The sequence below is a fragment of the Streptomyces sp. NPDC058877 genome (assembly GCF_042742855.1).
Classification (GTDB): Bacteria; Actinomycetota; Actinomycetes; order Streptomycetales; family Streptomycetaceae; genus Streptomyces.
In genome coordinates, this window is the sequence record NZ_JBHYMF010000010.1 from 1 (window position 1) to 55,008 (window position 55,008).

Sequence of the window (55,008 nt, forward strand, 5' to 3'; positions counted from 1 at the left end):
AGTCAAGGGTGGGTCGAACGCCGGAAAAAAAGGGGGGCGCCCCCTCCAAGGAGGCGCCCCTCACACGCGGTCGTGCGTCACGCCAGCCGCACGACCGCCCGCGACATGCCGAGCACCTTCAGCCCGGCGCTGGTCACGGTCAGGTCCACACGCACTGTGCTGTCGTCGAGCTTGGCGGCGACCTTGGCGCTGACCTCGATCTCGGCGCCCTCGTCGTCGTTGGGCACCACGACGGGCTTGGTGAAGCGGACGCCGTACTCGACGACGGCGGCGGGGTCGCCGGTCCAGTCGGTGACGACCCGGATCGCCTCGGCCATGGTGAACATGCCGTGGGCGATGACGTCCGGGAGGCCGACCTCGACCGCGAACTTCTCGTTCCAGTGGATGGGGTTGAAGTCCCCGGAGGCGCCGGCGTACTGGACGAGCGTGGCGCGGGTCACGGGGAAGGTCTGCGCGGGCAGCTCGGTGCCGACCTCGACCTCGTCGTAAGCGATCTTGGCGGTCATGGTCAGGCCCCCTCGGGTGCACGGGAGACGAGCTTGGTCCAGGCGGTGACGACGTGCTCGCCGGAGGCGTCGTGGACCTCGCCGCGGATGTCGAGGATGTCGTTGCCGGCGAGGGACTTGATCGCCTCGATGGTGGAGGTGACCGCGAGCCGGTCCCCGGCGCGCACGGGCCGGGTGTAGGCGAACTTCTGGTCCCCGTGGACGACGCGGCTGTAGTCGAGGCCGAGCTGCGGGTCCTCGATGACGGCGCCAGCGGCCTTGAAGGTGATGGCGAACACGAAAGTCGGCGGGGCGATCACATCGGAGTGTCCGAGCGCCTTGGCGGTTTCGGTGTCGGTGTACGCGGGATTGGCGTCACCGATCGCCTCGGCGAATTCGCGGATCTTCTCGCGGCCGACTTCGTAGGGCGCGGTGGGCGGATAGGTCCGGCCCACGAAGGACTGGTCGAGCGCCATGGACTCGATACCTCCTGCTGGATTTGTTGCCGATGTCGTCGGTGTTGCCGATAGTGGCGACAAACGACACGAGGCCGCCCCCAGTGGGGACGGCCTCGTGTACGAGCCTGGTTAGCGCGTCTCGCGGTGCGCCGTGTGCGAGTTGCAGCGAGGGCAGTGCTTCTTCATCTCAAGACGGTCCGGGTTGTTGCGCCGGTTCTTCTTGGTGATGTAGTTCCGCTCCTTGCACTCCACGCAGGCCAGCGTGATCTTCGGGCGGACGTCGGTGGCAGCCACGTGAGTGCTCCTTGACGGACGGATGGACGGATGAACGCATAGAAGAGTAGCCGATCGCAGGACCGACCCCACAATCGGCTACTGTCTGTAGCGGTGACCGGACTTGAACCGGTGACACAGCGATTATGAGCCGCTTGCTCTACCGACTGAGCTACACCGCTTTGATGATCCGGACCCCGCCCGAAGACGGGATCCCTCTCACCAGAGCCCCAATACGGAATCGAACCGTAGACCTTCTCCTTACCATGGAGACGCTCTACCGACTGAGCTATTGGGGCGAGCGAGGAAGACATTACACGGTCTGCGCCCCATCACCCAAATCCGTTTCCGCCCGACCGAGCGACGGCCCTCACCAGGCGTCCCGTACGCCACTCGTGGCCTCATCGGTACGACTATTGCGCTCCTCCTCGAAGGTCGCTCCGGGCGCCCCTAGGCTCGGCCCCACGCTTCGCGATCTTGATCTTGAGGAGCCTTGAGGAGCCCGATGTCAGCCGACAGCAAGCAGCCCCAGCCGCCCGAGGACGGGGCCGCCACCACCGCCGACTCGACCTCGCTCCTGCTCTCCCGCGCACGGCTCGCCGACGGTCGGACCGTGGACGTCCGACTGGTCGGCGGGCGGATCGAGGCCGTCGGCACCGCGGGCAGCCTCGCCGCCACCGGCGCACGGATCGACCTCTCCGGCCACCTCCTGCTGCCCGCCGCGGCCGAGCCCCACGCCCACGCCGACACCGCGCTCTCCGCCGACGCCCCCGGCCCCGTCCCGTACTCCACCGAGGAAGTACAGCGGCGCGCCACCGAGGCCGCGCTGCTCCAGCTGGGCCACGGTGCGACGGCGATCCGCGCGCACGTGCGGATCGGTGACGTCCAGGGACTCGGCCCGCTCGAAGCCGTGCTCCAGGCCCGGCGCTCGCTGCGCGGCCTCGCCGATCTGACGGCCGTCGCCATGCCCCGCCTGCTCACCGGCGTCGCGGGCGCGGACGGGCTCGCGATGCTGCGGGACGCGGTGAAGATGGGGGCCGCCGTGGTCGGCGGCTGCCCGGACCTCGACCCGGACCCGGCCGGTTACGTGGAGGCGGTGCTCGACGTGGCGGCCGAGCACGGCGTTCCGGTCGACCTGCACACCACGGGTGACGACCCGGCCCGGCTCGCCCGGCTGGCCGCGATGGTCGGCGGACTGCGGCCCGGGGTGGCGATCGGGCCCTGCACCGGGCTCGACCGGCTCCCCGCCGACGTGGCGCACCGGACGGCGGACCGACTGGCGGCTGCCGGGGTGACGGTGGTGTGCCTGCCGCAGGGCGGGTGCGGGGCGACGGAGCGGCGCGGGGCGGCGCCGGTGGGACTGCTGCGCGCGGCCGGGGTGCGGGTCGCGGCGGGCAGCGGGGCGCTGCGGGACGCGTCCAACCCGGTGGGGCGCGGCGACCCGCTGGAAGCGGCCTATCTGCTCGCTTCGCTCGGCGGACTGCGGCCCCCGGAGGCGTACGGGGCGGTGAGCGCGGAGGCGCGGGCGGTGATGGGACTCCCCGAGGTGCGGGTGGAAGCGGGCTTCCCCGCGGAGCTCCTCGCGGTGCGCGGCGAGCGACTGCCCGGCGTGCTGTCGCTCGCGTACAGCCGGATCGTGGTGCACCGGGGGCGGGTGGTGGCGCGGACCAGCGCGGTGCGGGAGTACTGCGACTCGGCAGCGGCCCTGGACCTGCCGCGACAGGTGCGCCCGGCACGGCCGCCCGGGCCGGGGAGCCCCCCGGCCGGTCCCGACGTACGGTCGTGAGTATGCGCATCGTCATCGCTGGAGGACACGGACAGATCGCCCTGCGCCTGGAGCGTCTACTCTCGGCGGCCGGGCACGAGGTCGCGGGGATCATCCGCAGACCGGAACAGGGAGCCGACCTGCGGGAGGCGGGCGCCGAGCCCGTCGTCCTGGACCTGGAGTCGGCGTCGGTGGAGATGGTCGCCGCCGTGCTGCAGGGCGCCGACGCGGTCGTCTTCGCGGCGGGTGCCGGCCCCGGTAGCGGCACGGCCCGCAAGGACACGGTGGACCGGGCCGCCGCGGTGCTCCTCGCGGACGCGGCGGAGCGCGCGGGCGTGCGGCGGTACGTCATGGTCTCGTCGATGGGGGCGGACGCCTCGCACCCGGGCGACGAGGTCTTCGACGCCTATCTGCGCGCGAAGGGCGCGGCCGACGATGCGGTCCGCTCCCGCACGCGACTGGACTGGACGATCCTGCGCCCGGGCGGGCTGACCAACGACGCGGGCACGGGGACGGTCCGGCTGGAGGCCCGCACGGGGCGCGGCCCGGTGCCCCGGGACGACGTGGCCGCGGTTCTCGCGGAGCTCCTCGACACCCCCGGCACCGCCGGGCTCACCCTGGAGCTGATCGCCGGATCGGTTCCGCTGTCGGTCGCGGTGAAGGACGTCGCGGGGAACTGACCCACTGCCCCCGGGACCACGCACGGGCCTTCCCGTCCGCGCCCCGTCCACGCCCGGCCGGCGGGGCGCACGGTGGAACGGGACCGACCGCCCGGCGACACTTGCACACGCAGACGGCCCCTGATCGCGTTTCCGCAGATCAGGGGCCGTTCTTCAAGCGTGGCGACGCCAGGATTCGAACCTGGGTAGGCTAAGCCGACGGATTTACAGTCCGCTCCCATTGGCCACTCGGGCACATCGCCATGGGTTCGCTGCCTTGGTTTCCCGCTGTTCTGCGGTGTTCCCCGGCAACGACGTAAACAATACCTGATCCTCCGGGGTGCTTCGCCACCGGATTGATCAGCGGTTCGACGGGTGGCTCACCCCCTAGGCTTTGGGGCGTACCCCACAGCATCCGAGCAAGGAGCCACGAGTCATGGCCGACTCCAGTTTCGACATCGTCTCCAAGGTCGAGCGGCAGGAGGTCGACAACGCCCTCAACCAGGCGGCGAAGGAGATCTCGCAGCGCTACGACTTCAAGGGGACCGACGCCTCGATCTCCTGGTCCGGCGAGAAGATCCTGATGCAGGCGAACGGCGAGGAGCGCGTGAAGGCGATCCTCGACATCTTCGAGACCAAGCTGATCAAGCGCGGCATCTCCCTCAAGTCGCTGGACGCGGGCGAGCCGCAGCTGTCCGGCAAGGAGTACAAGATCTTCGCCACCATCCAGGAGGGCATCTCCCAGGAGAACGCCAAGAAGGTCGCGAAGGCCATCCGGGACGAGGGCCCCAAGGGCGTCAAGGCGCAGGTCCAGGGCGACGAGCTGCGGGTCAGCTCGAAGAGCCGGGACGACCTGCAGGCCGTGCAGGCGCTGCTCAAGGGCAAGGACTTCGACTTCGCGATCCAGTTCGTGAACTACCGCTGACCCCGGAAGGTCATGTCCGAATACCGCCGGCCCGGGGCTCGGCGGGCCCCGCACACTGGGTCGTGGAAGACCCGTGCGGGGAGAGGAACCAGCCATGACCGTGTACGCGTACCTCGACGGCCCCCTGGGCGAGATGCTGCTGGTCGGACAGCTCGCCGAAGGGGGCCGGACCGTGTTGCGCTCGCTGTCCCTGCCGGGGCAGAAGGGCGCCGTCGAGCCGGCGGAGGGGTGGACGCGCGCCCCGGAGGCCTTCGTCGAGGCGGCAGGGCAGCTGGACGAGTACTTCGCCGGGCGTCGGGACCGGTTCGACCTGCCGGTCGCCGCGGACACCGGCACCGCGTTCCAGCGGCGCGTCTGGCGGGCCCTGGAGGAGATCCCCTACGGGACGACCGTCTCCTACGGCGAGATCGCCCGGCGGGTCGGGTCGGAGGGGGCCGGAGTGCGGGCCGTGGGCACCGCGATCGGGCGCAATCCGCTGCTGGTGGTGCGGCCCTGCCACCGGGTGATCGGGGCCGACGGCAGCCTGCGCGGCTATGCCGCCGGACTGGAGCGGAAGGAACGGCTCCTGGGGCTCGAAGGGGTCCTCGTGTGACCGAGGGGCTGTTTCCCCGCGAGCGGGCCACGGTGGCCCCGGGGGCGGTGCACGTGCCCGCGTGGCTGTCGTTCGCACGCCAGCGGGAGTTGCTGGAGGCCTGTCGGGAATGGGGGCGCGGGCCGGTGCCGTACCGGCAGACCGTGCTCCCGGGCGGCGGTGTGATGTCGGTGCGCTCGCTGTGCCTGGGGCGGCGGTGGGTGCCGTACCGCTACCTCGACGCGGCCGGGGTCGAACTGCCGGACTGGCTGGTCGCCCTGGGACGGGAGGCGCTCGTCGAGGCGTACGGGGAGCACGGCGGCTTCACCCCTGACACCGCGCTGGTGAACTTCTACGCGCCGGGCGCACGGATGGGCATGCACCAGGACCGGGAGGAACGGTCCCCGGCCCCGGTGGTCTCGCTGAGCCTCGGGGACCGGTGCACCTTCCGCTTCGGGAACGGGGAGAACCGCGGTCGGCCGTACCGGGACGTCGATCTCGCCTCCGGCGACCTCTTCGTGTTCGGCGGTGCTTCGCGGTGGGTCCACCACGGGGTTCCCCAGGTTTTCCCGGGGACCGCCGAGCCGGCGCTCGGCCTGGTGGGGCGCTTGAACATCACGCTCAGGGAGACGGGTCTGGGTCCCCTGCGCGCGGGCTAATGTGCGGAGCATGACATCGGAACTGCGCCGCACCCTCGGCGTCTTCGACGCGGTCGTGATCGGGCTCGGTTCGATGATCGGGGCGGGAATCTTCGTCGCGCTCGGCCCCGCCGCGGGCGCGGCCGGCTCCGGGGCGGGGCTGCTCTGGGCCCTCGGACTGGCCGCCGTCGTCGCGTACTGCAATGCCATGGCCTCGGCCCGGCTCGCCGCCCGCTACCCCGCTTCGGGCGGCACCTATGTGTACGGTCGCGAACGCCTCGGTTCGTTCTGGGGATACCTGGCGGGATGGGCGTTCGTGGTCGGCAAGACCGCCTCGTGCGCGGCGATGGCCCTGACGGTCGGCGCCTATCTGTGGCCGGGCCGGGAGCAGCTGGTGGCGGTCGCCGCCGTGGTGGCCCTCACGGCCGTCAACTACGTGGGGGTCCAGAAGTCCGTGCTCCTCACCCGCATCCTCGTGGCGCTGGTCCTCGCAGTGCTCGCCGGTGTCGTCGCGGTCTCCTTCAAAGCCGGCGGAACCGGGCTCCCGGTCTTCGGCGGAGAGGTCGCTGCGGGCGGGGTGCTCCAGGCCGCAGGTTTGCTCTTCTTCGCTTTCGCAGGGTATGCGCGGATCGCCACGCTCGGCGAGGAGGTCCGCGATCCGGCCCGGACCATCCCCCGGGCGGTGCCGCTGGCGCTCGGCATCGCCCTTGCCGTCTACGGGCTCGTCGCGGTCGGCACCCTGGTCTCCCTCGGCCCCGCTGCCCTGGCCCACTCCCCCGCGCCGCTCACCGACACGGCCCGGGCGTCGGGCGCCGACTGGTTGGTGCCCTTGGTGACCGTGGGCGCGGCGGTCGCCGCACTCGGCTCGCTGCTCTCGCTGGTCCTCGGCGTGTCCCGCACGACGCTGGCGATGGCCCGTGACGGATACCTGCCGGCCGGGCTCACTCCGGTGCACCCCCGCTTCCAGGTGCCGCACCGGGCAGAGCTCGCGGTGGGCGCGGTGGTGGCCGTGGTGGCGGCGACGGTGGACGTGCGCGGCGCCATCGGCTTCTCGTCGTTCGGGGTGCTGGTCTACTACGGGATCGCGAACGCCTCCGCCTGGACCCTGGGGGGCCGAAACCGCCTCCTGGCCGCGCTCGGGCTCGCCGGGTGCGGCAGCCTGGCCTTCGCCCTGCCCCCCGGCGCGGTGCTGGCGGGCTCGGGCGTCCTGGCGGCCGGGGTGGTGGCCTGGGCGGTCACTCGGGACCGAGCCGCGCCCCCGACTCCATGACCGCGCCCCGGGCCCGGCGGGGAGGCCTCGGGTGCGGCACGGAGACCCGGGGCCGGGTACGGAGGCCTGGGGCCCGGCGTCCGGGCCCGTACGGGGACATCGGATCCCGGCCTAGTAACGGGGCGCGTAGCCGTAGGCCTGGTCCGTGGGGACGATCTCCTTGCCCAGGGGCAGCAGTGACACCGGGATCATCTTGAAGTTGGCGATGCCGAGCGGGATGCCGATGATCGTGAGACAGAGGGCGATGCCGGTGGTGATGTGGCCGAGCGCGAGCCACCAGCCGGCGAGGATCAGCCACAGCACGTTGCCCACGCAGGAGGGTGCGCCCGCATCGTGGCGGTCCACGACCGTGTGGCCGAAGGGCCAGAGGGCGTAGACGCCGATGCGGAAGGCCGCGAGTCCGAAGGGGATGCCGATGATCGTGATGCAGAGCAGGATGCCGGCGAGCATGTAGCCGAGGAACATCCAGAAGCCGCACAGGATCAGCCATATGACGTTCAGGATTGTCTTCACGGGCGACGACCTGCCATCTGTTCGAGCCGGGCGATCCGCTCGGCCATCGGCGGGTGGGTGGAGAACATCTTGGAGAGGCCCTGCCCCGGCCGGAAGGGGTTCGCGATCATCATGTGGCTCGCGGTCTCGATCTTGGGCTCGGGGGGCAGCGGCAACTGCTTGGTGCCGGCCTCCAGCTTCCGCAGGGCGCCGGCCAGGGCGAGCGGGTCTCCGGTGAGTTGAGCGCCGGAGGCATCGGCCTCGTACTCGCGGGACCGGGAGATGGCGAGCTGGATGATCGAGGCGGCGATCGGGCCCAGGATCAGGATCAGCAGATAGCCGAGGAGGCCCGGGCCGTCGTCGTCGCTGGAACGTCCGATCGGGATCAGCCAGGCGAAGTTGACCAGGAACATGATCACGGAAGCCAGCGCTCCGGCGACCGAGGAGATCAGGATGTCCCGGTTGTAGACGTGGCTGAGCTCGTGCCCGATGACCCCGCGCAGCTCGCGCTCGTCGAGGATGGCGAGGATGCCCTCGGTGCAGCAGACGGCGGCGTTGCGCGGGTTGCGGCCGGTCGCGAAGGCGTTCGGCGCCTGGGTCGGCGAGATGTAGAGCCGGGGCATGGGTTGGCGCGCCTGCGTGGAGAGCTCGCGCACCATCCGGTAGAGCGTGGGGGCCTCGAACTCGCTGACCGGGCGGGCCCGCATGGCCCTCAACGCCAGCTTGTCGCTGTTCCAGTAGGCGTACGCATTGGTGCCGAGTGCCACGACGAGCGCGACGATCAGGCCGGTGCGCCCGAAGAAGCTGCCGATGACGATGATGAGGGCCGAGAGCCCTCCGAGGAGTACGGCGGTCCTCAGCCCGTTGTGCCGGCGGTGCACGGTACGCCCTCCAAGTGGTGCGGCAGGGGAACCCTTTTCTTCGCGGTGGTCCACTCGTCCAGTGGACCCTCCCGTACAGGTCAACGCCAGGCGGGAGGCTCGGGTTCCCCGGCTCGCGGGGGTGCCGTGTGGGCCGTACGGGTGAGGGGCGGGCGGCCGGTCAGCGGGCGGCCGGGACCTTGTCCAGGTCCAGGTGGCGGGAGGTGGGCTCGACCTCGCTGGTGCAGTGGGCGCAGCGGGAGGCCATGGCCGGGATGGCGGTGAAGCAGCGGGGACAGTCGCGCTTCTCGGCCTTGGGGTCGGCGGCCTCCTCCTTGGCGAACTTCTTCTGGATCTTGGCCATGGGCACCACGAAGAGGAAGTACAGGACGGCGGCCGTGATGACGAACGCTATGACGGCGGAGATGGCCAGGCCGTAGGGGAACTTCGTGCCGCGGACCGTGAAGCTGGCTTGGCTGAAGTCACCGACGGAGCCGGTGGCGAGACCGATGAGCGGCATGATGAAGGCCTTGCTGAAGCCGGTGACGACGGCGGTGAAGGCGGAGCCGACCGCCAGACCGATGGCCATCGAGATGACGTTCCCGCGAAGGATGAAGTCCTTGAATCCGTTCAGCACGGGGTGTTGCTCCTCGGTTCTCTCAGTGGGGGTGCCCGGGGTCAGAACAGCGCGGTCGCCGCGAAGCCCAGGACGAACTGCGGGTAGCCCGACAGCACGACTCCGGCGGCGGCGGTCAGCGCGATCGCCAGGGTGACCGGTGCGGGGGCCCGCCGGGAGGTCTTCTCCGTTGCGCCCTCCGGCGTGCGGAAGAGCAGCGCCGTCCAGCGCAGGTAGTAGGAGAGCGCGATCACGACGTTGATGCCCATGACCACGGCCAGCCACCCGAGGCCCGCGTCGACGGCCGTCGAGAAGACGGTCACCTTGGCGAAGAGGCCGATGATACCCGGGGGCAAACCGGCCAGATTCAGGAGGAAGAAGGCGAGCGCGAGGGCCGCCGCGGGGCTCGCCGCGTACAGGCCCCGGTAGTCCGCGATCCGGTTCTCCGGGTGGGCCCGGGCGACGAGCGCGACGACCGCGAAGGCGCCGAGGTTCACGGCGGCGTACATCAGGGCGTACGCGACGGTGGCACCGATCTGGTCGCCGTCGGAGTACGCGGCTGCCGCGATCGGCACCAGGAGGTAGCCGGCCTGCGCCACGGAGGACCAGGCGAGCAGCCGCACCGCGCTCCGGGCGCGGGTCGGCGACTGGCGGAGCGCGGCGACGTTGCCGGCGGTCATGGTGAGCGCGGCGAGCACGGCGAGCACCGGGCCCCACACCTCCGCGTACGAGGGGAAGGCGACGACCGTCACCAGGATCAGACCGGTGAAGCCGACGGCCTTGCCGACCACCGAGAGGTAGGCGGCGACGGGCAGCGGGGCGCCGACGTAGGTGTCGGGCACCCAGAAGTGGAAGGGGACCGCCGCCGTCTTGAAGGCGAAGCCGACGAGGGTCAGGGCGACACCGGCCTGGGCGAGGGTCTGGAGCTGTCCGGGGACCCCGTCGAGGCGCTGGGCGATCTCCGTGAGGTGCAGGGTGCCGGTGGCCGCGTACACGAAGCTGACGCCGAGCAGGGTGACGGCGGTCGCGGTGACGGAGGACAGGAAGAACTTGAGCGCGGCCTCGCCGGACATGCGGTCGCCGCGCTTGAGGCCGACCAGCGCGAACGCGGGCAGCGAGGCCACTTCGAGGGCGACGACGAGGGTGGCGAGGTCCCGGGCGGCGGGCAGGAGGGCGGCGCCGGCGGCCGAGGAGAGCAACAGGAACCAGAACTCGCCGGCCGGCAGCCGCTCGCGGGTCGCGTCCAGGGAGAGCAGCGCGGTGAGCAGCGCGCCGGCGAGGACGAGCAACTGGATGGTGAGGGTGAAGCGGTCGGCGGTGTAGCTGCACGCGTCGATGTGGCCCGCGGCCCGGGCCCGGGCGGTCAGGCAGAAGGTGGAGCGGTCGCCGGCCCGCAGGGGCAGGAGGAGCAGGAGGGCGGCGGCGAGGCCGCCGATCGCGGTCCAGCCGAGGAGTTGCTTGCGCTCCGGCGGCAGGAAGAGGTCGGCGACGAGGACGACGAGGGCGACCACCGCGGTGAGGGCGGGGGGCGCGATGGTGAGCCAGTCGACGGACTGGACGAGGGACGACGTCATCGGGGGCCTCCCGCGAGGAGCTGCTGGACGGCCGGGTCGGTGAGGCCGAGGAGGACGGCGGGCCAGAGTCCGGCGAGGACGGTGAGGGCGACGAGGGGGGTCCAGGCGGCGAACTCGTAGGCCTGGACGTCGGGGACCGCCGCCTCCCCCGCGGGCCGCGGGCCGCCCATGCAGACGCGGCGGACGACGAGGAGGAGGTAGGCGGCGGTGAGGAGGGTGCCGAAGGCGCCGATCGCCGTGAAGGTGAGGAAGGCGGGACGGCTGAGGCCCTCGGCGGGGTCGAAGGCGCCGAAGAGGGCGAGCATCTCGCCCCAGAAACCGGCGAGGCCGGGGAGCCCGAGGGAGGCGACGGCGGCGAAGGCGAGCAGGGCGCCGAGGCGGGGGGCGCGGCCGTAGAGGGCGGCTCCGGTGGCCCCGGCGAGGGTGTCGAGGTCGGCGGTGCCGTAACGGTCCTTGACTGCCCCGACCAGGAAGAACAGCAGGCCGGTGATGAGGCCGTGGGCGATGTTGGCGAAGAGCGCCCCGTTGACGCCGGTCGGGGTCATCGTGGCGATGCCGAGGAGCACGAAGCCCATGTGGCCGACGGAGGAGTAGGCGATGAGGCGCTTGAGGTCGCCCTTGTTGCCGGGGCGGGCGAGGGCGAGGCAGGCGAGCGATCCGTAGATGATCCCGGCGACGGCGAAGGCCGCCAGGTACGGAGCGAAGGTCCGCATGCCGTCGGGGGTGATCGGGAGGACGATCCGGACGAATCCGTACGTGCCCATCTTGAGCAGGACGCCGGCGAGGAGGACGGAACCGACGGTCGGGGCGGCGGTGTGGGCGTCCGGGAGCCAACTGTGCAGCGGCCACATCGGGGTCTTCACGGCGAGCCCGAGGCCGATCGCCAGAACGGCGACGAGCTGCACCGATGTGGTCAGCCCGCGGCCGTTGTCGGTGGCGAGTGCCACCATGTCGAAGGTGCCCGCCTCGATGCCGATGAGGAGGAGGCCGAGCAGCATGACGACGGAGCCGAGCAGCGTGTAGAGGATGAACTTCCCGGCGGCGGGCCCCCTGCCCGCGCCGCCCCAGCGGGCGATGAGGAAGTACATGGGGATGAGGACCGTCTCGAAGGCCAGGAAGAACAGGACGAGGTCGAGGACGGCGAAGGTGGCGAGGGTGCCGGACTCCAGGACGAGGAGCAGGGCGACGAACGCCTTCGGGGACGGCCCCGTCGGCATCTTGAAGTAGCTGTACAGCGCGCAGAGGAAGGTCAGCAGCGCGGTCAGGACCAGGAGGGGGAGGGAAATGCCGTCGACGCCGAGGTGGATGCGCACGTCGAGCGCCCTGATCCAACTGATGTCCGTGGTGGCCTGCATCGTCGACGGGTGGTCGTGGTCGAAGCCGAGCGCGAGGACGATCACGGCGAGGAGGATCACACCGGTGACGGTGACGCCGTGCCGGAGCACGGCCTGGTCGGGTGACTTCCCCTTCAGCCCGGGCGGGGCCGGGAGGAGGGCGGCGGCGGCGCCGGCCAGCGGGCCGACGACGATCAACGCCAGGAGGAACTGCATCACGGATTCGCTGATATCGATCACGGCTCACGCTCCGGCGACGGCGTTGGCGAGGGCGACGGCGACGATCGCCAGGACGACGGAGCCGGCGAGCAGGGCGCCCAGATAGGTCTGCACGTTGCCGGTCTGGGCACGGCGGACGAGCCAGCCGAGTCCCTTGGCGGACCCGCCCGCGGCACGCACATAGGTGTCGACGACCTCGCGGTCCAGGAAGCGGACCAGGGAGGCCGCGGCGAGTACGGGGCGGACGAAGGCGGTCTGGTAGACCGCGTCCAGGTGGAAGCCGTCGGAGGCCGGGCCGTACAGCGGTCCGAGGAGCGCCCGCCCGGGGTCGGCCGGGTCCTCGGCGGGGTGCGGCAGGTGGAGGGCCTCCGCCTCGACCCGGCCCGCGTCGGCCTCCGGGTGGGCGACGTGGGGGGCGGGGACCGTGACGGGGGTGCGAGCGGCGAGGGTGCGCCAGACGGCGTAGGTGATCGCTGCTCCGGCGGCGGCGAGCCCCGTGCCGAGGACGGCCGTGGTGAGCGTCGGGGTGAGGGGGTTCCCGTCGAACCAGTCGTCGAGGTAGGCGGCGGTCAGGCCGAAGCCCAGGGAGGGGATCGCGAGGACCCACAGGACGCTGGTCATGGCGATCGGCTGGCGGCTCGGGGCCTCCCCCGCCCGGGAAGGACCGGGTGCCTCGGCGCCCCGGCCGCGGAAGGTCCGCAGCCAGAGGCGCAGCGCGTACGCCGCGGTGAGCAGGGCGGTCAGCAGTCCGGCGACGAGGACGGTCCAGCCGGCCCCGGCGGGAGCGACGGTCCGCTCGCCGAGGGCGGTGTGCTCGGCGGCCACGAGGACGGCTTCCTTGGAGAAGAAGCCGGCGAACGGCGGAATGGCGGCGAGCGCGAGCAGGGCGACGGTCATCGTCCAGTACGCGTCGGGGATGCGCTTCGCGAGGCCGCTCATCCGGGACATCGCGGTGAGCGAGTTGGTGCCGGCGGCATGGATGACCACGCCCGCGGCGAGGAACAGGAGCGCCTTGAAGGCGGCGTGCGAGAGGAGGTGGAAGACGGCGGCCCCGCGGTCGCCGACGGCGAGCGCCCCGGCCATGTAGCCGAGCTGGCCGATCGTCGAGTAGGCGAGGACCCGTTTGATGTCGTCCTGGGCGAGGGCGGCGAGCGCCGATCCGACCATGGTGATCGCGGCCATCACGGCGAGCACGGTCATCGCTGCGGCGGACGCGGCGAAGACGGGCAGCAGCCGGGCGGTGAAGTAGATGCCGGCGGCGACCATCGTCGCCGCGTGGATGAGCGCGGAGACGGGGGTGGGGCCGGCCATCGCGTCCGGGAGCCAGGTGTGCAGCGGGAACTGGGCGGACTTGCCCGCGACGCCGGCGAGCAGCAGCAGGGCGACCACGGTGGGGTGGTCGAGGCCGCCGTTCGCCACGGCACCGAGGACGCCCGTGATCTGGAAGGTTCCGGCGTCGACGGCGAGCGCGAAGAGACCGATGAGGAAGGGGACGTCGCCGAGCTTGGTGACGAGGAAGGCCTTGAGGGAGGCGGCCCTGGCCTCGGGGGTCTCCCAGTAGTGGCCGACGAGGAAGTACGAGCAGATGCCCATGACCTCCCAGCCGACCAGGAGCACCATCAGGTCCCCGGAGTAGACGACGAGCAGCATCGCCGAGGTGAAGAGGGAGACGAGCGCGGCGTACGAGGGGTAGCGCGGGTCCTCGCGGAGGTAGCCGGTCGAGTAGATCTGCACACAGGTCGCGACGACGCCGACCAGGACGGCGACGAGGGCGGCGAAGCCGTCGACGTGCAGGCTCAGGTCGACGGGGACGGAACCGGTCGGTGTGAGCCGGGTCGCCGCGTCGATCGCCTGGCCCCCGCCCTGCCGGGCGGCGACCAGGGCGGCGAGGACCGCCGAGGCGAACGTCGGGAGCACGGCGAGGGGGCGGACGAAGCCGGGCGCGGTGCGGCCGAGCAGGAGTCCGACGACGGAGCCGAGGAAGGGCAGGAGGGGGACGAGGACGGCGAGGGTGGTCGTGGTCACGCGGCGGCCTCGGTCTTCTCGTCGGCGGACGGTTGTTCTCTGGTGTCGCGCAGGCGGTCGACGTCCGAGGTGCCGCGGGCCCGGTGGACCATCAGGACGATGGCGAGGCCGATGCCGATCTCGGCGGCGGCCACGGCGATGGTGAAGAGGGTGAGGGCCTGGCCCGCGTGGAGGACGTCCCGGAGCCAGACGTCGAAGGCGACCAGGTTGAGGTTGACGGCGTTGAGCATCAGCTCGACGGACATCAGGACCAGGATCGCGTTGCGGCGGGCGAGGACGCCGTACAGGCCGGTGGCGAAGAGGAGGGCGGCGAGGACGGCCGGATAGGCGAGGTGCATCAGCGCTCGTCCTCCTTCTTCTTCCGGGAGAGGACGATCGCGCCGACCAGGGCGGCCAGCAGCAGCACCGACAGGGCCTCGAAGGGCAGCACCCAGTGCTGGAAGAGCATCTCGCCGGTCACCCCGGTGGAGCCCTGGGCGGGGCCGTCCAGGTCGATCCAGGTCGTGCGGAACGCGTCGACCACGACCCAGACGAGCGCTGCCGCGGCGGCCAGGGCGACGGCGAGGGCGACCGGCCGGTTGCCGGAGTCGGCGTCCGGTGAGCGGCCGATGGGCGCCTTGGTGAGCATGAGGCCGAAGAGGAGGAGCACGACGACGGAGCCGACGTAGATCAGGACCTGGACCCAGGCGATGAACTCGGCGGTCAGCAGGAGGTACTCGACGGCAAGCCCGCCGAGCGCCACGACCAGCCAGAGGGCGGCGTGCACCAGTTGGCGGGTGGTGACGGTGACGAGGGCCGCGCCGAGGGTGACGAGGCCGACGAGGAGGAAGGCGACCTCGACGCCGGTGGGCGAGAGGAAACCGGGGGCTTGGGCTGCTGCGAGGGTCACTGCTGGTCCTCCTGTGCCGAGCCCCGGGCAGCCGTCTCGGCCTCCGCGGCGGCCTGGGCGGCGGCCTTCTCCGCGGCCTTGCGGGCGGCGGCGATCTCCTTCGGCTCCTCCGCACGCGGGTCGAGCGCGGGCGGTTCGGGGACCGTCCACATCCACTCGCGGAGCTTGTCGCGCTCGTGGGTGAGCTCGTGGATGTCGGTCTCCGCGTACTCGAACTCGGGCGACCAGAACAGCGCGTCGAAGGGGCAGACCTCGATGCAGATCCCGCAGTACATGCAGAGCGAGAAGTCGATGGCGAAGCGGTCGAGGACGTTCCGACTGCGCTCGCGCCCGCCGGGGGCGGCCGGCGGCACCGTCTCCTTGTGGGAGTCGATGTAGATGCACCAGTCGGGGCACTCACGGGCGCAGAGCATGCAGACCGTGCAGTTCTCCTCGAACAGTCCGATCACCCCGCGGGTGCGGGGCGGCAGCTCGGGCTGGACCTCCGGGTACTGCGCGGTGACGGTCTTCCGCGTCATCGTGCGGAGGGTGACGGCGAGGCCCTTGGCGAGGCCGGAACCGGGGATGGGGGGCATGGTTACTGGATCGCCACCTTCACGATGCCGGTGAGCGCGATCTGCGCCAGGGCGAGCGGAACGAGGGTCGTCCAGGCGAGCTTCTGCAGCTGGTCCTCGCGCAGTCGCGGGTAGCTCACCCGCAGCCAGATGACGACGAAGGCCAGGACGGCCGTCTTGAGGAGGGTCCAGACCCAGCCCAGGCCGTCGGCGCCCAGCGGTCCGTGCCAGCCGCCGAGGAAGAGGACGGTGGTGAGGCCGCAGAGGACGACGATGCCCGCGTACTCGGCGAGCAGGAACAGGGCGAACCTGAGACCCGTGTACTCGGTGTACGCCCCGAAGATGATCTCCGAATCGGCGACCGGCATGTCGAACGGGGGCCGCTGGAGCTCGGCGAGGCCGGCGGTGAAGAACACCAGCGCGCCGACGATCTGCCAGGGCAGCCACCACCACTCGAAGGCGTCCAGGATGCCGGGGAGGGAGACGGTGCCGGCCGCCATCGCGACGGACGCGGCGGCGAGGAGCATCGGGAGCTCGTACGCGAGGAGCTGGGCGGCGGTACGGAGGCCGCCGAGCAGCGAGAACTTGTTCGCGGACGCCCAGCCGGCCATCAGGCTGCCCAGGACGCCGACGCCCATGACGGCCAGCACGAAGAAGACGCCCGCGTCGACGACCCGTCCGACGGCGCCCTCACCGGGGCCGATCGGGATCGCGACGAGCACGAGCAGGTACGGGAGCAGGGCGACGGCCGGCGCGAGCTGGAAGACGCGCCGGTCCGCGTCCTTGGGGACGACGTCCTCCTTCTGCGCGAACTTCACGCCGTCCGCGACGAGCTGCGCCCAGCCGTGGAAGCCGCCCGCGTACATGGGACCGAGCCGCCCCTGCATGTGGGCCATGACCTTGTGCTCGGTCTGCCCGATGACGAGCGGCAGGACGAGGAAGACGCCGAAGACGATGAGCAGCCGGACGGCGACGTCGAGTGCGTCGTTCACGCGGGATCGCCTCCGGCGGGGTGGGTGGGGTGGTCGTTCCGGCCGTCGTCCGCAGCGGGGGGCTCGCGGTCGGTGGTGCTGCTCGGCGGGGCGGACGGCCCGTCCTCGGCCGGGTCCTTCGGTTCGGCGGGGTCGGCCCCGCCGGTGGGGTCGGCCCCGCCGGTGGGGTCGGCGGTACCGGGCGTCGGGGCTTCCGGCCCGGGGGCCGGGGAGTCCGTCGGGGCGGTTCCTTCCGCCGGCGCCTCCGGTCCGGTCCGGGGTCCGGTCCCGGGTCCGGTCGCCGGACCGGGGGCCTCCGCCGGAGCGCCCGCTCCCGCCGGGGAGGTGGGCCCGGCCGGGGCGGATGCGCCCTCCCGGGCCGGTGCCCCCTCGTCGAAGGCCGGACGGGCGTGGTGCCAGGGGGCATCAGAGCTGCGGGGGCGTGCGGCAGCGGGACCCGTGCGGGGCGCGGGACGGTCCGCGGCCGGGGCCGCCTGGCTCGCCGAACCCTCCGAAGCCGAACGGGAACGCCGCGGCGGACGCGCCGCCGAAGCCTCCGCCCCGCCGGACGCACCGCCGGCCCCCGGGGCCGCCTGGCTCGCCGAACCCTCCGTGGCCGTGCGCGTGCGGCGCGCCGGGCGGTCGCCCGCTGCCGCACGGGCGGGACGGGCGGGGGCCGGTGGGAGCTGTCCCTTGAGCGGGCCCCATTCATTGGGGTCCGGGACGCCGGGGGGAAGCATCTGGCGACGCTTCGGGCCGCCGTCGTGGGACTCGCCCGGCTCCTTCGCGCCCGGCCAGGCCTTGGCGACGCGGGCCGCCAGGACGAAGTCCTTGCGCAGGGGGTGGCCCTCGAAGTTCTCGGGGAGCAGCAGCGGCACCAGGTGCGGGTGGCCCTCGAAGGCCACGCCGAACATCTCGTGGGTCTCGCGCTCGTGCCAGGCCGCGCCGGCGTACACCCCGATCGCCGTGGGGAGGGCGGGGGCGTCGTGCGGAACCGTGGTGCGGACCAGGAGGCGGCGCGGCCGGCCGGCGTCGAGCGCCACCACGTGTGCGCAGACCCGGAAGCCCGTGCCCGGTTCGTCCACCGCGCTGAGCCAGTCGAAGAAGGTGCAGCCCAGGCCGTCGCGGGCGGTGGTCAACGCCGCGAGCCAGGACGTCGGCGGGACGTCCACGGTCAGCAGGTCGTACGCCTGCTCCGCCGTCGCCTCCTCGCCGAAGAGCTCCGTCACGGAACCGGGGAGGGAGTCGTACGCGCTCACGCCTCGCCTCCCGGCCGCTCGACCAGGGGGCTCGTCAGCTGGGCCACGGACGGCGTCGTCGCGTACCGCTCGGCCAGGCTCTCCCTGGCGATCTTCTCCTGGAGCTTGAGGATGCCCTGGAGGAGGGCCTCGGGACGGGGCGGGCAGCCGGGGACGTACACGTCGACCGGGATGATCTGGTCGACGCCCTTGGTGACCGAGTACGAGTCCCAGTAGGGGCCGCCGCAGTTGGAGCAGGCGCCGAAGGAGATGACGTACTTGGGCTCCGGCATCTGCTCGTAGAGCCGCTTCACGGCCGGCGCCATCTTGTCCGTCACCGTGCCGGAGACGATCATCAGGTCGGCCTGGCGCGGGCCGGGCGCGAAGGGGATCACGCCGAGCCGGATGAAGTCGTGCCGGGCCATCGAGGCGGCGATGAACTCGATCGCGCAGCAGGCGAGGCCGAAGTTGAAGACCCACAGGCTGTAGCGACGGCCCCAGTTCAGGACCACCTTCATCGGCTCGGGCGCCAGACGGGCGAGCGGCCCCAGCTTGGGTGCGGGCAGGGGTGTTACGTCCATGCCAGGACGCCCTTCTTGTACGCGTAGAGCAGCCCCACGGCCAGGAAGCCGAGGAAGACGAACATCTCGACCAGGGTCGTGGCGCCGTAACCGGGTGCGGCGAAGATCGTCGCCCAGGGGAAGAGGAAGATCGAGTCGACGGCGAAGATGACGTAGAGGAAGGCGTACACGTAGTAGCGGACCTGGGTGTGGGCCCAGCCCTCCCCCACGGGGTCGACGCCGCACTCGTAGGTGAGGAGCTTCTCGGGCGTCGGCACGACGGGCCGCAGCAGTCGGCCCGCGCCGAACGCCACGGCGACGAAGAGCACGCCGACGACGGCGAGCAAGCCGACGACGGAGTACGTCTGGAAGTAGTCCGCCGCGTCGGCCGCGACAACGGTCGGTTCCCGCACGTCCGCCCCTCGGTCTCGGTGTCTCATGGGTCACTTCTGTACGGACGCGAGTCTAGGCCCTGCTAAAGGGACCGTAAGCAGTCGCGGGTGCCTTGACGGACGCCGGGGCGGGTGGGGATATCCCCACCCGCACTGACCCACCCACCCCATGGCGTGGCGCCGCCCGCGACCGGCAGGCTGGGGGCATGAGTGCCGATCTTGATCCCGTCGGGTCCCCCGACGTCGCCGACGCCCCGCGTCCACCGCTGCGGCCCGCCTACGGAAAGGAGACCTGGAAGGAAATCACCTTCCTCCTCTCCAACCTCCTCACCTCGGTGGTCGGCTTCGTCTACGCGGTCGTCAGCGTCGCACTCGGCGTGGGGCTCTCCGTCACCGTGGTCGGGCTGCCGCTGCTGGCCCTCGGGCTCGGCGGTGCCCGGCTGCTGGGCCGGGCCGAGCGGGCCCGCGCCCGCGCACTGCTCGGCACGGTGGTCGCGGAACCGTCTCCGCTGCCGCCGGCACGCGGCTTCTTCGGCTGGCTGTGGTCCAGGCTGAAGGACCCGGTGGCCTGGCGGACACAGCTGTACGGGCTGGTCCGGCTGCCCTGGGGGATCGTGACGTTCACCGTCGCGCTGGTCTCGCTCCTCGTCCTCTGGCCCGTCCTGCCGTTCCTGGCCCGCGGCCTGACCAACGGCGACCGGGGCATGGTCAGGGGCCTGCTCTCGCCCTCCGACGAGTTGGAGCGGCGGGTCGCCGAACTGGAATCCGACCGGGGCGTGGTGGTCGACACCGCCGCGGCCGACCTGCGGCGCATCGAGCGGGACCTGCACGACGGGGCCCAGGCCCGGCTCGTCGCCCTCGCCATGGGGCTCGGGCTGGCGAAGGAGAAGCTCCTGGAGGACCCGGAGGCGGCTGCCGCGATGGTCGACGAGGCGCACGGCGAGGTGAAGCTCGCCCTCCAGGAGCTGCGGGACCTGGCCCGGGGCATCCACCCGGCGGTCCTCACCGACCGGGGCCTGGACGCCGCGCTCTCCGCGGTCGCCTCGCGCTGCACGGTGCCGGTGAAGGTGACCGTGGACCTCTCGGAGCGACCGGCTGAGGCGATCGAGGGCATCGCGTACTTCACCGTGTCGGAGCTGCTCCAGAACGTGTCCAAGCACGCGCGCGCCCGGTCCGCATCGGTGGAGGCGTGGCGGTCGAAGGACCGGCTGCTGCTCCAGGTGCGGGACGACGGGGCCGGCGGGGCGCGCTTCGACGGCGGGACGGGGCTGGCGGGGCTCGCGGAGCGGCTCGGTGCCGTCGACGGGCTGCTCGTCCTGGACTCCCCCGCGGGGGGACCGACGACGGTCACCGCGGAGCTGCCGTGGCGTTCCCGACCGGGTCGACGGGCCGTTCCGTCCGTCTGACCCGCCCCCTGGGGTGGGGAAGGCCCGTGCAGCCGCCCGGGACACCACTCCGCCCGGCGGGCCGGTTCCCTCGTGATGCCGCCCCTCGTGATGCCGTCCGCGCCCGCCCGTCCACAGGGCTCCCCGACGCTTCGGCGCCACCACGGCAGGCGGTCGCCGACTTCACCCGCAGCTGCCGGACGGCCCCGGGACAGACTGCGCCGCCCCCGTCGGACCGGAGGTCGTCCCGGTGTTTCCCCCACGGTTGCGTGCCGGTGCCCTGTCGGCCCTGGGGGTCCTCGCCCTGTCCGGCTGCTCTTCCCACTCTTCCCACTGGGGCCGCACCGACACCCGTGCGGAACGCGGTGAGGCCGCTGTCAGGGTGCAGGTCGAAGACACGTCCGGGCAGCCCCTCGGCGTCACCGCCGAGGTCGTCGACTGGCGCCTCGAGCCCCACCCGCAGGTGCCCTCCGAAGGCGACCGGGTCCACTTCCGCTACCGCTTCGACGGCGCCGACGAGATGCACGGTCCCGCAGTGGATGCCTGCGCCGTCGACGAGCAGCGCGTGGCACTGGCGTGCCGGACGCTTCATTCGTCCGGGGCCTGGCCCGAGCGCGACGGTGTCCTCACGGGCGACGGCTGGCTCGCCGTCGAGCACCCCAAGCGGGTCGTCGACGTGCTCCTGATCCCCGATGACCGGTCCTACGATCGACGGACCTGCGAGCAGGACGTCAAGGACTGCGGCGGGACGCATCCTCCGAAACCGGCCGACAGGGGGGACCGGCTGTAGCGAGATCGAGGTGGCCGAGCCCGCGGCACGGGTCCGCCGGCGCCCCGTCCCCTCCCCGAGCGGGTCGACGGACCGGCCGAATCGAGAACGACGGCGCGGGGGAAGGCCCCGGTGGGGAAAACCCCCGCCCCGAGACGCCCACCCGCCTCATGGTCCGGCGAGCGGCGAAACGGAAGCCTGGAGGGCGTACCGATCACCCCTCCCCCGACGAGACAGGGACCTCCGCGATGGACGCCTCCCACCGACTCCCCGCCGCGATCCGCGCACCGTTCGAGGGCCGCACCTGGCGCGCCGTCGGATACGTGCTGATCGGGCTGCCGCTGAGCATCTGCTGGTTCGCGCTCTCGGTCGCCCTCGTGTCCGCGGGCACCGGCCTGCTCATCACCTTCCTCGGCGTGCCGATCCTGGCCGGGGCGCTCGCGATGTGCCGTGGCTTCGGCGTGGTGGAGCGGGCGCGGGCGCGGGCCCTGCTCGACCACGACGTGCCCGCGCCGGAACCGGTGCACGGGCGGACCGGTGGGGCGCTGTCCTGGATGGGGGCCGTGCTGAAGAGCGGGGCGTCCTGGCGGCACGTGCTGTACGCGTTCCTGCACATGCCGTGGGCCGTCTTCTCCTTCTCGGTCACGGTGGCCCTGTGGGTCTGGGGCTGGTCCCTCTTCACGTACCCGCTGTGGCAGTGGGTCTTCCCCCTGTGGGTGGGGCAGGACGGGATCCAGCTGTACGGCGACGCGAACCGTTCCCTGTACCTCGACACGCCCTTCGAGATCGCCGTGACCAGCGCGGTCGGGCTCCTGATCGTGCTGGCGGGACCGTGGGTGCTCCGGGGCCTGGTCGCCGTCGACCGGGTCCTCGTCTCCGGACTGCTCGGCCCGTCCCGGCTGGCCTCCCGCGTCACCGAGCTGGAGTCGGACCGGGGCGTGGTGGTCGACACGGCCGCGGCCGACCTGCGGCGCATCGAGCGCGAGCTGCACGACGGGGCCCAGGCCCGACTCGCCGCGCTCGCGATGGACCTCGGGCTGGCGAAGGAGAAGCTGGCGCGGGACCCGGAGGCGGCGGCGGTCCTCGTCGACGAGGCGCACGGCGAGGTGAAGCTCGCCCTCCAGGAGCTGCGGGACCTGGCCCGGGGCATCCACCCGGCGGTCCTCACCGACCGGGGCCTGGACGCCGCGCTCTCCGCGGTCGCCTCGCGCTGTGCGGTGCCGGTGTCGGTGGACGTGGACCTGCCGTCCCGGCCGGCGCCGGCGATCGAGGGCATCGCGTACTTCGTGGTCTCGGAGCTGCTCCGGAACGTCTCCCGCCATTCCGGTGCGCGGCGCGCGTGGGTGGAGGCGTGGCGGACGGGGGACCGGCTCATGCTCCAGGTGCGGGACGACGGAGCGGGGGGCACGGACCCGGAGGACGGTGCGTCCGGTGTGGCCGGGCTCTCCGGGCGGGTGGGGGCGGTGGACGGGGTCCTCGCGGTGGATTCTCCGTCCGGCGGCCCCACGACGGTGACCGTGGAGCTTCCCTGGCGCGCGTAGGCGTCACGGCCCGTTCGTCCGGCCCGTTCGTCCGCTCCGGCGGTCCGGCCCGGACGGACGGGCCGAGCGGGGCTTCGTGGTGGCCGGTTCGCTGGAGGGGCGCGTGGCGGGGTGCCATGCTGAAGGTCTCAGTGGAGACCGACGTGGGGGGCATGGGCGTGACGGGGCAAGGAGCGGTACGGGTGGTCATCGCCGAGGATTCCGTACTGCTGCGGGAGGGGTTGACCCGGCTGCTGACGGACCGGGGGCACGAGGTCGTCGCCGGTGTCGGGGACGGCGAGGCGCTGGTGGAGACGGTGGCGGGGCTCGCGGCCGAGGACGCCCTGCCGGACGTGGTGGTGGCGGACGTGCGGATGCCGCCGACGCACACCGACGAGGGCGTGCGGGCCGCCGTACGGCTGCGCAAGGAGCACCCGGGACTCGGGGTGCTGGTGCTGTCGCAGTACGTGGAGGAGCAGTACGCCACCGAACTCCTGGCCGGTTCCAGCCGGGGCGTGGGGTACCTCCTGAAGGACCGGGTCGCGGAGGTGCGCGAGTTCGTGGACGCGGTCATCCGGGTGGCCGGGGGCGGCACGGCGCTGGATCCGGAGGTCGTACAGCAGTTGCTCGGCCGCAGCCGTCAGCAGGACGTGCTGGCGAACCTGACCCCGCGGGAGCGCGAGGTCCTCGGGCTGATGGCGGAGGGTCGGACGAACTCGGCGATCGCGAAGGCGCTGGTCGTGAGTGCCGGCGCGGTGGAGAAGCACATCAGCAACATCTTCCTGAAGCTGGGGCTCTCCCCGAGCGACGGCGATCACCGCCGGGTGCTCGCGGTGCTGACGTATCTGAAGTCCTAGCCATCTGACACGCTGTCAGACAATCTGCCCCGTGCTCCGGGGGTGGGTCCGGGACCGACCCTCCGGAGCGCTCGGGGTGAGGACCGAACGCAGTGATTCAGGACAAAGGGGCGTACCAAAACGAGGTCCAGGATGCGAGAAGTCCCGGGAGGGTCCGCCCCGCCGTCGTAGGGTGGGCCTCGGGACGGCCGGTGATCGCCGACGGTGATCGCCGCCCCGTCCCGAGCCTTCTCCCGCCTCCGGCGGAGAGTCCCCTTGCCGCGAGGGAGGTCCAGTTCAGTGACCAGCCAGGTCAGTAGCGAGGCCGGTGAGGCCTTGGTCGGGGAACAGCGCAGCGTTCCGGGGATGCCCCGGAACGGGGTCGGGAAGGAAGTGCGCCGGCTCGACCGGGTGATCATCCGGTTTGCGGGCGATTCCGGCGACGGCATGCAGTTGACGGGTGACCGGTTCACCTCGGAGACGGCGTCGTTCGGGAACGACCTGTCCACGCTGCCGAACTTCCCGGCGGAGATCCGGGCGCCCGCCGGCACCCTGCCGGGCGTGTCGTCGTTCCAGCTGCACTTCGCCGACCACGACATCCTGACTCCGGGTGACGCACCGAACGTGCTGGTCGCGATGAACCCGGCCGCGTTGAAGGCGAACATCGCCGACGTGCCGCGGGGCGGCGAGATCATCGTGAACACGGACGAGTTCGCCAAGCGGGCGATGGCGAAGGTCGGATATGCGGTCTCGCCGCTGGAGGACGGTTCGCTCGACGGCTACCGGGTGCACCCGGTGCCGTTGACGACCTTGACGCTGGAGGCGCTGAAGGACTTCGGCCTGTCCCGCAAGGAGGCCGAGCGGAGCAAGAACATGTTCGCGCTCGGGCTGCTGTCGTGGATGTACCACCGGCCGACCGAGGGCACCGAGACCTTCCTGCGGCAGAAGTTCGCCAAGAAGCCCGCGATCGCGGAGGCCAACGTGGCCGCGTTCCGGGCCGGCTGGAACTTCGGCGAGACCACGGAGGACTTCGCGGTCTCCTACGAGATCGCCCCGGCCACGCAGGCGTTCCCGACCGGCACCTACCGCAACATCTCCGGGAACCTGGCCCTGTCCTACGGCCTGATCGCCGCTTCCCGCCAGGCCGATCTGCCGCTGTACCTCGGCTCCTACCCGATCACCCCGGCCTCCGACATCCTGCACGAGCTGTCCCGGCACAAGAACTTCGGCGTGCGCACCTTCCAGGCCGAGGACGAGATCGCCGGGATCGGCGCCGCGCTGGGCGCGGCCTTCGGCGGCTCGCTCGCCGTGACGACGACCTCCGGCCCCGGCGTGGCCCTGAAGTCGGAGACGATCGGCTTGGCGGTGTCGCTGGAACTGCCGCTGCTGATCGTCGACATCCAGCGGGGCGGGCCGTCGACCGGGTTGCCGACCAAGACCGAGCAGGCCGACCTGCTCCAGGCGATGTACGGCCGCAACGGCGAGGCCCCGGTGCCGGTGGTGGCCCCCAGCACCCCGGCCGACTGCTTCGACGCCGCCCTGGAGGCGGCCCGGATCGCACTGACGTACCGCACCCCGGTGATGCTGCTGTCCGACGGCTACCTGGCCAACGGCTCCGAGCCCTGGCGCATCCCCGAGGTCGCCGATCTCCCCGACCTGCGGACCGCCTTCGCCACCGGCCCCAACCACACCCTGGCCGACGGCACCGAAGCCTTCTGGCCCTACAAGCGCGATCCCGAGACCCTGGCCCGCCCCTGGGCGGTGCCCGGCACTCCCGGTCTGGAACACCGCATCGGCGGCATCGAGAAGCAGGACGGCACCGGCAACATCTCCTACGACCCGGCCAACCACGACTTCATGGTCCGCACCCGCCAGGCCAAGGTCGACGGCATCGCCGTGCCCGACCTGGAGGTCGACGACCCGGACGGCGCGGGCACCCTGGTGTTGGGCTGGGGCTCCACCTACGGACCGATCACCGCCGCCGTCCGCCGCATCCGCCGCGCCGGCGGCTCCATCGCCCAGGCCCACCTGCGCCACCTCAACCCCTTCCCGAAGAACCTGGGCGAGGTCCTGGGACGCTACGACAAGGTCGTCGTCCCCGAGATGAACCTCGGCCAGCTCACCACCCTCATCCGCGCGAAGTACCTCGTCGACGCCCGACCCCACACCCAGGTCAACGGCATGCCCTTCAAGGCCGAACAGCTCGCCGCCGCCCTCAAGGAGGTCATCGATGCCTGAGCCCGCCGAGACCCTGCTGAGCCTGGTGCCGAAGGCCGAGGCCGTGCAATCCATGAAGGACTTCAAGTCCGACCAGGAAGTCCGCTGGTGCCCCGGCTGCGGCGACTACGCCGTGCTCGCCGCCGTCCAGGGCTTCATGCCCGAGCTCGGACTGGCGAAGGAGAACATCGTCTTCGTCTCCGGCATCGGCTGTTCCTCCCGCTTCCCGTACTACATGAACACCTACGGGATGCACTCCATCCACGGCCGCGCCCCCGCCATCGCCACCGGACTGGCGACCTCGCGCCGCGACCTGTCCGTCTGGGTCGTCACCGGCGACGGCGACGCCCTGTCCATCGGCGGCAACCACCTCATCCACGCCCTGCGCCGCAACGTCAACCTCAAGATCCTGCTCTTCAACAACCGGATCTACGGCCTGACCAAGGGCCAGTACTCGCCCACCTCCGAGGTCGGCAAGATCACCAAGTCGACGCCGATGGGTTCGTTGGACGCACCGTTCAACCCCGTCTCCCTCGCCCTCGGCGCGGAAGCCTCCTTCGTCGCGCGGACCGTGGACTCCGACCGCAAGCACCTCACCGAGGTGCTGCGCCAGGCCGCCGCGCACGACGGCACCGCCCTGGTGGAGATCTACCAGAACTGCAACATCTTCAACGACGGCGCCTTCGAAGTCCTCAAGGACAAAGATCAAGCCAAAGAAGCCGTGATCCGCCTGGAACACGGACAGCCGATCCGCTTCGGCGCGGAGAACGACAAGGGCGTCATCCGCGACCCGGCCACCGGCGACCTCCACATCGTCCCGATCACCCCGGACAACGAGTCCGCGGTCCTCGTCCACGACTCCCACGCGACCACCCCCACCACCGCCTTCGCCCTCTCCCGGCTCGCCGACCCCGACACCCTCCACCACACCCCGATCGGCGTCTTCCGCTCGGTGGAGCGACCGGTCTACGACACCCTCATGGCCGAGCAGTTGGAAACGGCCGTGGAGCAACAGGGCCAGGGCGACCTGGAGAAGCTCCTCACCGGCAACGACACCTGGACCGTGGTCGGCTGAGCGCACGCGCACGCCTCGGGGGCCCTATCCGCAGTGCGGACCGGGCCCCCGAGGTCGTTTCCCGGGCCTCTCGGCGTCATCCGGACGGGGTGGCGGCCCCGCGGCGCGCACGGTCGTAGCGCAGGCGCGCCTCCTCGACCTCCGGGACCCGCCGATCGGTCCAGCGGGCGAGCTCCCGGACCTGGCGGGCGGCCTCCTCCCCCAGGGCGGTCAGGCTGTAGTCGACGCGGGGCGGGATGACGGGCTTGGCGTCGCGGTGGACGAAACCGTCGCGTTCCAGGGTCTGGAGCGTCTGGGTGAGCATCTTCTCGCTGACGCCGCCGACGTGCCGGCGGAGCTCGCTGAAGCGGTACGAGCGCTCCCCGAGGGCGATCAGGATCAGGACGCCCCAACGGCTGGTGACGTGCTCCAGGACCAACCTGGCCGGGCACGCGCCCCCGTCGACGTCGGCGAGCGGGTTCTTCCGATCCTCACTTACTCCCATACCAGTACCTTACTTCAAAGTGGGTACTTACGAAAAGTTAGCGCCCGTCTTACGGTGAGTGCATTCCCCCCACACCCCACCGGAAGAAGGAAGCACCGTGAGCATCGTCGTCACCGGAGCCACCGGACAGCTCGGCCGCCTCGTCATCGACGCCCTCCTGGCCACCGTCCCCGCCGCATCCGTCGCCGCCGTCGTCCGCAGCAAGGAGAAGGCCGCCGACCTCGCGGAGCGGGGGATCGAGCTGCGGATCGCCGACTACGACCGTCCGGAGAGCCTGGCGGGCGCCTTCGCGGCCGGCGACCGGATACTGCTGATCTCGGGCAGCGAAGTCGGCCGACGGGTCCCCCAGCACCGCGCCGTGATCGACGCGGCCGAAGCGGCGGGCGTGGCCCAGCTCGCGTACACCGGCATCCTCGGGGGCGACGGGGCCGATTTCGTCCTGGCGGCCGAACACAAGGAGACCGAGCGCCTGATCCTCGCCTCGGGACTGCCGCACACCTTCCTCCGCAACGGCTGGTACTCCGAGAACTACACCGCCCAACTCGCCGCGGTCCTGGCCCACGGCGCCGTCGTGGCCAGCGCCGGCGAGGGTCGGGTCGCCTCCGCACCCCGCGCCGACTACGCCGCCGCCGCAGCCGCCGTCCTGACCGGTCCGATCGAGGAGCACCTGAGCGCGGCGTACGAACTGAGCGGCGACGACGCCTGGTCCTTCGCCGAGTACGCGGCCGAGGTCGCCGCCCGGAGCGGCCGCGAGGTCACCCATCGCAACGTGCCCGCCGCGACCCACCTGGAGATCCTGATCGGCGCCGGGGTCCCACAGGGCTTCGCCGAGATCCTGGTGGACGTCGACCGGGCCGTCGAGCAGGGCGCGCTCGCCCTGCGGACCGGCGATCTGGCCCGCCTGATCGGCCGCCCGACCACTCCGATCGCCGCGTCGATCGAGGAGGCGCTGACCACCTCCTGAAGTTGTCATGACCGTATAGCGGTACGGGCATGACAATCTGCCCCGTGCGGCGCTACCTTCGACGGAACAGCGCGGCACAGGGCGGGAGGTCCGGTGAAGACGGAGAAGAGCGAGAGCCGAACGGGCTTGGCATACGGGATCGGCGCCTACGGAATGTGGGGCCTGGTCCCGCTCTTCTGGCCGCTCCTCAAGCCCGCCGGCGCGATCGAGATCCTCGCCCACCGCATGGTCTGGTCGCTGGCCTTCGTCGGCATCGCCCTCCTCGCACTGCGCCGCTGGGGGTGGATACGGGAGCTCGCGCGCAGCCCGCGCAAGCTCGGCCTGATCACCGTCGCCGCCACCGTCATCACCGTGAACTGGGGCCTCTACATCTGGTCCGTGAACACGGGCCGCGTCGTCGAGGCCTCGCTCGGCTACTTCATCAACCCGCTCGTCACCATCGCCCTCGGCGTCCTCGTCCTGAAGGAACGGCTCCGCCCCGCCCAGTGGGCAGCCGTCGGCATCGGCTTCTCCGCGGTGCTCGTCCTGGCCTTCGGGTACGGACGGCCGCCGTGGATCTCCCTCGCCCTCGCCCTCTCCTTCGCCGTCTACGGCCTGGTGAAGAAGAAGGTCAACATCGGCGGCCTGGAGTCGCTCGCCGCCGAGACCGCCGTCCAGTTCCTGCCCGCCCTCGGCTACCTCGTCTGGCTCGGGTCCCGGGGCACCCTCGCCTTCGGCGCCCACGGCGCCGGCCACACGGCGCTGCTCGCCGCCACCGGCATCGTCACGGCGGTGCCGCTGGTCTGCTTCGGAGCGGCGGCGATCCGCGTCCCGCTCTCCACGCTCGGACTGCTGCAGTACCTGGCGCCCACCTTCCAGTTCCTGCTCGGGATCCTCTACTTCCACGAGGCCATGCCGCCGGAACGCTGGGCGGGCTTCTCCCTGGTCTGGTTGGCCCTGACCGTCCTCACCTGGGACGCACTGCGGACGGCCCGTCGGAGCCGGGCCGCGGTCGAGGCGGCGGCCCCTGCCGTCGCGTCCGTGCGGACCGTTCCGGTCACCGGGTCCGCCGCGCGGGCTGCGGAGGGCGCCCCCGCCGCCCCGGCGCCCCCGACGGGAGGCTGACGGCGCACCGACGGCACGGGAACGCCCCGCGCGGGGCGGTCAGTGCCTCGACCGGGAACCCGCCCGCGCGGGTGCGGCGCTCATGCGCCCAGCAGGTCGTGCTCCCGGATCAGCCAGCAGACGGCCGTCAGGCGCAGGGTCGCGAAGTCATGGCCGACGGGTTCGGTCCAGTCGGCCTCGGTCAGCCAGTCGGTGAACCCGAGGACGTAGTCGGCGAGCTCCTCCCGACGAACGGTCCGCTCCCCCGCCCCCGACCTGACCGGGGCGAGCGCGTCGCACACGGCCGCCGCGTGTTGGTCGACGGCGGCCACCAGCCCGGGCTCGACGGAGAATTCCGCGAGCCGGGGCAGGTACGTGGTGGCGACGTCGATCAGCGGGCAGCCGGGCACATCGTTCATCCCTCCACATTAGGGTCATGAGGGCACTCCCCGACCGTGACCTCGGTCGCAGCGTCCGCTCCCGCTGGAAAATGGGGCGATGGACGAAGACGAGAGCCTGGACCGGTACGGCCTGCACCCCGTCGGCGCGGACCTCGACGAGGTGCGCGGTCTGCTCTCCGCGCACGGCCGGCGGGAGCGGGTCGCCCAGGGCGACGGCGACACGGAGCTGATGAAGCCGTGCTGCGTCCAGCTGTTCAACGCCGGCGTCCTCGACGACGTGCTGCACATCTGGCGGGCCAAGACCGCCAGCATGGATGCCGACCTCTCCATCGAGGTCCCCTTGCTCTGCGGAAGCGGACCGGCCGAGACGAAGGCGTACCTGAGGAGTCTGCGCTCGCCCGAGGCCGAGGCCGCACTCCAGCGTCTGACCAGCGGTGAAGCCGCCGGTGACTTCGAGGACTTCTCCGTGGCAGGGCTCTCCGCCCGGTACGCCGACTCCTACGCGCCCTGAGTCGGGGAGCCGCTCCGCGGGCTGACCGGCGGCATCGCCGGGCCCGGCGCACGACGCTGCTTCCAAACCTGCCGGACCGCGGGGAAGGGAGCGTTGCGGGCGGCGCCGTGCGGGAGCAGCGGGACGGAGACTCCCCGCCCCGGGGCTTCTGGACCGCCCGGGGGTCAGGCTCCGGCGATGCCGAAGTTGAAGTCGGCGGTCCCGAGCACTCCGTAGAGGCGCAGCCAGAGCGGCATCAGCTGCTCGGTGGCGCGGGCGCCCGACAGGTCGCCGAGGTCGAGGATGCGGTCGGCGGCCCAGCCGAACGAGGCCAGCAACTCCGCGACGACGGCCTTCGCGTCCGGGTCGTCGCCGCTGAGGAAGACGTGGTGCTGCCCGGGGACCCGGCCCGGGTCGACCATGACGGTGTTGGTCATGGTGTTGAGCGTCTTGACGACCCGCGTCTCCGGGAAGGCCTTCTGCAGTTGCTCGGCGACGCTGCCCTCCTCGGGCGTGACCACCCGGGGCGGGAAGCCCTGGGAGAAGTCGAGCGCATTGGACACGTCGATCAGGACCTTGCCGCGCAGGTTCGCCGCGCCCGCGGCCTCCAGGGCGGTCAGGGAGACGAGTCCGCCGGTGGCGTTGACCACCAGTTCGGCGGGGCCGGCCGCGTCGGCGAAGGTCCCGTGCGTCCCGCCGCACTCCCCCGCCCACGTGACGGCTTCGGCGTTGTCCGCGGTGCGCGACCCCATGGCCACCTCGTGCCCCAACGAAACCAGCTTCGTGGCGAGTCGGCGTCCGACCTCGCCCGTTCCCAGTACGGCGATCTTCATGGGGTGCGCTCCTCCGGATCGGCGGGTCGAAGGAGCCGACCCTAGTGCCTGGGCGGCACCGTCCGGTGTCGTCCCGTCGTGTCCGCGCGTCGCGCCGCCGGAGGAAAACCGCGTGCCGCCGCACCGCCGCCGCCGGCAGACTTCCCCGCATGGGCAGCGACGAGGAGACCGCGGGCGGGGAGGGCGGCGCGCCCCCGGAGCCGCCGCTCGTCCGCGAGGTGTACCCCGAGCTCGTCGCCGAACTCGTCCGGCTCCTGGAGGAGGAGGGGGAACGGGACCTGGCGATCGTCGTGCGGGACGTGCGGCTGTTCGGCGACTGCGGCTGCGGCGACGACCTCTGTCAGAGCATCCGCACCTCGGACCGGCCCGTGGGCACCCCGTACGGGGAGGGCCACCGCTGTCTGCCCCTGCTCGCCGAGACGGGGACGCTCGTCCTCGACCTCGTGCACGGCCGGATCGATTACATCGAGATCCTCGACCGTCCGCCCCTGGTCCGGCGTGGTGGCGGGAGCATCGTCCGGTGAGCGAACGGAGATGACCGGTTTCCGCTCTTGACGCGGAGTCAAAATCTCACTGACCATTCAGCACGCACGACTGAACCGCCGCACAACTGAACAAGCGCGCATCCGCACAGCTCCAGCGCCTCGTGGCACCCACGCCCGAGGCGTCTCGCACGTTCCGTCCCATCCCCGTTCGGAATCCGGAGCCCCCACATGAACATCTCCGTGCCCAGACGCGTCACCGCGGTCGCCGCCCTCGCGGCGCTCGCACTCGGCGGCCTCACCGGGACCGCAGCCGCCGGTCCGCAGGCGACCGCCGCCGCGCCCGACATCCCGCTCGCCAACGTCAAGCAGCACTTGGCGGACCTCCAGTCGATCGCCAACTCCAACGGCGGCAACCGCGCCCACGGCCGCACCGGCTACAAGGCGTCGATCGACTTCGTGAAGGCGAAGCTGGACGCCGTCGGCTACACCACCACCCTGCAGACCTTCACCTCCAGCGGTTACACCGGCTACAACCTCATAGCCGACTGGCCGGGCGGCGATCCCAACCAGGTCCTGATGGCCGGTTCGCACCTCGACTCGGTCACCTCCGGCCCCGGCATCAACGACAACGGCTCGGGGTCCGCCGCGGTCCTGGAGAACGCCCTCGCCGTGGCCCGTGCCGGCTACCAGCCCTCCAAGCACCTGCGCTTCGCCTGGTGGGGCGCGGAGGAGCTCGGGCTCGTCGGTTCGAAGTACTACGTCAACAACCTGTCCAGCACCGAGCGTGCGAAGGTCAAGGGCTACCTCAACTTCGACATGATCGGCTCGCCCAACCCGGGTTACTTCGTCTACGACGACGACCCGACCATCGAGCAGACCTTCAAGGACTACTTCGCCGGCCTCGGCATCCCCACGGAGATCGAGACGGAGGGCGACGGCCGCTCCGACCACGCCCCCTTCAAGAACGTCGGCATCCCGGTCGGCGGGCTCTTCGCGGGCGCCGACTACACCAAGACGTCGGCCCAGGCGCAGAAGTGGGGCGGCACCGCCGGGCAGGCCTTCGACCGCTGCTACCACTCGTCCTGCGACACCACGTCGAACATCAACGACACCGCCCTGGACCGCAACAGCGACGCGATCGCGCACGCGATCTGGACGCTGTCCGGGACGACCACCCCGCCGCCGAGCGGAACGGTCTTCGAGAACACGACCGACGTGTCCATCCCGGACAACGGCCCGGCGGTCACCTCGACGGTCAACGTCACCGGCATCGCCGGCAACGCCCCGAGCAACCTCAAGGTGGGCGTGGACATCATCCACACCTGGCGCGGTGACCTGGTCGTCGACCTGATCGCCCCCGACGGCTCGGTCTACAACCTGGCCAACCGGAGCGGCGGCAGCGCCGACAACATCCAGGAGACCTTCACCGTGAACGCCTCCTCCGAGGTCGCCAACGGCGCCTGGAAGCTCCGCGTCCAGGACAAGGCCAACTGGGACACCGGCTACATCAACAGCTTCAAGCTGACCTTCCCGTAAGGCGCAGAACTCCCGGGTGGGTCGGTGACCATCGCCCCGACCCGCCCGGGGTCCCAACTCTTCGACTACTTGGCGGCGTTCGCCGCGTCGATCAGCGCTTCCTTCGTCACCGCACCGACGTAGACCTTGCCGTCGTCGGTGAGGAGGGCGTTCACCAGCTTCGTCTTGAAGAGGGTGCCCGAGCCGAAGGGGCCGGTGACCTGGTCGCCGAGGGAGTCCAGGAGGCCCTGGATCTCCTTCGGCGCCCCGTCGGTCTTCGGGGCCGGTGCGCCGGTGTCGATCGTGGCGATCGTGGTCCAGCCCTCGCCGATCACGTTCAGGCCCTTGCCGAAGTCGGCGAAGCCGTCCCCGAACCCTTCGGGGAGCTTCTCCTCGAACCCCTCGGGGAGCTTCCCGTCCCGCGGGGCCTCCTCCGCACCGCCCTCGGTGACCTCGGCGCCCTTCGGCACCTCGAAGGCGAAGTCCGAGGCCGCCGGCTTCGCGAAGTCGACCTTCGTGAAGCCCGCGTCGACGACCGGCTTGCCACCTTCGACCGAGGAGAGGGTGAACTTGAGCGGGGTTCCGTTGGCCGCGTCCACGGCGATCTTCACCGACTCGACCGTCGAGCCGGACTGCTTCGGCTTGATCACCAGCTGGTACGCGTCCCGACCCGCCACCCGGGCCGTCCCGCCGACCGTGATCGACGTCGTGTCACCGGCGGCCTTCAGCACCTCGTCGGCGAACTGCTTGGGCGTGCCGGGGAGCTCCTCGTGCGACTCGGGGGTGCCCGGGGCGCCCTTGCCCTTCTCGTGGAAGACCTCGTTCGACTTGCTGTCGTAGGCCCAGACGTCGTCGCCGTTGTGGATCAGGCTGTACTCGTCGGAACCGTCGAGCAGGGTGAGCCGCTGGCGCTCGGGGCCGTCCGCCGCGACGCGCAGCGTGTGGGTGCCGGAGGCGAGCTCGGTGAGCTTCTGCGAGGGGTCCGCCGACGGGGCGTCGCCGCCACCCAGGCCCCCGAGGCCGGACGCCAGGCCGCCGAGGGCCGGCAGCCCCAGGTCGGTGGAGATCTTGAAGGTGCCGGACAGGGTCTGGGTGTCCGAGGCGGCGATCTTCTCGATGAGCTGCTGGGCCGTGATCTCGGGCAGGTCGGGGTCTCCGGACGCCGCCAGCGCCGGGACGAGCCCGATGGTCGCCGCAGCCGCTCCTGCCACCGCGACCGGGACGATGAACCGGCTCGCCTTACGGGTCTCTGCCATGGTCTCCGCTACCTCCGTGCCGTGCTGCCCCTGTGGTTGGTGTCTCCATCACACCAAGAGGACGGCACGGAATCGTCAGACCGCGGGATCAACCTCACGTACTGCTTCGGGATGACCCGACCCTGAGGAAGGACTATCCCGCGCGGTGCACCACCGCGTCGCACATCTCCGCCAGGGCCGCCTTCGCGTAGCCGTCGGGCAGCGGCGCCAGCATGGCGCGCGCCTCCTCCGCGTACCGCACGGTGTCCCGTCGGGCCTGCTCCAGGGCGGGGTGGGCGCGCAGCCTGCGCAGGGCCTCGGCGTGCCGCTCGTCGTCGCCGAGGTCGCCGTCGATGAGGGCGACGAGCTCCAGGTCCTCCGGACGGCCGTGCGCGGCCGCAGCGGCCCTCAGGTGGAGCACGGGGAGGGTGGGGATGCCCTCCCGGAGGTCGGTGCCGGGGGTCTTTCCGGACTCGTGGGAGTCGGAGGCGATGTCGAGGACGTCGTCGGCGAGCTGGAAGGCGACGCCGAGGCGCTCGCCGTACTGGGTGAGGATGTCGACGACGCTCTCGTCGGCGCCGGACATCAGGGCGCCGAAGCGGCAGGACACGGCGACGAGGGAACCCGTCTTGCCGCCGAGGACGTCGAGGTAGTGCTCGACGGGGTCGCGGCCGTCGGCCGGCCCGGCGGTCTCCAGGATCTGGCCGGTGACGAGCCGTTCGAACGCCTCGGACTGGATGCGTACGGCCTCGGGACCGAGGTCCGCGAGCGTGTGCGAGGCGCGGGCGAAGAGGAAGTCACCCGTGAGGACGGCGATCGAGTTGCCCCAGCGCGCATTGGCGCTGGGGACGCCGCGCCGGACGTCGGCCTCGTCCATGACGTCGTCGTGGTAGAGCGTGGCCAGGTGGGTGAGCTCGACGACCACGGCGGAGGGCACGACGCCCGGCGCGTAGGGGTCGCCGAACTGTGCGGCGAGCATCACGAGCAGGGGGCGGAACCGCTTGCCGCCGGCCAGGACGAGGTGCTGCGCGGCCTCCGTGATGAAGGGGACATCGCTCTTGGTGGCGTCCAGGAGGCCCGCTTCCACAGCCGCCAAACCGGTCTGGACATCGGCCTCAAGAGCCTGGTCCCGCACGCTAAGACCGAACGGCCCGACGACGGTCACGAGGGGGTCTCCTGTCTGCTGACGCCTGCTGGGGATCACACGGCTTGTTCTCACGGACGGCTGGGCTGCTGACGATCACGAGGATTGTCGATGTGTCGCCCGATTCGCTCATGCCAGCGTATCCGGTCACCTTTCGATCACCGTGGGCGCCTTCCCGTCACCCCCGGTATGTTCGTGATCAGCTCATACGACCATGAGTAGGCGTTTTGTCCCGAACGGCGATCGATATCGATGCGAACGGCGAGCAGCCGCCCGCCGAGGGCGACGGCGCTTCCCCCGGCCGCCGCACCCGCCCCCGAGGTGACCTGATGACGAAGATCCGTACCGACTTCCCGTACGAGACCCGCCACGAGGACATCCGCATCCCGCTGCCGGACGGCACCCTGCTGTACGCACGCGTGTGGCGCCCGCTCGCCGACGACCCCGTACCGGCCCTCCTGGAGTACCTGCCGTACCGCCTGACCGACTGGACCGCGCCCCGGGACTGGCAGCGCCACCCCTGGTACGCGGGCCACGGCTACGCCTCGGTGCGGGTCGACGTCCGGGGCCACGGCAACAGCGAGGGCCTGCCCGGCGACGAGTACGACGCCGTCGAACTCGCCGACGGCGTCGCCGTGGTGAACTGGCTCGCCGCCCAGCCCTGGTGCAACGGGAAGGTCGGGATGTTCGGCATCGCCTGGGGCGGCTGCAACGCGCTCCAGATCGCCGCCCTCGCCCCCGAGCCGCTGAAGGCGGTCGTCACCGTCTGCTCCACCGACGACCGCTACGACAACGACGTCCACTACATGGGCGGCTCGGTCCTCGGCGTCGACATGCACGCCTGGGCGGCCACCATGCTCGCCTTCGTCGCGCGGCCCCCGGACCCCCGGTACGCCGGCGAGGAGTGGCGCGGGCTGTGGCTGAAGCGCCTGGAGGCGGTGGAGCCCCTCGTGCACACCTGGCTGGCCCACCAGACCCGGGACGCGTACTGGCGGCACGGCAGCGTCTGTGAGGACTACGGGGCCGTCCGGGCCGCCGTCCTCGCCGTCGGCGGCTGGCACGACCCCTACCGGGACACCGTGCTGCGACTCGCCCGGCACCTCCCCCAGGACCGGGTCCGCGGCATCATCGGCCCCTGGTCCCACCACTACCCCGACCGCGGTCTGCCGCCCGGTCCGGCGATCGGCTTCCTCCAGGAGACCCTGCGCTGGTGGGACCACCACCTCAAGGGCGTCGACAACGACGTGATGGCCGAGCCGCTGCTCCGCTCCTGGATCAGCGCCTCCCACCCGCCGGCCACCGTGTACGAGGAGCTGCCCGGTCGCTGGGTCGCCGACCCCTCCTGGCCCTCCCCGCACGTCACCCCCGTCGCCTACGGCTTCCAGGGCGACCCGGTCGTCGTCGACTCGCCCCAGCAGACCGGGCTCGACGCCGGCCGCTTCTTCCCCTTCGGCAACGCCGCCGACCTCCCCCCGGACCAGCGCGACGAGGACGCCCACTCGGCCTGCTTCGACTTCCCCGTGCCCGAGGACGGCGGCCCCATCGAGGTGCTCGGACGTCCTTCCGTACGTCTCGCCCTGCGGACGGCCGCCCCCACCGGACAGGTCGTCGCACGGCTCTGCGACATCGCCCCGGACGGCTCCTCCACCCTCGTCACCCGGGGCGCGCTGAACTTCTCCGCCCGCTACGGCCGCGACCGGGCCGTGGAGGCCCAGATCGGCGAGACGGAGGAGTTCGCCTTCGAACTGAACGGCATCGGGCACGCCTTCCCGCCCGGCCACCGGGTGCGGCTCGCGGTCTCCTCCACGTACTGGCCGTGGCTCTGGCCGCAGCCCGACGCCGCCGGATTCACCCTCGACCCGGCGGGCTCCTCCCTCACCCTGCCGGTCCGCACGCACACCGAGGACGCCGTCCAGTGGGAGGAACCCGAGCAGTCCGAGCCGCTCGGCGTCGTCCACCCGGCGACCCTGGAGGAGCCCCGCCCGGAGCGGGTCGTCGTCCGGGACGTGGCGAAGGGCGAGTGGACGCTGGAGGTCGACCCGAAGTACGGCGGCACCCGCGTGTACCCGGACGGCCTGGAGTACACCGAGGACGCCCTGGAGACGTACACGATCGACGAGAGCGGCCCGCTGTCCGCCCGTACCCGCTCGGAATGGACGATCCGGCTGCACCGGCCCGAACTGGCCTGGGACGTCACGATCCGCACCCGCTCGGCGATCTCCTGCGACGCGGACTCCTTCCACACCTCCGACGAGCTGGTGTGCAAGGAGGGCGAGGAGGTCGTCTTCCACCGCACCTGGGAGGAGCGGATCCCCCGCACGGCGGGCTGAGCGACCGCCGCACGGGGGATCCGGCCGCTTACGCGTCCGCGCCGGCCCTGCGGCGGCGGGTGAGGACCAGGGCGCCGGCGCCGAGGGCGACGGCCCCTGCGGCGGCGAGGCCGAGCGGCAGGGTGTTGTTGGCGCCGGTGGCGGCGAGGGAGCCGTTCACGGGGGTGCCGGACGTGCCGCCCTGCTGGGTGGTGTTCGTGTTGCCGCCGGTGGTGACCGTCGGTGCCGGCGTCGACGTCGACGGGGTCGGCTTCGGCTTGTCGCCCTTGGCCGCGAGGATGCCGAAGTCCAGGTCCGCGTACCCGCTGCCGATGCCGCAGGACTCGTCGTCGTTCTGGTAGTCGCCGTAGGAGAAGACCACGCCCCGACCGGCGGGCGCGTCGGCGTCGACCGTGAGGCGCAGCTTCACGTCGTACGAGGTGCCCTTGGTGAGCTTGCCGACCTCGATGCTGTCGAGGTCCTCGGTGAGCGGCGTCCACTCCAGGACGTCCGCGGAGGACCACTCGACCGCGATCCTCCGCTCCTCGTAGCCCGTCTCCTCGTCGACGTCCTCGCCGGGCAGGGGGAGGCGCAGGGCGTCCACATAGGCGTTGACGAGGTCCAGGGTGCGGTCGGAGACGTTGGTGACGCGCAGCGAGAAGACGGCCGGCTCACCGGCGGTGACCGTCTTCGGGCCGCTCAGTGCGACCTTCACGGAGTCGTCCTCTTCGCAGCCCTCCCCGATCTCCTCGTAGAGCTTCAGCTCCTCCTTGGCCCCGTCGAGCTTCTCGGCGGCGGCCTCCTTCGCCTTCTGCGCGAGGTCGAGGTCCTCGGCGGCGGCGTCCTCGGCCTGCTTGAGGGCGGTGCCGGCCCCGGCCAGATCCTCGTCGGCCTCGCCCTTGAGGCGGGTGGCCTCCGCGAGGGCCTCCTCGGCAGTGGTGACCGCGGCGGCGGCGTCCGCCTTCTGCTGCTCGGTGGCGTCCCCGGGCAGGTCCTTCACGGCCTGTTCGGCGGCGGCGAGCACCTGCTCGGCGGCGGTCTTCACGGCGGCGGCGTCCTCGGCGGCCTTCGCGGCCCCGTCGAACGCGGCCCTGAGCGGGTGCTCGGGCTTGTCCAGGGCCTTGGAGGCCGTCAGGGCCTTGTCGAGCGCGACGACGGCCTCGTCGTACTCCTTCTGTGCCAGGGCGACGGCGGCCTGGAGCTCCTTCAGCGACGGATCCTCGTCGGAGTCGTCCTCGGCCGACGCGGGCTGCTGCGTCGACGCGGGCGACGGCTTGGTGTCGGCGAACGCCGGAGCGGCCGAGAGGAACACGGCCGGAGTGGTCACGGCGGCGGCCACGGCGGTCGCCAGGATGCGGCGAATCTTCACGTTGCGGACCTTTTCTTGGTCAGAGAAAGAAGGCGAAGTGTGGTGGTGGACGTGCGCCTGCGGAGACCTCACGCGGCGCGACGCCCTCGTGATCGTAAGGCTCGGCAGGCGTCGCCGGGGGCCCGTTTCCGCAGCCCACGGCCGGGCGGACCGCCCGCCTCGGACACATACGGGACGAAGGAAGACAGTTGCCCACGGAGGCCGCACTTTCCTTGTGATCCATGTCATCCGCACCCGGCGGCGCGCCCCGTAACGTGTCCTTCACACACCTGGAAAGCGAGGCACGCACCGATGTCCGAGCACAGCCCGCTCGACCTGGCCGAGGGCGATCCCTTCGGCCCGCACAACCTCCCGTACGGCGTCTTCTCCACCGCCGACGAGCCCGGGCGGCGCCGGCTCGGCGTCCGCATCGGCGGATACGTCCTGGACGCGGGTGCCGCGGCGCACGCACTGGGCTCCCCGTACGCCTCCCTGCTCGCGCAGCCGAGCCTGAACCCGCTGCTCGCGGCCGGGCGGACCGCCTGGCGCGACGTCCGCCGGGCACTGACGGCCTGGGTGACGGTCCCCGCGCACCGGGCGGACGTCGAGCCGCTGCTGCACCCGCTGGACGCGGTGACGCTGCACCTGCCGTACGAGGTCGCGGACTACGTCGACTTCTACGCGAGCGAGCACCACGCGACGAACGTGGGCAGGATCTTCCGCCCCGACGGCGACGCTCTGACCCCCAACTGGAAGCACCTGCCGATCGGTTACCACGGTCGTGCGGGCACGGTCGTGGTCTCCGGCACCGACGTCGTGCGCCCCTCGGGCCAGCGCAAGGCCCCGTCGGACCCGGCGCCGGCCTTCGGCCCCTCGGTCAAGCTGGACATCGAGGCGGAGGTCGGCTTCCTGGTCGGCACCCCCTCGGAGTTGGGCCGCCCCGTCCCGCTGGCGGACTTCCGGGAGCACGTCTTCGGCCTGACGCTGCTGAACGACTGGTCGGCGCGGGACGTGCAGGCCTGGGAGTACGTCCCGCTCGGCCCGTTCCTCGGGAAGTCGTTCCAGACCTCCGTCTCGGCGTGGGTGACGCCCCTGGAGGCCCTGGACGCGGCCCGGACCGCCCCGCCGGCACGGGACCTCCCCCTCTTCCCGTACCTGGAGGACGCGGACGAGGACGAGCCGGGCGGCTTCGACCTGCGGATCTCGGTGGAGATCAACGGCGAGGTGGTGGCCGAGCCGCCGTTCTCCACCATGTACTGGACGGCGGCCCAGCAGCTCGCCCACATGACGGTGAACGGCGCCTCCCTGCGCACCGGCGACCTGTACGGCTCCGGGACGGTCTCCGGTCCCGAGGTGCACCAGCGCGGTTCGCTCCTGGAGCTCACCTGGAACGGCCGCGACGCCATCGAGGTGGCGGGCGACAAGCGCACGTTCCTGGAGGACGGCGACGAGGTCGTCCTCACCGCCTGGGCCCCGGGCCCGGACGGCACCCGGGTGGCGCTCGGCGAGGTCCGGGGCCGGATCGTTCCTTCCGCCTAGCCTCGGGCGGCCCGCCAGAGCGCGGGGACGTTCGGCGGCTCCCAGCCGGCCTGTGCCGTGTGGGCCTGGAGGCACACGTAGCCCAGGCCGGCGTGGGTGACGGCGTCCCCCACCCGGTAGGCGGTCCCGGCGGCCCAGGTCCCGCCGGGGCTTCCGGTGGGGCTTCCGGTGGGCGTCGGGGTCGGCGTCGGCCCGGGGTCCTGCGGCACGTTCAGGACGAAGTCGAAGGCGGCCTCCCGGGCTCCGCCGGCGTCCCGGACGGTCATGAGGAGCCGCGGGTCGAAGATCGTGTCGGTGTTGTTGCGGGGCTCGCCGGGGAAGTACAGCTGTGTGGTCAGCACCGGGCGCCCCGGGGCCTGCACCTTGACGTGGATGTGGCGGGTGCGCCCCGGGTAGAGGCCGGGCACGATCGTGGTCAGTTCGAAGGCGCCCGTCGAGTCGGTGAACTGGTGGCCGCGGAAGCGGAAGCCGGTGTTGTCGTAGGCGCCGTTGACGTCGGCCTGCCAGAAGTCGAGCAGGACACCGGATATCGGCCGACAGGCGAGCCCGAAGACGTATCCGCTGACGGTCAACCGGACACCGGTGGTGCCGGCGTCCAGGAGGCTCTTCCGCAGCGGGGAGTTGGGCTTGAAGTACGGCCCCTCGGTCTGCGGCGGGGTGGGGTCGTCGCCGTCGTCGCACTCCGGGGTGAGCGCGGGCGCCGCCTCTCCGGCGGTCAGGGTGCGGGCGAGCGCCGGGACGCCCATGAGAACGGCGGGCGCGGCCATCCCGGCCGCGAGCGCCGCCCGCAGCACCGCCTTGCGGGTGACGTGGCCGACGGAGGTCTCGTTGTCCATGCCTGCTCCTCGTGTGGGGGCTGGGGGATCGCAACGAACCTAGGCGGGGCGGGCTCCGCCTTCGATGGACGGATCACGGCGGTCGTGGTGTTTCCGGAAGTCCCCGGGGCTCCGCCCGGTCTCCCTGCGGAAGAAGCGGCAGAAGTACGCGGGGTCCGCGAAGCCGACCCTGGCCGCTATCTGGCGGATCGACAGCTCGGTGCTGATGATGAGCCGCTGCGCCTCCCGGGTGCGCGCCTCGCGCAGCAGCGCGGCGGGGGTGCGGCCGGTGGCGGCCCGGACGGCTTCGGAGAGATGGCCGGGGGTGACGCCGAGCCGCTCCGCGCACTCCCGCACGGACAGCCCGTCGACCCCGGCACGTCCGGCGAGTCGGACGAACTCCTCGGCGATCCCCCGGAGCACGGGGGCCGGCCGGGAGGCGCCGCCGGGCAGCCGGGCGGCCCGCACCAGCAGCACGTGCAGCAGGGACCGCAGGACCCCGGCGAAGCCGTCGGCGCCGTGCCGGTACTCCTCGGCGAGCTCCTCCATGAGCCGGCCGGTGCGCTCGTGCGCGGCGGCGTCGAGCGCCGCCCAGGGCCGCTCCCCCAGCCGTCGCAGCAGGCCCTCCTCGCCGACCCCGCCGACCAGGAACTCGGGGGTGAAGAGCACGAGCGAGCCCTCCAGACCGTGCACGCCCTCCCAGTGGTGCACCTGCCCCGGGAGGATCACCCCGAGCTGGGGCGGGCGGACCTCGTGCCGCTCCAGATCGAGTACGTGCGTCCCGCTCCCGGCGACGACGTGGACGATCTCGTAGAAGGTGTGGCGGTGCGGGAAGGCGGCCCGCGACATGGGCCCCATCGCGTCGAAACCACCTGCGGCGAAGGGGACTTCGGCGGGCGGGCGCACTTCGAGGCGGTGCACGGGGGGCTCTCCGTGCCGGGGGGCGGTGCAGGGATCCCCTGGTAAGACCGTGGTGCCGCGCATCGCCCCGCCTCCCTGGCTGGTACAGACCATTCGCCCGTCCACGATGCCACGCCGCACGGGCCCTGTCAGGACGGCGAAGGGGCCCGGCTCGCCCCCCGAGCCGGGCCCCTCTCGCGCGCCTCCGTCCTACCGGACGAACACGCTCGCCTGGTTGGCCAGGTTCAGGAAGTACTGCGGGGCGAGGCCGAGGACCAGGGTGACCGCCACGCCCGCGGCGATCGTCAGGGAGGTCAGCACCGAGGGGACGGCGACCGTGGGGCCGTCGGCCTTCGGCTCGCTGAAGAACATCAGCACGATGACCCGGACGTAGAAGAACGCGGCGATCGCCGAGGAGATCACGCCGACCACGACGAGGGCGCCCGCACCGCCGTCCGCCGCCGCCTTGAAGACCGCGAACTTGCCGGAGAAACCGGAGGTCAGCGGGATGCCGGCGAAGGCGAGCAGGAAGACCGCGAAGACCGCGGCGACCAGCGGGGAACGGCGCCCGAGCCCGGCCCACTTGGACAGGTGGGTGGCCTCGCCGCCCGCGTCCCGGACCAGGGTGACGACGGCGAAGGCACCGATCGTCACGAAGGAGTAGGCGCCCAGGTAGAAGAGGACGGAGGAGATGCCGCTCGGGGTGGCGGCGATGACGCCCGCCAGCAGGAAGCCCGCGTGCGCGATCGAGGAGTACGCCAGCAGCCGCTTGACGTCGGTCTGGGTGATGGCGATGACCGCACCGCCCAGCATGGTGACGATGGCGACGCCCCACATGACGGGACGCCAGTCCCAGGTGAGGCCCGGGAGCACCACGTAGAGCAGGCGGAGCAGCGCGCCGAAGGCGGCGACCTTGGTCGCGGCGGCCATGAAGCCGGTGACCGGGGTCGGGGCGCCCTGGTAGACGTCCGGCGTCCACATGTGGAACGGCACGGCGCCGACCTTGAAGAGGAGCCCGACGAGCAGCAGGGCGAAGCCGATGAGCAGCAGCGCGTCGTTGCCCATGGTGCCGGCGAGCGCCGGGTCGACCGAGCCGATCGCGCCGTCCACGACGTTCGCGATGGTGGCGTACGAGACGGAGCCCGCGTAGCCGTAGAGCAGGGCGATCCCGAAGAGCAGGAAGGCCGAGGAGAACGCGCCGAGCAGGAAGTACTTGACGGCCGCCTCCTGCGACATCAGCCGCTTGCGGCGGGCGACGGCACAGAGCAGGTACAGCGGGAGGGAGAAGACCTCCAGGGCGATGAAGAGCGTCAGGAGGTCGTTGGCGGCCGGGAACACCAGCATGCCGGTGATCGCGAAGAGCGCGAGCGGGAAGACCTCGGTGGTGGTGAAGCCGGCCCGCACGGCGGCCTTCTCCTGGTCGCTGCCGGGGACGGCGGCGGCCTCGGCGGCGAAGGAGTCGACCTTGTGGCCGTGGTCGGCCGGGTCGAGCCTGCGCTCGGCGAAGGTGAAGACCGCCACGATCGAGGCGAGCAGGATGGTGCCCTGGAGGAAGAGGGCGGGGCCGTCGACGGCGATGGCGCCCATGGCCGCGATGTGGGCCTTGGTGGAGCCGTAGCCGCCGGCCGCGAGGCCGACCACGGCGGCGAAGGCGGCGGCGAGCGCCAGGACGGACAGGAACACCTGGGTGAAGTAACGGCCCTTGCGGGGCACGAAGGCCTCGACGAGGACGCTGAGGACCGCGGCGCCCACCACGATGAGCACCGGCGAGAGCTGGGTGTACTCGATGTGGGGGGCCGGGATCTTCTCCAGCGGCCCGGCGGCGGTCGTCCACAGGCCGTGGACGGGGGATGCGACGGCGGATGTGCTCACTTGGCCGCCTCCACGTTCTGGATGGAAGGCTGGGGGTCCTTCTGCTGGACGTCGGACATGGTGTGCTGGACCGCCGGGTTGACGACGTCCGTGAGCGGCTTCGGGAAGACCCCGAGGAAGATCAGGACGGCGATCAGCGGAACGACCACGGCCAGTTCGCGCGCCCTCAGGTCGGGCAGCGCCCGCACCTCCTCCTTCACCGGCCCGGTCATCGTCCGCTGGTACAGGACGAGGGTGTAGAGCGCGGCGAGGACGATGCCGGTGGTGGCGATGATGCCGGCCACCGGGTACCGGGCGTACGTGCCGACCAGGACGAGGAACTCGCTGACGAACGGCGCGAGTCCAGGCAGCGACAGGGTGGCGAGGCCGCCGATCAGGAAGGTGCCGGCGAGCACCGGGGCGACCTTCTGGACGCCTCCGTAGTCGGCGATGAGCCGCGAGCCGCGCCGGGAGATCAGGAAGCCGGCGACCAGCATGAGCGCGGCCGTCGAGATGCCGTGGTTCACCATGTAGAGGGTGGCGCCGGACTGGCCCTGGCTGGTCATCGCGAAGATGCCCAGGATGATGAAGCCGAAGTGCGAGATCGACGCGTAGGCGACCAGGCGCTTGATGTCCCGCTGGCCGACCGCGAGCAGCGCCCCGTAGACGATGCTGATGAGGGCGAGGACGACGATCGCGGGGGTGGCCCACTGGGAGGCCTCGGGGAAGAGCCCCAGGCAGAAGCGGAGCATCGCGAAGGTGCCGACCTTGTCGACGACGGCGGTGATGAGGACGGCGACCGGGGCGGTGGCCTCCCCCATCGCGTTCGGCAGCCAGGTGTGCAGCGGCCAGAGCGGAGCCTTGACGGCGAAGGCGAAGAAGAAGCCGAGGAAGAGCAGCCGCTCGGTGGTGGTGGCCATCTCCAGGGAGCCGTTGGCACGGGCCTCGGCGATCTCCGTCAGGGAGAAGTTGCCGGCGACGACGTACAACCCGATGACGGCGGCCAGCATGATCAGGCCGCCGACCAGGTTGTAGAGGAGGAACTTGACCGCCGCGTACGAGCGCTGGGCCGCCGCGTTCTCGTCGGATCCCGTGTGGGCGCGGTCGCCGAAGCCGCCGATGAGGAAGTACATCGGGATGAGCATGGCTTCGAAGAGGACGTAGAAGAGGAAGACGTCGGTGGCCTCGAAGGAGAGGATCACCATCGCCTCGACCATGAGGATCAGGGCGAAGAAGCCCTGGGTCGGACGCCACCGCTTGTCGACGCGGTCCCGGGAGCCTCCCCCGCCCGAAGGACTCGGGGAGGGGTCGGCGTCGTGCCAACCGGCCAGGATCACGAAGGGGACCAGCAGGGCGGTGAGCGCGATCAGCGCCACGCCGATGCCGTCGACGCCCAGTTCGTAGCGGACGCCGAAGTCCTTGATCCAGGTCTGGGACTCGGTCAACTGGTACCGCGCGCCGCCGGGTTCGAACCGGGCGAAGACGACGGCGGCGAGCACGAGCGTGCCGAGCGAGACCAGCAGCGCCAGCCATTTGGCGGCGGTGCGCCGGGCGGCGGGGACGGCGGCGGTGAGGATCGCACCGACCGCCGGCACCGCTGCCGTCACCGTAAGGAGCGGGAAGGACATGGGGGTTACACCGCCCTCATCAGCAGGGTCGCGGCGATGAGCACCGCCGCGCCTCCGAACATGGAGACCGCGTAGGAGCGGACGTAGCCGTTCTGGAGCTTGCGCAGCCGGCCGGAGAGACCGCCCACCGAGGCCGCGGTGCCGTTCACCACGCCGTCGACGAGGGTGTGGTCGACGTAGACGAGCGAGCGGGTCAGGTGCGTGCCGCCGCGGACGAAGACGACGTGGTTGAAGTCGTCCTGGAGGAGGTCCTTGCGGGCCGCCCGGGTGAGCAGCGAACCGCGCGGGGCGACCGCCGGGACGGGCCGACGGCCGTACTGGAGGTAGGCGAGGCCGACGCCGACCACCATCACGGCGACGGTGGCCGCGGTGATGGCCGCGGCGCTGATCGGCGCATGGCCGTGCTCGAAGCCGGTGACGGGCTCCAGCCATTCGACGAATCCGGCGAACTCGAAGAAGGCGCCTCCGGCGACCGACCCGACGGCGAGGAGCACCATCGGGATGACCATGGACCGGGGGGACTCGTGCGGGTGCGGCTCGTGGCCCTCGGCATCGGGCTGCCAGCGCTTCTCCCCGAAGAAGGTCATCAGCATGACGCGGGTCATGTAGTACGCGGTGATGGCCGCGCCGAGCAGGGTGACCGCGCCGAGGATCCAGCCCTCCGTGCCGCCCTTGGCGAAGGCCGCCTCGATGATCTTGTCCTTGGAGAAGAAGCCGGACAGGCCGGGGAAGCCGATGATCGCGAGGTAGCCGAGGCCGAAGGTGACGAAGGTGACCGGCATGTACTTCCGCAGACCGCCGTACCTCCGCATGTCGACCTCGTCGTTCATGCCGTGCATGACCGAGCCCGCACCGAGGAACAGCCCGGCCTTGAAGAAGCCGTGCGTGACCAGGTGCATGATCGCGAAGACGTAGCCGATGGGGCCGAGGCCGGCCGCCAGGATCATGTAGCCGATCTGCGACATCGTGGAACCGGCGAGGGCCTTCTTGATGTCGTCCTTCGCGCAACCGACGATCGCACCGAAGAGGAGCGTGACCGCACCGACCACGGTGACGACGAGCTGGGCGTCCGGGGCCGCGTTGAAGACGTCGGCGGAACGGACGATCAGATAGACGCCGGCGGTCACCATGGTGGCCGCGTGGATGAGGGCCGAGACCGGGGTGGGGCCCTCCATGGCGTCCCCGAGCCAGGACTGCAGCGGCACCTGGGCCGACTTGCCGCAGGCCGCGAGGAGCAGCATCAGGCCGATCGCCGTCAGCTTGCCCTCGGATGCCTGGCCGGTGGCCTCCAGGACCGGCCCGAAGGCGAAGGTGCCGAAGGTGGTGAACATCAGCATGATCGCGATCGAGAGGCCCATGTCGCCGACCCGGTTGACCAGGAAGGCCTTCTTGGCCGCGGTGGCCGCGCTGGGCTTGTGCTGCCAGAAGCCGATCAGGAGGAACGAGGCGAGGCCCACGCCCTCCCAACCGAAGTAGAGGAGCAGGTAGTTGTCGGCGAGGACGAGCAGGAGCATCGCCGCGACGAACAGGTTGAGGTAGCCGAAGAACCGGCGGCGGCGCTCGTCGTGCTCCATGTATCCGATGGAGTACACGTGGATGAGCGTGCCGACCCCGGTGATCAGCAGGACGAAGGTCATCGACAGCTGGTCGAGCTGGAAGGCCATGTCCGCCTGGAAGCCCTCGACGGGGATCCAGGTGAAGAGCTGCTGGTGCAGGGTCCGGTCCTCGGCGGTCTTGCCGAACATGTCGGCGAAGAGCACCAGGCCGATCACGAACGAGCCGGCCGCGAGCAGGGTGCCGAGCCAGTGCCCGGTCCTGTCCAGCCGTCGGCCGCCGCAGAGCAGGACGGCCGCCCCCAACAGGGGCACCCCGACGAGCAGTGCAATGAGATTTTCCACGGTCAGCCCCTCACAGCTTCATCAGGCTGGCGTCGTCGACCGAGGCCGAGTGGCGGGCACGGAAGACGGACACGATGATCGCGAGCCCGACGACGACCTCCGCGGCGGCGACGACCATCGTGAAGAAGGCGATGATCTGGCCGTCGAGGTTGCCGTGCATGCGGGAGAAGGTGACGAACGCGAGGTTGCAGGCGTTGAGCATCAGCTCGACGCACATGAAGACGACGATCGCGTTGCGTCGGATCAGCACCCCGGCCGCACCGATGGTGAACAACAGGGCGGCGAGGTAAAGGTAGTTGACGGGGTTCACCGGGAAGCCTCCTCTTCACGGCCCAGGCGCTCCGCCGACCGCTGCTCCAGGGCCTTGAGGTCCGAGAGCGCCTCGTCGGACACGTCCCGGACCTGGCCCCGCTCGCGCAGGGTCGAGATGACGGTGAGCTCGGACGGGGTGCCGTCGGGCAGCAGACCGGCGATGTCCACGGCGTTGTGCCGGGCGTACACGCCGGGCGCGGGCAGCGGCGGCACGTGCTTGCCTTCCCGCACGCGCTGCTCGGCGAGTTCGCGCTGGGTGCGGGCGCGCTCGGTGCGCTCCCGGTGGGTGAGCACCATCGCGCCGACCGCCGCCGTGATCAACAGTGCACCGGTGATCTCGAAGGCGAAGACGTACTTGGTGAAGATGAGGGCGGCGAGGCCCTCGACGTTCCCGCCGTAGGCGCCGTTGGCGGCGCCGAGGCCGGTGAACTCCGACAGGGAGGCGTTGCCGATGCCGGCGGCCAGCAGGATGCCGAAGCCGAGACCGCAGGCGACGGCCCACCAGTGCTGTCCCTTGATCGTCTCCTTCAGCGAGTCCGCGGCCGTGACGCCGACCAGCATGACGACGAAGAGGAAGAGCATCATGATCGCGCCGGTGTAGACGACGATCTGGACGATGCCGAGGAAGTAGGCGCCGTTCGCCAGGTAGAAGACCGCCAGGACGATCATCGTGCCGGCGAGGCAGAGGGCCGAGTGCACGGCCTTCTTCATGAGGATCGTGCACAGCGCCCCGACGACGGCGACGGTGCCGAGGATCCAGAACTGGACGGCCTCACCGGTGGAGGTGCCGGCGGAGAGGGTGACCGCTGCGGCGAGGTTCGCACTCATGCGTCCGCCCCTTCCGGCTCGGCCTTCTCCCCCTTGGAGACCGCGACCTGACGGACGGTGCCGGGCGCGGCCTCGGTGACCAGGCCCTGGTAGTAGTCCTGCTCGGTCATGCCCGGGTGGATCGCGTGCGGCGAGTCGACCATCTTCTCGTCCAGACCGGCGAGGAGCTGCTCCTTGGTGTAGATCAGGTTCTCGCGGGAGGAGTCGGCCAGTTCGAACTCGTTGGTCATCGTCAGTGCGCGCGTGGGGCAGGCCTCGATGCACAGGCCGCAGAGGATGCAGCGGGCGTAGTTGATCTGGTAGACGCGGCCGTACCGCTCGCCCGGCGAGTAGCGCTCCTCGTCGGTGTTGTCCGCGCCCTCCACGTAGATGGCGTCGGCGGGGCAGGCCCAGGCGCACAACTCGCAGCCGACGCACTTCTCCAAGCCGTCGGGGTGACGGTTGAGTTGGTGTCGACCGTGGAAGCGGGGCGCCGTCGTCTTCTGCTGCTCCGGGTACTGCTCGGTCAGCCGCTTCTTGAACATGGCCTTGAAGGTCACGCCGAAGCCGGCCACCGGATTCTGGAAATCAGACACCGTCCGTCTCCTTTCCATCACTCGCAGGAGCAGTATCGGGGCCACCGCTGACGACGAGGTCCCGGTCGTGCCGGGGCCTGCGCCGCGGTACGGGCGGCAGGGACTGTCCGGGCTTGGGCGGTACGGGGAAGCCGCCGGCCATCGGGTCGAAGGGGGCCGCGGTCCCGGGGGTTCCTGCCACGGCCTTGGTCTTCCGCTCGCGGAAGAGGTCGACGAGGAAGGAGAGCAGCAGCAGGGCGAGGACGGCACCGGCCACGTACAGGACGATGTTGCCGAAAGCGATGTTCTCGTTCCGCAGCGCCCGGACGGTGGCGACCAGCATCAGCCAGACCACGGAGACCGGGATGAGCACCTTCCAGCCGAGCTTCATCAGCTGGTCGTAGCGGACGCGGGGCAGGGTGCCGCGCAGCCAGATGAAGAAGAACAGCAGCAGCTGCACCTTGATGACGAACCAGAGCATCGGCCACCAGCCGTGGTTCGCGCCCTCCCAGAAGGTGGAGACCGGGTACGGGGCCCGCCAGCCGCCCAGGAAGAGGGTCACCGACACGGCCGAGACCGTCACCATGTTCACGTACTCGGCGAGCATGAACATCGCGAACTTGATGGACGAGTACTCGGTGTTGAAGCCGCCGACGAGGTCTCCCTCGGACTCCGGCATGTCGAACGGCGCACGGTTGGTCTCGCCGACCATCGTGACGACGTAGATGATGAAGGAGACCGGGAGCAGGATCACGAACCAGCGGTCCGCCTGCGCCTCGACGATCGCCGAGGTCGACATCGACCCGGAGTAGAGGAAGACGGACGCGAAGGCCGCACCCATGGCGATCTCGTACGAGATCATCTGCGCGCAGGAGCGGAGGCCGCCCAGCAGCGGGTACGTCGAGCCCGAGGACCAGCCGGCGAGGACGATGCCGTAGATGCCGACGGAGGCGACCGCGAGGACGTACAGCATCGCGATCGGCAGGTCGGTCAGCTGCATCGCGGTCCGGTGGCCGAAGATCGAGACCTCGTTGCCGGCCGGGCCGAAGGGGATCACCGCGATCGCCATGAAGGCGGGGATCGCGGCGACGATCGGGGCGAGGACGTAGACGACCTTGTCGGCCCGCCGGACGATCACGTCCTCCTTGAGCATCAGCTTGATGCCGTCCGCGAGGGACTGGAGGAGGCCCCAGGGGCCGTGCCGGTTGGGGCCGATGCGCAGCTGCATCCAGGCGACGACCTTGCGCTCCCACACGATGGAGAAGAGCACCGTGACCATCAGGAAGGCGAAGCAGAAGACGGCCTTGATCAGGACGAGCCACCAGGGGTCCGTGCCGAACATGGACAGGTCTTCGGCCGCCAGGACGTTCGGGGTCATGACTGCACCTCCTGCGGGGTCGCCGGGCCGATGCGGACCGGGTCGCCGGGGTGGGCGCCGGTGTCGGAGAGGACGCCGCGGCCGGTGGAGTTCAGCGGCAGCCAGACCACGCGGTCGGGCATCTCGGTCACCTGGAGCGGGAAGGCGACGGAGCCGGTGGGGCCGGTCACCTCCAGGACGTCGCCGTCCTTGACTCCGGTGTCGGCGGCGGTGGCGGCGGAGAGCCGGGCGACCGCCGCGTGCCGGGTGCCGGCCAGTGCGGAGTCGCCCTCCTGGAGCCTGCCGAGGTCGAGGAGGAGGCGGTGTCCGGCGAGGACGGCCTCGCCCTCGCCGGCCCGGGGGGCCGGCTGGCCGGGCACGCTGGGCTCGGAGGCCCGCTCCTCGGCCCATCCGCCGAGCCGGTCCAGCTCCCGGCGGGCCGACCGCAGGTCGGGCAGGCCGAGGTGGGCGTCGAGGGCATCGGCGAGCATGTGGAGCACCCGGGCATCGCTCGGTGCGAGGGACCGGGTCATCTGCTCGGGCTTGAGCGCGGCCTCGAAGAGCCGGGCCCTGCCCTCCCAGTTGAGGAAGGTGCCGGGCTTCTCGGCGACGGCGGCGACCGGCAGGACCACGTCGGCGCGCTCCGTCACCTCGCCGGGCCGCAGCTCCAGGGAGACGACGAAGGCCGTTTCGAGGGCCTCGCGGGCGCGTGCCGGGTCCGGCAGGTCGGCGACCTCGACGCCGGCGACGAGCAGTGCGGCGAGTTCGCCGCCGGCGGCGGCCTCCACCATCTGGCCGGTGTCGCGTCCGTAGCGGTGCGGGAGTTCACGGACCCCCCAGGCCGCGGCGACCTCCTCGCGCGCCCGGGGGTCCGTCGCGGGCCGGCCGCCGGGCAGCAGGCTCGGGAGGGCGCCCGCCTCGATCGCCCCGCGCTCACCGGCACGGCGCGGGATCCACACCAACTTCGCGCCGGTGGCCACGGAGGCGCGCAGGGCGGCGGTGAGGGCGCCGGGCACGCCCGCGAGGCGCTCGCCGACGAGGATGACGGCGCCCTCCTGGCGGAGGGACTCGGCGGCGGTGTGGCCGGTGGAGCTCAGGCCGACCCGGGAGGTGAGGGCGTCGAGCCACTCGGCTTCGGTGCCGGGGGCGGCGGGCAGCAGGGTGCCGCCCGCCTTCGTCAGGCCCCGGGTGGCGAAGGCCGCGACCGCGTAGGTCTTCTGGCCGTGCTTGCGCCAGGCCTTTCGGAGCCGCAGGAAGACGCCGGGGGCCTCCTCCTCGGACTCCAGGCCGACGAGGAGCACCGCCGGGGCGGCTTCGAGCGAGGTGTACGTGACGCCGTCCCCATCGAGGTCGCGACCGCGGCCGGCGACCGTGGAAGCCAGGAAGTCGGCCTCCTCTCCGGAGTGGATCCGGGCCCGGAAGTCGATGTCGTTGGTGTCGAGGGCGACCCGGGCGAACTTGGCGTACGCGTAGGAGTCCTCGACGGTCAGCCTGCCGCCGGTCAGCACGCCGGTCCGGCCGCGGACGAGTCCGCGGGCGGCGGCCTCCAGGGCCTCGGGCCAGGAGGCCGCCTCCAGTTCACCGGACTCGGGATTCCGGACGAGCGGGGTGGTGAGCCGGTCGCGCTGCTGGGCGTACCGGAAGCCGAAGCGGCCCTTGTCGCAGATCCACTCCTCGTTGACCTCGGGGTCCTCGGCGGCGAGCCTCCGCACGACCTTGCCGCGCCGGTGGTCGGTGCGGGTGGCGCAGCCGCCCGCGCAGTGCTCGCAGACGGACGGCGTGGAGACCAGGTCGAAGGGGCGGGAGCGGAAGCGGTAGGCCGCCGAGGTGAGGGCGCCGACCGGGCAGATCTGGATGGTGTTGCCGGAGAAGTACGACTCGAAGGGGTCGCCCTCGCCGGTGCCGACCTGTTGGAGCGCACCGCGCTCGATGAGCTCGATCATCGGGTCGCCGGCGACCTGGTTGGAGAAGCGGGTGCAGCGGGCGCACAGGACGCAGCGCTCGCGGTCGAGGAGCACCTGGGTGGAGATCGGAATCGGCTTCTCGTACGTCCGCTTGACGCCTTCGAAGCGGGACTCGGCCTGTCCGTGGGACATGGCCTGGTTCTGCAGGGGGCACTCGCCGCCCTTGTCGCAGACCGGGCAGTCCAGCGGGTGGTTGACGAGCAGCAGCTCCATCACCCCGTGCTGGGCCTTCTCGGCCACGGGGCTGGTCAGTTGGGACTTCACCACCATGCCGTCGGTGCAGGTGATGGTGCAGGAGGCCATGGGCTTGCGCTGGCCTTCGACCTCGACGATGCACTGGCGGCAGGCGCCGGCGGGGTCGAGGAGCGGGTGGTCGCAGAAGCGCGGGATCTCGATGCCGAGTTGCTCGGCGGCGCGGATGACCAGCGTCCCCTTGGGGACGGAGATCTCGGCGCCGTCGATGGTCAGCGTGACGAGGTCCTCGGGGGGCACCGGCGCGCTGCCGCCGCCGCTGGGCGTGGACGCGATGACGGTCATGCGGTCACCTCCTTGTGGTTGTCCGCCCAGGCGGTCGACTTGGCCGGGTCGAAGGGACAGCCCCCGCCCGTGATGTGCTGCTCGTACTCCTCGCGGAAGTACTTCAACGAGGAGAAGATCGGCGAGGCGGCGCCGTCGCCGAGGGCGCAGAACGACTTGCCGTTGATGTTGTCGGCGATGTCGTTGAGCTTGTCGAGGTCGGACGGGGAGCCCTTGCCGGCCTCGATGTCGCGGAGCAACTGGACGAGCCAGTAGGTGCCCTCGCGGCAGGGCGTGCACTTGCCGCAGGACTCGTGGGCGTAGAACTCGGTCCAGCGGGTGACGGCCCGCACCACGCAGGTGGTCTCGTCGAAGCACTGGAGCGCCTTGGTGCCGAGCATCGACCCGGCGGCGCCGACGCCCTCGTAGTCGAGGGGGACGTCGAGGTGCTCGTCGGTGAACATGGGGGTGGAGGAGCCGCCGGGCGTCCAGAACTTGAGCCGGTGGCCGGGCCGCATCCCGCCGCTCATGTCGAGGAGCTGCCGCAGGGTGATCCCCAGCGGGGCCTCGTACTGGCCGGGCGAGGCGACGTGCCCGCTGAGCGAGTAGAGCGTGAAGCCGGGGGACTTCTCGCTGCCCATCGACGTGAACCAGTCCTTGCCGCGGTGGAGGATCGCGGGAACCGAGGCGATGGACTCGACGTTGTTCACCACGGTGGGGCAGGCGTACAGACCGGCGACCGCGGGGAAGGGGGGACGCAGCCGGGGCTGGCCGCGACGCCCTTCGAGCGAGTCGAGCAGCGCGGTCTCCTCGCCGCAGATGTACGCGCCGGCGCCCGCGTGCACGGTCAGTTCGAGGTCGAGGCCGCTGCCGAGGACGTTGCTGCCGAGGTAGCCGGCGGCGTAGGCCTCGCGGACGGCCTCGTGGAGCCGCCGCAGCACGGGGACGACCTCGCCGCGCAGATAGATGAAGGCGTGGCGGGAGCGGATCGCGTAGCAGGCGATCACGATGCCCTCGATGAGCGAGTGCGGATTGGCGAAGAGGAGCGGGATGTCCTTGCAGGTGCCGGGCTCGGACTCGTCGGCGTTGACGACGAGGTAGTGCGGCTTGCCGTCGCCCTGCGGGATGAACTGCCACTTCATTCCGGTGGGGAAGCCGGCGCCGCCGCGACCGCGGAGGCCGGAGTCCTTGACGTACGCGATGAGGTCGTCGGGGCTCATCGCGAGGGCCCGCCTGAGGCCCTGGTAGCCCTCGTGTCGCTCGTAGGTCTCCAGGGTCCAGGAGTCGGGCTGGTCCCAGAAGGCCGACAGGACGGGCGCGAGCAGCTTCTCGGGGCTGCTGTTGTTGATCTCGGCGGCCAAGGTCATTCCTCCCCCTCCTGTCCGGAGGTCTCACCGCGCGGGTGGACGATTCGGTGGTGCTGCGGGTGCTCGCCCTTGGCGAGGCGCAGGCCGACCAGCGAGGCGGGTCCCGCGCCGCCGGTGGCTTCGACCGCTCCGGGGCGCTCGTCGGGGAAGCCGGCCAGGATGCGGGCGGTCTCCTTGAAGGTGCAGAGCGGGGCGCCCCGGGTGGGCTCGACGGTCCGACCGGCCCTCAGGTCGTCGACCATCTGCTTGGCGGACTCGGGCGTCTGGTTGTCGAAGAACTCCCAGTTGACCATCACGACGGGGGCGAAGTCGCAGGCCGCGTTGCACTCGATGTGTTCGAGGGTGATCTTGCCGTCGGCCGTGGTCTCGTCGTTGCCGACGCCGAGGTGCTCCTTGAGCTCCTCGAAGATGGCGTCGCCGCCCATCACCGCGCAGAGCGTGTTGGTGCAGACGCCGACCTGGTAGTCGCCGGAGGGCTTGCGCCGGTACATCGTGTAGAAGGTGGCGACGGCGGTGACCTCGGCGGTGGTCAGTCCGAGGACCTCGGCGCAGAACCGCATGCCGGTGCGGGTCACGTGGCCCTCCTCCGACTGCACCAGGTGCAGCATCGGCAGGAGC

At 71.6% G+C, this 55,008-nt stretch carries 53 protein-coding genes and 3 tRNA genes (1 of these 56 only partly in view); 19 read left to right on the forward strand and 37 right to left on the reverse strand.

The annotated features are described in order from the left end of the window. Positions 1 to 77 precede the first annotated feature (77 nt). The 5 genes from ACFW2Y_RS04165 to ACFW2Y_RS04185 all read right to left on the reverse strand — a co-directional run bounded on the left by ACFW2Y_RS04165 (position 78) and on the right by ACFW2Y_RS04185 (position 1,515). Positions 78 to 506 (reverse strand): MaoC family dehydratase, encoded by a 429-nt coding sequence (locus ACFW2Y_RS04165; RefSeq protein WP_384873230.1) that lies wholly within the window; start codon positions 504 to 506, stop codon positions 78 to 80. A gap of 2 nt (positions 507 to 508) precedes the next feature. Next, a complete protein-coding gene (locus ACFW2Y_RS04170) occupies positions 509 to 961 on the reverse strand; it encodes a MaoC family dehydratase N-terminal domain-containing protein (RefSeq protein ID WP_384873233.1) in 453 nt (150 codons plus the stop codon). A 111-nt stretch (positions 962 to 1,072) separates the two neighbouring features. Further along, positions 1,073 to 1,237 carry a 50S ribosomal protein L33 gene (gene rpmG / locus ACFW2Y_RS04175; protein ID WP_003956487.1) on the reverse strand — a complete coding sequence of 55 codons (165 nt, stop codon included), beginning with the start codon at positions 1,235 to 1,237 and terminating at the stop codon, positions 1,073 to 1,075. Between the two features lie 88 nt (positions 1,238 to 1,325). Then, a tRNA-Met gene (locus tag ACFW2Y_RS04180) sits at positions 1,326 to 1,398 on the reverse strand. 44 nt (positions 1,399 to 1,442) lie between these two features. Next, positions 1,443 to 1,515 (reverse strand) — tRNA-Thr (locus ACFW2Y_RS04185). Positions 1,516 to 1,721: 206 nt separating this feature from the next. On the opposite strand from ACFW2Y_RS04185, the gene ACFW2Y_RS04190 reads away from it, so the two are divergent. Together ACFW2Y_RS04190 and ACFW2Y_RS04195 are read left to right on the forward strand one after the other, a co-directional pair. Then, positions 1,722 to 3,002 (forward strand): amidohydrolase family protein, encoded by a 1,281-nt coding sequence (locus ACFW2Y_RS04190; RefSeq protein WP_384873236.1) that lies wholly within the window; start codon positions 1,722 to 1,724, stop codon positions 3,000 to 3,002. A 2-nt stretch (positions 3,003 to 3,004) separates the two neighbouring features. Continuing rightward, positions 3,005 to 3,661: an SDR family oxidoreductase gene (locus ACFW2Y_RS04195; RefSeq protein WP_384873238.1), complete on the forward strand. Its 657-nt coding sequence runs from the start codon at positions 3,005 to 3,007 to the stop codon at positions 3,659 to 3,661. A gap of 160 nt (positions 3,662 to 3,821) precedes the next feature. Here the strand turns inward: ACFW2Y_RS04195 and ACFW2Y_RS04200 are convergent. Continuing rightward, a tRNA-Tyr gene (locus ACFW2Y_RS04200) sits at positions 3,822 to 3,903 on the reverse strand. A 173-nt stretch (positions 3,904 to 4,076) separates the two neighbouring features. Between ACFW2Y_RS04200 and ACFW2Y_RS04205 the strand changes: the two genes are divergently transcribed. From ACFW2Y_RS04205 to ACFW2Y_RS04220, 4 genes are all read left to right on the forward strand, one after another. Further along, positions 4,077 to 4,565, forward strand: a complete 489-nt coding sequence (locus ACFW2Y_RS04205) for a YajQ family cyclic di-GMP-binding protein (protein ID WP_384873240.1) — start codon at positions 4,077 to 4,079, stop codon at positions 4,563 to 4,565. 94 nt (positions 4,566 to 4,659) lie between these two features. Continuing rightward, positions 4,660 to 5,157 carry a methylated-DNA--[protein]-cysteine S-methyltransferase gene (locus tag ACFW2Y_RS04210; RefSeq protein WP_384873243.1) on the forward strand — a complete coding sequence of 166 codons (498 nt, stop codon included), beginning with the start codon at positions 4,660 to 4,662 and terminating at the stop codon, positions 5,155 to 5,157. Continuing rightward, positions 5,154 to 5,795, forward strand: coding sequence for an alpha-ketoglutarate-dependent dioxygenase AlkB family protein (locus ACFW2Y_RS04215; RefSeq protein WP_384873246.1), 642 nt, complete (start codon positions 5,154 to 5,156; stop codon positions 5,793 to 5,795). Before ACFW2Y_RS04210 ends, ACFW2Y_RS04215 begins: the two co-directional genes overlap by 4 nt. Before the next feature lie 10 nt (positions 5,796 to 5,805). Then, the gene (locus ACFW2Y_RS04220; protein WP_384873249.1) at positions 5,806 to 7,044 is read left to right on the forward strand and encodes an APC family permease; all 1,239 of its coding nucleotides are present in this window, start codon (positions 5,806 to 5,808) and stop codon (positions 7,042 to 7,044) included. 111 nt (positions 7,045 to 7,155) lie between these two features. On the opposite strand, the gene ACFW2Y_RS04225 is transcribed toward ACFW2Y_RS04220, so the two are convergent. The 13 genes from ACFW2Y_RS04225 to ACFW2Y_RS04285 all read right to left on the reverse strand — a co-directional run bounded on the left by ACFW2Y_RS04225 (position 7,156) and on the right by ACFW2Y_RS04285 (position 18,816). Further along, positions 7,156 to 7,557, reverse strand: a complete 402-nt coding sequence (locus tag ACFW2Y_RS04225; protein WP_384873252.1) for a YccF domain-containing protein — start codon at positions 7,555 to 7,557, stop codon at positions 7,156 to 7,158. Further along, positions 7,554 to 8,417, reverse strand: a complete 864-nt coding sequence (htpX, locus tag ACFW2Y_RS04230; RefSeq protein ID WP_384873255.1) for a zinc metalloprotease HtpX — start codon at positions 8,415 to 8,417, stop codon at positions 7,554 to 7,556. The genes ACFW2Y_RS04225 and htpX overlap by 4 nt, the downstream gene beginning before the upstream one ends. 160 nt (positions 8,418 to 8,577) lie before the next feature. After that, entirely contained in the window at positions 8,578 to 9,033 is a 456-nt protein-coding gene (gene mscL / locus ACFW2Y_RS04235; protein WP_384873258.1) for a large conductance mechanosensitive channel protein MscL, read from the reverse strand. A gap of 41 nt (positions 9,034 to 9,074) precedes the next feature. Then, positions 9,075 to 10,586, reverse strand: a complete 1,512-nt coding sequence (locus tag ACFW2Y_RS04240) for an NADH-quinone oxidoreductase subunit N (RefSeq protein WP_384873260.1) — start codon at positions 10,584 to 10,586, stop codon at positions 9,075 to 9,077. Beyond that, positions 10,583 to 12,136 (reverse strand): NuoM family protein, encoded by a 1,554-nt coding sequence (locus ACFW2Y_RS04245; protein ID WP_384873429.1) that lies wholly within the window; start codon positions 12,134 to 12,136, stop codon positions 10,583 to 10,585. The genes ACFW2Y_RS04240 and ACFW2Y_RS04245 overlap by 4 nt, the downstream gene beginning before the upstream one ends. Positions 12,137 to 12,163: 27 nt before the next feature. Continuing rightward, complete coding sequence (locus ACFW2Y_RS04250; protein ID WP_384873263.1) at positions 12,164 to 14,164, reverse strand: NADH-quinone oxidoreductase subunit L; 2,001 nt, start codon at positions 14,162 to 14,164, stop codon at positions 12,164 to 12,166. Further along, positions 14,161 to 14,502, reverse strand: coding sequence for an NADH-quinone oxidoreductase subunit NuoK (gene nuoK, locus ACFW2Y_RS04255; RefSeq protein WP_384873266.1), 342 nt, complete (start codon positions 14,500 to 14,502; stop codon positions 14,161 to 14,163). Before nuoK (ACFW2Y_RS04255) ends, ACFW2Y_RS04250 begins: the two co-directional genes overlap by 4 nt. Beyond that, positions 14,502 to 15,053, reverse strand: coding sequence for an NADH-quinone oxidoreductase subunit J (locus ACFW2Y_RS04260; protein ID WP_384873269.1), 552 nt, complete (start codon positions 15,051 to 15,053; stop codon positions 14,502 to 14,504). The genes nuoK (ACFW2Y_RS04255) and ACFW2Y_RS04260 overlap by 1 nt, the downstream gene beginning before the upstream one ends. Further along, positions 15,050 to 15,628: a NuoI/complex I 23 kDa subunit family protein gene (locus tag ACFW2Y_RS04265; protein WP_384873273.1), complete on the reverse strand. Its 579-nt coding sequence runs from the start codon at positions 15,626 to 15,628 to the stop codon at positions 15,050 to 15,052. Before ACFW2Y_RS04265 ends, ACFW2Y_RS04260 begins: the two co-directional genes overlap by 4 nt. A gap of 2 nt (positions 15,629 to 15,630) precedes the next feature. Next, entirely contained in the window at positions 15,631 to 16,599 is a 969-nt protein-coding gene (locus ACFW2Y_RS04270) for an NADH-quinone oxidoreductase subunit H (protein WP_384873276.1), read from the reverse strand. Further along, entirely contained in the window at positions 16,596 to 17,837 is a 1,242-nt protein-coding gene (locus ACFW2Y_RS04275; protein ID WP_384873279.1) for an NADH-quinone oxidoreductase subunit C, read from the reverse strand. The genes ACFW2Y_RS04270 and ACFW2Y_RS04275 overlap by 4 nt, the downstream gene beginning before the upstream one ends. Beyond that, entirely contained in the window at positions 17,834 to 18,397 is a 564-nt protein-coding gene (locus ACFW2Y_RS04280; protein WP_384873282.1) for an NADH-quinone oxidoreductase subunit B, read from the reverse strand. The genes ACFW2Y_RS04275 and ACFW2Y_RS04280 overlap by 4 nt, the downstream gene beginning before the upstream one ends. Next, positions 18,388 to 18,816 carry an NADH-quinone oxidoreductase subunit A gene (locus tag ACFW2Y_RS04285; RefSeq protein ID WP_384873285.1) on the reverse strand — a complete coding sequence of 143 codons (429 nt, stop codon included), beginning with the start codon at positions 18,814 to 18,816 and terminating at the stop codon, positions 18,388 to 18,390. Before ACFW2Y_RS04285 ends, ACFW2Y_RS04280 begins: the two co-directional genes overlap by 10 nt. Positions 18,817 to 18,974: 158 nt before the next feature. On the opposite strand from ACFW2Y_RS04285, the gene ACFW2Y_RS04290 reads away from it, so the two are divergent. The 6 genes from ACFW2Y_RS04290 (at position 18,975) to ACFW2Y_RS04315 (ending at position 26,570) form a co-directional block, all read left to right on the forward strand. Beyond that, positions 18,975 to 20,174: a sensor histidine kinase gene (locus ACFW2Y_RS04290; RefSeq protein ID WP_384873288.1), complete on the forward strand. Its 1,200-nt coding sequence runs from the start codon at positions 18,975 to 18,977 to the stop codon at positions 20,172 to 20,174. A gap of 229 nt (positions 20,175 to 20,403) precedes the next feature. After that, positions 20,404 to 20,943 carry a hypothetical protein gene (locus ACFW2Y_RS04295; RefSeq protein ID WP_384873291.1) on the forward strand — a complete coding sequence of 180 codons (540 nt, stop codon included), beginning with the start codon at positions 20,404 to 20,406 and terminating at the stop codon, positions 20,941 to 20,943. Between the two features lie 227 nt (positions 20,944 to 21,170). After that, the gene (locus ACFW2Y_RS04300) at positions 21,171 to 22,463 is read left to right on the forward strand and encodes a sensor histidine kinase (RefSeq protein WP_384873294.1); all 1,293 of its coding nucleotides are present in this window, start codon (positions 21,171 to 21,173) and stop codon (positions 22,461 to 22,463) included. Positions 22,464 to 22,615: 152 nt separating this feature from the next. Next, entirely contained in the window at positions 22,616 to 23,299 is a 684-nt protein-coding gene (locus ACFW2Y_RS04305; protein ID WP_384873432.1) for a LuxR C-terminal-related transcriptional regulator, read from the forward strand. Positions 23,300 to 23,578: 279 nt separating this feature from the next. After that, the gene (locus ACFW2Y_RS04310; RefSeq protein ID WP_384873298.1) at positions 23,579 to 25,516 is read left to right on the forward strand and encodes a 2-oxoacid:acceptor oxidoreductase subunit alpha; all 1,938 of its coding nucleotides are present in this window, start codon (positions 23,579 to 23,581) and stop codon (positions 25,514 to 25,516) included. Further along, a complete protein-coding gene (locus ACFW2Y_RS04315) occupies positions 25,509 to 26,570 on the forward strand; it encodes a 2-oxoacid:ferredoxin oxidoreductase subunit beta (RefSeq protein ID WP_384873301.1) in 1,062 nt (353 codons plus the stop codon). The genes ACFW2Y_RS04310 and ACFW2Y_RS04315 overlap by 8 nt, the downstream gene beginning before the upstream one ends. A gap of 76 nt (positions 26,571 to 26,646) precedes the next feature. Here the strand turns inward: ACFW2Y_RS04315 and ACFW2Y_RS04320 are convergent, their stop codons facing one another. Beyond that, positions 26,647 to 27,054 (reverse strand): winged helix-turn-helix transcriptional regulator, encoded by a 408-nt coding sequence (locus ACFW2Y_RS04320; RefSeq protein ID WP_384873303.1) that lies wholly within the window; start codon positions 27,052 to 27,054, stop codon positions 26,647 to 26,649. A gap of 97 nt (positions 27,055 to 27,151) precedes the next feature. Between ACFW2Y_RS04320 and ACFW2Y_RS04325 the strand changes: the two genes are divergently transcribed. After that, entirely contained in the window at positions 27,152 to 28,018 is an 867-nt protein-coding gene (locus ACFW2Y_RS04325; RefSeq protein WP_384873306.1) for an SDR family oxidoreductase, read from the forward strand. A 93-nt stretch (positions 28,019 to 28,111) separates the two neighbouring features. Continuing rightward, the gene (gene rarD / locus ACFW2Y_RS04330) at positions 28,112 to 29,122 is read left to right on the forward strand and encodes an EamA family transporter RarD (protein WP_384873309.1); all 1,011 of its coding nucleotides are present in this window, start codon (positions 28,112 to 28,114) and stop codon (positions 29,120 to 29,122) included. Between the two features lie 80 nt (positions 29,123 to 29,202). On the opposite strand, the gene ACFW2Y_RS04335 is transcribed toward rarD, so the two are convergent. Continuing rightward, positions 29,203 to 29,520, reverse strand: coding sequence for a DUF6401 family natural product biosynthesis protein (locus tag ACFW2Y_RS04335; protein ID WP_384873311.1), 318 nt, complete (start codon positions 29,518 to 29,520; stop codon positions 29,203 to 29,205). A 79-nt stretch (positions 29,521 to 29,599) separates the two neighbouring features. Here ACFW2Y_RS04335 and ACFW2Y_RS04340 point away from each other — a divergent pair, with 79 nt between their 5' ends. Continuing rightward, a complete protein-coding gene (locus ACFW2Y_RS04340; RefSeq protein WP_384873314.1) occupies positions 29,600 to 30,013 on the forward strand; it encodes a hypothetical protein in 414 nt (137 codons plus the stop codon). A gap of 164 nt (positions 30,014 to 30,177) precedes the next feature. On the opposite strand, the gene ACFW2Y_RS04345 is transcribed toward ACFW2Y_RS04340, so the two are convergent. Further along, entirely contained in the window at positions 30,178 to 30,825 is a 648-nt protein-coding gene (locus ACFW2Y_RS04345) for an NADPH-dependent F420 reductase (RefSeq protein WP_384873316.1), read from the reverse strand. Positions 30,826 to 30,974: 149 nt separating this feature from the next. On the opposite strand from ACFW2Y_RS04345, the gene ACFW2Y_RS04350 reads away from it, so the two are divergent. Continuing rightward, positions 30,975 to 31,349 (forward strand): hypothetical protein, encoded by a 375-nt coding sequence (locus ACFW2Y_RS04350; RefSeq protein ID WP_384873319.1) that lies wholly within the window; start codon positions 30,975 to 30,977, stop codon positions 31,347 to 31,349. A gap of 189 nt (positions 31,350 to 31,538) precedes the next feature. Then, positions 31,539 to 32,846: a M28 family metallopeptidase gene (locus ACFW2Y_RS04355; protein ID WP_384873322.1), complete on the forward strand. Its 1,308-nt coding sequence runs from the start codon at positions 31,539 to 31,541 to the stop codon at positions 32,844 to 32,846. 65 nt (positions 32,847 to 32,911) lie between these two features. Here the strand turns inward: ACFW2Y_RS04355 and ACFW2Y_RS04360 are convergent, their stop codons facing one another. Further along, positions 32,912 to 34,081, reverse strand: coding sequence for an outer membrane lipoprotein carrier protein LolA (locus tag ACFW2Y_RS04360; RefSeq protein WP_384873325.1), 1,170 nt, complete (start codon positions 34,079 to 34,081; stop codon positions 32,912 to 32,914). Positions 34,082 to 34,214: 133 nt separating this feature from the next. Further along, on the reverse strand, positions 34,215 to 35,225 hold the full coding sequence (locus ACFW2Y_RS04365) for a polyprenyl synthetase family protein (RefSeq protein ID WP_384873328.1): 1,011 nt from the start codon (positions 35,223 to 35,225) through the stop codon (positions 34,215 to 34,217). Positions 35,226 to 35,533: 308 nt separating this feature from the next. Here ACFW2Y_RS04365 and ACFW2Y_RS04370 point away from each other — a divergent pair, with 308 nt between their 5' ends. Further along, complete coding sequence (locus ACFW2Y_RS04370) at positions 35,534 to 37,534, forward strand: CocE/NonD family hydrolase (RefSeq protein WP_384873331.1); 2,001 nt, start codon at positions 35,534 to 35,536, stop codon at positions 37,532 to 37,534. A 28-nt stretch (positions 37,535 to 37,562) separates the two neighbouring features. Here ACFW2Y_RS04370 and ACFW2Y_RS04375 read toward each other — a convergent pair whose 3' ends face one another. Further along, the gene (locus ACFW2Y_RS04375; RefSeq protein ID WP_384873334.1) at positions 37,563 to 38,882 is read right to left on the reverse strand and encodes an LPXTG cell wall anchor domain-containing protein; all 1,320 of its coding nucleotides are present in this window, start codon (positions 38,880 to 38,882) and stop codon (positions 37,563 to 37,565) included. A 291-nt stretch (positions 38,883 to 39,173) separates the two neighbouring features. Here ACFW2Y_RS04375 and fahA point away from each other — a divergent pair, with 291 nt between their 5' ends. Then, complete coding sequence (fahA, locus tag ACFW2Y_RS04380) at positions 39,174 to 40,400, forward strand: fumarylacetoacetase (protein ID WP_384873337.1); 1,227 nt, start codon at positions 39,174 to 39,176, stop codon at positions 40,398 to 40,400. Here the strand turns inward: fahA and ACFW2Y_RS04385 are convergent. From ACFW2Y_RS04385 to nuoE, 12 genes are all read right to left on the reverse strand, one after another. Beyond that, positions 40,397 to 41,236: a carbohydrate-binding protein gene (locus ACFW2Y_RS04385; protein WP_384873340.1), complete on the reverse strand. Its 840-nt coding sequence runs from the start codon at positions 41,234 to 41,236 to the stop codon at positions 40,397 to 40,399. The genes fahA and ACFW2Y_RS04385 overlap by 4 nt on opposite strands. Before the next feature lie 39 nt (positions 41,237 to 41,275). Then, positions 41,276 to 42,199 carry an AraC family transcriptional regulator gene (locus tag ACFW2Y_RS04390; protein WP_384873343.1) on the reverse strand — a complete coding sequence of 308 codons (924 nt, stop codon included), beginning with the start codon at positions 42,197 to 42,199 and terminating at the stop codon, positions 41,276 to 41,278. A 126-nt stretch (positions 42,200 to 42,325) separates the two neighbouring features. Then, entirely contained in the window at positions 42,326 to 43,987 is a 1,662-nt protein-coding gene (gene nuoN, locus ACFW2Y_RS04395; RefSeq protein ID WP_384873346.1) for an NADH-quinone oxidoreductase subunit NuoN, read from the reverse strand. Continuing rightward, positions 43,984 to 45,594, reverse strand: coding sequence for an NADH-quinone oxidoreductase subunit M (locus tag ACFW2Y_RS04400; RefSeq protein ID WP_384873348.1), 1,611 nt, complete (start codon positions 45,592 to 45,594; stop codon positions 43,984 to 43,986). The genes nuoN and ACFW2Y_RS04400 overlap by 4 nt, the downstream gene beginning before the upstream one ends. 5 nt (positions 45,595 to 45,599) lie before the next feature. Next, entirely contained in the window at positions 45,600 to 47,492 is a 1,893-nt protein-coding gene (gene nuoL / locus ACFW2Y_RS04405; protein WP_384873351.1) for an NADH-quinone oxidoreductase subunit L, read from the reverse strand. A 10-nt stretch (positions 47,493 to 47,502) separates the two neighbouring features. After that, positions 47,503 to 47,802: an NADH-quinone oxidoreductase subunit NuoK gene (gene nuoK / locus ACFW2Y_RS04410; RefSeq protein WP_017239464.1), complete on the reverse strand. Its 300-nt coding sequence runs from the start codon at positions 47,800 to 47,802 to the stop codon at positions 47,503 to 47,505. Next, entirely contained in the window at positions 47,799 to 48,632 is an 834-nt protein-coding gene (locus tag ACFW2Y_RS04415) for an NADH-quinone oxidoreductase subunit J (protein WP_384873354.1), read from the reverse strand. Before ACFW2Y_RS04415 ends, nuoK (ACFW2Y_RS04410) begins: the two co-directional genes overlap by 4 nt. Then, complete coding sequence (gene nuoI / locus ACFW2Y_RS04420) at positions 48,629 to 49,225, reverse strand: NADH-quinone oxidoreductase subunit NuoI (RefSeq protein ID WP_384873357.1); 597 nt, start codon at positions 49,223 to 49,225, stop codon at positions 48,629 to 48,631. Before nuoI ends, ACFW2Y_RS04415 begins: the two co-directional genes overlap by 4 nt. Continuing rightward, positions 49,200 to 50,564, reverse strand: a complete 1,365-nt coding sequence (gene nuoH / locus ACFW2Y_RS04425) for an NADH-quinone oxidoreductase subunit NuoH (protein ID WP_384873360.1) — start codon at positions 50,562 to 50,564, stop codon at positions 49,200 to 49,202. Before nuoH ends, nuoI begins: the two co-directional genes overlap by 26 nt. Beyond that, a complete protein-coding gene (locus ACFW2Y_RS04430; protein WP_384873362.1) occupies positions 50,561 to 53,044 on the reverse strand; it encodes an NADH-quinone oxidoreductase subunit G in 2,484 nt (827 codons plus the stop codon). Before ACFW2Y_RS04430 ends, nuoH begins: the two co-directional genes overlap by 4 nt. Further along, on the reverse strand, positions 53,041 to 54,390 hold the full coding sequence (gene nuoF / locus ACFW2Y_RS04435; protein WP_384873365.1) for an NADH-quinone oxidoreductase subunit NuoF: 1,350 nt from the start codon (positions 54,388 to 54,390) through the stop codon (positions 53,041 to 53,043). The genes ACFW2Y_RS04430 and nuoF overlap by 4 nt, the downstream gene beginning before the upstream one ends. Further along, a protein-coding gene (nuoE, locus tag ACFW2Y_RS04440) for an NADH-quinone oxidoreductase subunit NuoE (RefSeq protein WP_384873368.1) crosses the window boundary here: on the reverse strand, positions 54,387 to 55,008 show its 3' portion. Its footprint extends 125 nt past the window's final position; the window shows 622 of its 747 coding nt (coding positions 126-747); its start codon lies beyond the right edge, outside the window — the gene reads right to left on this strand; the stop codon is at positions 54,387 to 54,389. The genes nuoF and nuoE overlap by 4 nt, the downstream gene beginning before the upstream one ends.

Bases quoted from the DNA above. Each gene is read 5' to 3' on its own strand.
- ACFW2Y_RS04360 (WP_384873325.1), bottom strand. From the start codon at position 34,081: ATGGCAGAGACCCGTAAGGCGAGCCGGTTCATCGTCCCGGTCGCGGTG.
- ACFW2Y_RS04390 (WP_384873343.1), bottom strand. From the start codon at position 42,199: ATGCGCGGCACCACGGTCTTACCAGGGGATCCCTGCACCGCCCCCCGG.
- ACFW2Y_RS04210 (WP_384873243.1), top strand. From the start codon at position 4,660: ATGACCGTGTACGCGTACCTCGACGGCCCCCTGGGCGAGATGCTGCTG.
- ACFW2Y_RS04385 (WP_384873340.1), bottom strand. From the start codon at position 41,236: ATGGACAACGAGACCTCCGTCGGCCACGTCACCCGCAAGGCGGTGCTG.
- nuoF (WP_384873365.1), bottom strand. From the start codon at position 54,390: ATGACCTTGGCCGCCGAGATCAACAACAGCAGCCCCGAGAAGCTGCTC.
- ACFW2Y_RS04195 (WP_384873238.1), top strand. From the start codon at position 3,005: ATGCGCATCGTCATCGCTGGAGGACACGGACAGATCGCCCTGCGCCTG.
- ACFW2Y_RS04165 (WP_384873230.1), bottom strand. From the start codon at position 506: ATGACCGCCAAGATCGCTTACGACGAGGTCGAGGTCGGCACCGAGCTG.
- nuoI (WP_384873357.1), bottom strand. From the start codon at position 49,225: ATGGAAAGGAGACGGACGGTGTCTGATTTCCAGAATCCGGTGGCCGGC.
- ACFW2Y_RS04265 (WP_384873273.1), bottom strand. From the start codon at position 15,628: ATGCCCCCCATCCCCGGTTCCGGCCTCGCCAAGGGCCTCGCCGTCACC.
- ACFW2Y_RS04320 (WP_384873303.1), bottom strand. From the start codon at position 27,054: ATGGGAGTAAGTGAGGATCGGAAGAACCCGCTCGCCGACGTCGACGGG.
- nuoH (WP_384873360.1), bottom strand. From the start codon at position 50,564: ATGACCCCGAACGTCCTGGCGGCCGAAGACCTGTCCATGTTCGGCACG.
- ACFW2Y_RS04280 (WP_384873282.1), bottom strand. From the start codon at position 18,397: ATGGACGTAACACCCCTGCCCGCACCCAAGCTGGGGCCGCTCGCCCGT.
- ACFW2Y_RS04345 (WP_384873316.1), bottom strand. From the start codon at position 30,825: ATGAAGATCGCCGTACTGGGAACGGGCGAGGTCGGACGCCGACTCGCC.
- ACFW2Y_RS04170 (WP_384873233.1), bottom strand. From the start codon at position 961: ATGGCGCTCGACCAGTCCTTCGTGGGCCGGACCTATCCGCCCACCGCG.
- ACFW2Y_RS04305 (WP_384873432.1), top strand. From the start codon at position 22,616: ATGGGCGTGACGGGGCAAGGAGCGGTACGGGTGGTCATCGCCGAGGAT.
- ACFW2Y_RS04400 (WP_384873348.1), bottom strand. From the start codon at position 45,594: ATGTCCTTCCCGCTCCTTACGGTGACGGCAGCGGTGCCGGCGGTCGGT.
- ACFW2Y_RS04190 (WP_384873236.1), top strand. From the start codon at position 1,722: ATGTCAGCCGACAGCAAGCAGCCCCAGCCGCCCGAGGACGGGGCCGCC.
- ACFW2Y_RS04285 (WP_384873285.1), bottom strand. From the start codon at position 18,816: ATGAGACACCGAGACCGAGGGGCGGACGTGCGGGAACCGACCGTTGTC.
- ACFW2Y_RS04205 (WP_384873240.1), top strand. From the start codon at position 4,077: ATGGCCGACTCCAGTTTCGACATCGTCTCCAAGGTCGAGCGGCAGGAG.
- ACFW2Y_RS04300 (WP_384873294.1), top strand. From the start codon at position 21,171: ATGGACGCCTCCCACCGACTCCCCGCCGCGATCCGCGCACCGTTCGAG.
- ACFW2Y_RS04355 (WP_384873322.1), top strand. From the start codon at position 31,539: ATGAACATCTCCGTGCCCAGACGCGTCACCGCGGTCGCCGCCCTCGCG.
- ACFW2Y_RS04245 (WP_384873429.1), bottom strand. From the start codon at position 12,136: ATGCAGTTCCTCCTGGCGTTGATCGTCGTCGGCCCGCTGGCCGGCGCC.
- ACFW2Y_RS04240 (WP_384873260.1), bottom strand. From the start codon at position 10,586: ATGACGTCGTCCCTCGTCCAGTCCGTCGACTGGCTCACCATCGCGCCC.
- fahA (WP_384873337.1), top strand. From the start codon at position 39,174: ATGTCCGAGCACAGCCCGCTCGACCTGGCCGAGGGCGATCCCTTCGGC.
- ACFW2Y_RS04350 (WP_384873319.1), top strand. From the start codon at position 30,975: ATGGGCAGCGACGAGGAGACCGCGGGCGGGGAGGGCGGCGCGCCCCCG.
- ACFW2Y_RS04290 (WP_384873288.1), top strand. From the start codon at position 18,975: ATGAGTGCCGATCTTGATCCCGTCGGGTCCCCCGACGTCGCCGACGCC.
- nuoK (WP_384873266.1), bottom strand. From the start codon at position 14,502: ATGCACCTCGCCTATCCGGCCGTCCTCGCCGCCCTCCTCTTCGCCACC.
- ACFW2Y_RS04430 (WP_384873362.1), bottom strand. From the start codon at position 53,044: ATGACCGTCATCGCGTCCACGCCCAGCGGCGGCGGCAGCGCGCCGGTG.
- ACFW2Y_RS04335 (WP_384873311.1), bottom strand. From the start codon at position 29,520: ATGAACGATGTGCCCGGCTGCCCGCTGATCGACGTCGCCACCACGTAC.
- ACFW2Y_RS04370 (WP_384873331.1), top strand. From the start codon at position 35,534: ATGACGAAGATCCGTACCGACTTCCCGTACGAGACCCGCCACGAGGAC.
- ACFW2Y_RS04315 (WP_384873301.1), top strand. From the start codon at position 25,509: ATGCCTGAGCCCGCCGAGACCCTGCTGAGCCTGGTGCCGAAGGCCGAG.
- ACFW2Y_RS04340 (WP_384873314.1), top strand. From the start codon at position 29,600: ATGGACGAAGACGAGAGCCTGGACCGGTACGGCCTGCACCCCGTCGGC.
- ACFW2Y_RS04415 (WP_384873354.1), bottom strand. From the start codon at position 48,632: ATGAGTGCGAACCTCGCCGCAGCGGTCACCCTCTCCGCCGGCACCTCC.
- ACFW2Y_RS04220 (WP_384873249.1), top strand. From the start codon at position 5,806: ATGACATCGGAACTGCGCCGCACCCTCGGCGTCTTCGACGCGGTCGTG.